Genomic DNA, 49,052 nt, shown 5'->3' with positions numbered 1-49,052 from the left:
TTGGTCCGCTTCAACAATGACTTTTTCCATGATAAGAGCGCCCAGCGCTTTCACCATCCGAAAGATCTCTTGCTCCAATTGGATGAAATTGATCTTGCCCTCAACGATTTGTTGCGCTAGACTGGAAGTGTAATTGAATAATTCCATCGAAAAGAGACCTCCTTTGCTGAAGGGTGTGACAGGTCTCTTTTCGCTTTTTATAAGCGATTTTCCTGCCTGCTAGCCAATGATTATTTTACTCTAACTGTCAGGCGCGAACCGAGCAAATTTAACCGATCTGATCGCGGATGCTCTGCAAAATCTTTTTCTCCAGGCGTGAAACCTGAACCTGGGAAATGCCCAGGCGTTCTGCCACCTCCGACTGCGTTTGGTCCCGAAAATACCGCAAATAGACGATCAACCGTTCCCGTTCGGATAAACGCTCAATGGCCTCCCGCAATGCGATTTGATCGAACCATTTCTCATATGAATCGTCAGCAATTTGATCCATGAGCAAAATCGGATCACTGTCATTTTCAAACACCGTCTCGTGTATGGAGGTCGGCGTCCGGTTGGCCTCCTGCGCCAAGACCACCACTTCGGGGGATATGGACAGCGCATTGGCGATCTCGGAAACGGTAGGTTGACGGCCGTATTCTTTGGACAGTTCATCGCGCATCTTGCGAATCCGGTTCGCCAGCTCCTTCATCGAACGGCTGACCTTGACACTGCCGTCATCGCGCAAAAAGCGCTTGATCTCGCCGATGATCATCGGAACCGCATAGGTGGAAAATTTGACGTCGTAACGCAAGTCAAACTTGTCCACCGCTTTTAACAGCCCGATGCACCCTATCTGAAACAGATCATCCGCCTCGTACCCCCGGTTCAAGAACCGCTGGACAACCGACCATACCAGGCGAATGTTGGCGTTGACCAGCCGGTTTCTGGCTTCACTGTCCCCCGCCTGGCTGCGCGCGATCAGATCGCGGACTTCCGCATCCGTGAGATAGGGGCTGTCTTGTTGTTCCCTGTCCCGGTTATCCAGGTTTTTATCCTCTGTATTCATCGGATCACCCTAATTATACATGGCTTCATTGGCCTGAAGGTATTTGACAAAACGGATTTTTGTCCCTTTTCCGAGCGCGGTCTCTATCTGTATATCATTAACAAAGTTTTCCATAATTGTAAAGCCCATTCCAGTGTGTTCCTTATCCGGCTTGGTCGTATAAAGCGGTTCCCGGGCCTTTTCCAGGTTTTCGATCCCTACCCCTCGGTCTTCGACGGTCAGCTCGACGGCCTGCTCGATCAACTTGGCCGTGATCGTAACCACCCCATCGGGGTTGTTGTCGTATCCATGCACAATCGCATTGGTGACGGCCTCCGACACCACCGTTTGCAAATCGGTCAATTCCTGCATCGTCGGATCGACCTGCGAAACAAAAGCGGCCACGACCACCCTGGCAAAAGAAACGTTTTCTGGCACGGCAGCAAAGGAAATGCTCATGAAATTACTTTTCACGGGTCATCACCCCCATCGATTGAAGCGCCTCGTCCTCTGTCTCAAAAACGGCGGAAACTTTGAAAACCCCTGAAAGCTCCAGCAATCGCCTGACCGTTGGGTTTGCCCCGCAGATCAGCAACTTTCCGCCCAACGCTTGCAGGGTTTTGTACCTGCCGAGGATCACGCCGAGACCGGAGCTGTCCATAAACTGAAGCCTTTGCAAGTTGAGAACCAAGGATTTCACCGTTCCTTTGGCAAGCTCCTCCTGCAACATCTGACGAACAGACTCTGCGGTTTGCATATCCAATTCACCGATCAGACGAACCAGTAAAAGATCCCGGTATCTGTCCTGTTCCCATGCGATGGCCATGATTGCGCTCCCTTCTCCCCGTGATCATGATTTCTTACCATGCTATTTCTACGGGCTTCACAAAAATTCCTTCCCTCCGACAAAAGTAGAAAAAAGAATACAAAATGCGCGAAAATGGTTCCCGGATCAAGTGGCCGTCCAAAAAAATTCCCGCCTCTTTCCAAACAGAAGCGGGATGCCTTATGCCGCGATATTTTCGTCAGGAAGTGGCTTCAGTTCCCAGACTTGAATGGGAATAGGAGATCTTTGCTCGTCCGTTTAAAAAGCTGCCAGATGTTGGCTTTTGGAATGTCGTGGGGCACAGTCAATTCGTAAGTCAGGCGGGTCTGACCCTCTTTTAATACCCGGACATACCCCAATACATCTCCCTGCTTCAGCGGCGCCTGCAGAGGTTCGTTGAGCACAATTTCCGTGTCGTAATCCTGTATTTTTTCTCCTTTTTGCATCAAGATGCCGATCTGCTGCGGAGCGTGGAGCGGAATTTGGCGCTGGGCTCCTTTGTTGACCTGTACATGCGCGATAAAGTCGCCTTTTTCGTACAGCGGATGAACGGTGTATTGGGCAAACGCATAATCCAGCAGCCGGCTCACTTCGCGGTTGCGGGATTTGGTGTCCGGTTCACCCATCACGACAGCGATGAGGCGCATCTTTCCCTTTTTGGCCGTCGCGGATAAACAAAACCCGGCTTCGCTGGTATACCCCGTTTTCAGTCCGTCCACCCCTTCATAAAAACGAACCAGCTTGTTTGTATTGACCAGCCAGAAAGGATTTTTGCTGTCTTGACGCAAGTAATCCTGATAAATGCTTGTATATTGCGTGATGGTGTCATATTTGAGCAGTTCGCGCGACATGACGGCAATATCATAGGCCGAACTTACATGCCCCTCTTCCGGCAACCCGCTGGCGTTCATGAAGTGCGTATCCTTCAATCCGAGTTCCTGCGCCTTCCGATTCATCATCTCGACAAAGGCTTCTTCTGTGCCTGCAATATGTTCTGCCATCGCGACCGAAGCATCATTGCCCGAAGCCACGGCAATTCCCTTCAACAAATCGCGGACCGACATCTGTTCGCCAGGTTCCAGAAAAATCTGGGAACCGCCCATCGAGGCCGCATGTTCACTCACCCGAACCTGCTCATCAAGGGTGATTCGGCCCTCCTCCACCGCTTCCATGATCAACAGCATCGTCATGATCTTCGTAATGGACGCCGGCGGCAGCTTTTTGTGAGCGTTTTTTTCAAACAAAATGGTTCCTGTTGACGCCTCCATCAAAATGGCGGAGACAGCCTGCGGTGCCAGATCGGCCGGTTCCTTGGCCATCCCCTGTGCCGGAAACAGGAATAGCAAAGCGGCACAAACACTGATTTGGAGGATGAGAGTTAACGTTTTCACGGGTCTCAATCCACACAACCTCCTTCTTTTCCTATTGTTCCAGAAAAGAAGGAGATTAATCAGCAAAACGGCCGTCCTGCGACTTTTTCAATCGCCCGGGCCCGTTATCGTTTGGTAAATCAATGGCGGAACCGCAGGCGGTGTCTTGGAAAGGTGCACCGATTTGCGCAAAAGGGCTTCCACCTCTGACGCCTGTTCATTTCCACTGTAGATCGTGAACAGGGGATCGCCTGGCCGGACATATTGACCGAGACGCTGTTCGAACAGCAAACCCACGGACGGGTCCAGATGATCCTCCTTGACGTTTCGTCCGGCTCCCAGCATCACGGCGGCAATGCCGACCTGCTCCGTGTCGATCCGGCTCAGATACCCCTCTTCTTGCGCCCGGACCGTCCGCCTAAAGGCTGCCAGCGGCAGTCGTTCCGGCTCGTCGACCACTTCGGGCTGGCCCCCCTGCGCCGCGATCCATTGCTTCATCTTGGCGAGCGCTTGCCCGCTTGCAAGCGCCTCTTCCAGCAGGCGGCGCCCCTCTTTTTCGGAAGGTACGCGGCCGGCCAAAAGCAGCATCAGGCTGCCAAGATGCAGGCAAAGTTCAACGAGACGCGGCTCCCCCTCTCCCTTCAGGGCGAGGATCGCCTCCCGCACCTCCAGCGCGCTTCCCACTGCCCTCCCCAGAGGTTGGTTCATATCGCTGATGACCGCCGCCGTTTTCCGCCCCAGCCGGTTGCCCAGCTGAACCATCATCCGGGCCAGCTCGTCGGCTTCTTCAAGCGTTTTCATAAAAGCTCCGCTGCCCACTTTGACATCGAGGACGATGGCCTGGGCACCGGATGCGATTTTTTTGCTCATGATCGAACTGGCAATCAGCGGGATGGAATCCACCGTGGCCGTGACGTCCCGCAATGCGTATAACCGCTTGTCTGCCGGAACCAGGCTTTCCGACTGGCTTGTCAAGGCCAAGCCGATACGGTTCACCTGCTGGATGAAACGCTGTCTGTCCAGTTGGGTCGTAAAGCCGGGTATGCCCGCCAGTTTGTCAATGGTCCCGCCCGTATGCCCCAGACTCTTGCCGGACATTTTGGCGACGGGCACGCCGCAGGCAGCCACCAGCGGCGCCAGAACAAGGGTAGTGGTGTCCCCCACGCCGCCCGTGCTGTGTTTGTCTACCACGACGCCGTCAATTCCCGAAAGATCCACTTGCTCTCCTGAGCGGACCATGGCTTCCGTGAGCTCGGCCGTCTCTTGCTCATCCATGCCGCGAAAACAGACAGCCATGGCCCATGCCGCCATCTGATAATCGGGGATGCGTCCAGTTGTAAATCCGTTGATGAGATAGTGAATTTCTTCCCGGGAAAGGGGCTGACCCTCTCGCTTTTTTCGGATCAAATCCACCGCACGCACTTTCAATCCTCCCCGCAGGAACGAATATAACGGCACAGCAACGAAAGAAAGGCTGGTTTGGCCGCTTCAGCGACGCGCAATACCTGTTCGTGAGTTGGCGGCTCCAGGAGGTCCGGATTGGCTATATCCGTAATGCAAGAAAGGCCGAGAACCTTCATGCCACAATGATTGGCCGCGATCGCCTCGGGAACGGTGGACATGCCCAGGGCATCTGCGCCAAGGCGCAATAATGCTCTCAGCTCTGCCTTGGAGAGGTAATTGGGACCGCTGATTCCGGCATAAACCCCTTCTTGCAAGCTGATCGCGAGTTGTTTCGCCGCCTCTTTCAAACGCAGCCCCAACTGTTTGTCATATGCGGAGGACAGATCGGGAAACCGGGGCCCCAGCGGTTCATCATTGGCACCAATCAGAGGATGGTCTCCGGTGAGGTTGAGGTGGTCGGCAATCAGCATCAAATCGCCGGGAGAAAAAGCGGGATTCAAACCGCCAGCCGCATTGGTGAGAATCAGTTGCTCGACGCCCAGCTCGCGCATCACATACACAGGAAACGTGACCTTATCCATTGGCCAGCCTTCGTAGTAATGGACCCGGCCACGCATGGCCGCCACCGTCTGGCCTTCCAACTGGCCAATGACCAGTTCACCCTTGTGGCCCGGCACGGTGGAAACGGCAAAATGCGGAATCTCTCGAAAAGGGATGGTCACGGAAGAATCAATCCGATCGGCCAGTTCTCCCAGGCCGGAGCCCAGGATCAGGCCGATGCGCGGCCGGAAAGAAGTGAGCCGGCGAATGGCAGCCACCGATTCCATGACTCGGACGGCCTTCACACTCATCGTTTCAACTCCTTGAGTATGCCCTTGATCAGCGCTGTCAGGCGGTCTTTGGCCTGGTTGGAGGTATGTACCACTTCTTCATGGGAAAGGGGCTGATCCAAGATCCCGCTGGCGAGGTTTGCAATGCAGGAAATCCCTAAAACCCTCATCCCCTGGTGCCTGGCCACGATGACTTCAGGGACGGTGGACATGCCGACCGCGTCGGCCCCCAGTTTGCGGAACGCCCTGATTTCAGCGGGCGTTTCATAACTGGGGCCGGTAACCGCCAGATAAACGCCTCGCTGCGCGGAAAGGCCGCAGCGGGCGGCAACCTGTTCAGCGAGCGAAAGAAGCTCCCTGTCATAGGCTTGCGACATATCAGGAAAGCGGGGCCCCCACTCATCCACATTCGGCCCTCGCAAAGGGTTGGCAAACATCCAGTTGATATGGTCCTCGATCAGCATCAAATCGCCGGGTTGAAAAGTCGGGCGGATGCCTCCTGAGGCGTTGGTAATGATCAGGGTCCCAATGTCCAGCTCATGCATCACGCGAATCGGAAAGGTGACCTGTGCCATCGAATAGCCTTCATAATAATGGAAGCGGCCTTGCATGCAGAGCACGGGACACCCTTCCACCGTTCCGGCGACCCACTTTCCGGCATGTCCCGGTACCGTCGAGATCGGAAAATGCGGCAGGGCTTCATAAGGAATCTCGATTGGCTGTTCAATTTCCTCTGCAAACGCGCCAAGGCCTGAACCCAGAATGAGCGCTACCTGCGGCTTAAAACCGCCAAGGCGGCGCTGCAGCACATGCGCCGTCTCCTGGACCTGTTTACGGTATGTTTCAGTGGCGTCCATCATATACGACTCTCCTCAATCCTGATCTCTGACAAAAAGCTTTGGCCGATTTGCGGCTTCCTCACGCCGAAATTTTCTGCGATCGTGGCACCCACGTCGGCGAAGGTCTGACGGATGCCGAGGTTGGCCGGCTGAATGGCCGGATGGTAAACCAGGAGGGGAACATATTCCCGGGTATGGTCGGTTCCCGTGTGCGTGGGATCGTTGCCATGATCGGCCGTGATGATCAACAGGTCATCAGAACCTAGGGCTTCCAGCATTTCCGGGATCCGCGCATCAAACTCCTCCAAAGCCTGTCCATACCCTTCCGGATCACGGCGGTGCCCGTACAACGAATCAAAATCCACCAAATTCGCAAAAGCCAGGCCACAAAAGGGTTCACTCAGCACTTCCAGGATGCGGTCCACCCCATCCATGTTGGAACGGGTCGGAATGCTGCGGGTCACACCCTCTCCGCTGTAGATATCGGCAATTTTGCCGATGGCAATCACATCCAGCCCCGCCTCCTGCAACCGGTTCATTACCGTGGGAGCAGGGGGCTTTACGGCGTAATCCCGGCGCCGGGGCGTCCGCTGAAAGGCGCCGGGCGAACCTGTAAACGGTCTGGCAATCACCCGCCCTACCCGCCATGGCTCTTCCAGGGTCAATTCCCTGGCCACTTCACACGCCCGGTACAATTCCGCCAGCGGGATCACGTCTTCGTGCGCCGCAATCTGGAAGACGCTGTCGGCCGAAGTATAAACAATCCAGGCGCCCGTTTCCATATGCTGAACACCCAGTTCCTCAATGATTGCCGTTCCCGAAGCCGGCTTGTTTCCCAGCACCTGCCGGCCCGTTCGGGCGCTGAATGCTTCGATCAACTCGGCTGGAAAGCCATTCGGGAAAGTTTGAAACGGCTTGGCTATCTCAAGGCCCATCAGCTCCCAGTGACCTGTCATCGTATCTTTCCCCGCCGATATTTCCCGCATTTTTCCATAGGCGCCCAAAGGCCTTGCAGGCGGTTTCAGTCCTGGAATGGGATGGATATGGGCCAGTCCCATGGAAGCCAAATGGGGAACGCGCAAGCCGCGTTTTTCCGCAATGTGAACCAGGGTATTCGTCCCCTCATCGCCAAAATGGGCCGCATCCGGCAGGGCCCCAATCCCAACACTGTCCAAGACGATCAATATGATGCGACGATAATTGATCGAAGACACCCCTTTCCCGCGTCTCCCTCCTAGGCGCGAGGGTGAGCGATGCGGTATGTATCGCGGATTTTCGAATGCGTCACATGGGTATAAATCTGCGTCGTCGAAATGTCTGCATGCCCCAGCATTTCCTGGACCGATCGCAGGTCGGCGCCATTTTCCAGCAAGTGGGTGGCAAAAGAGTGGCGAAGCACGTGTGGTGTCAGAGGTTTGGTGATCTGAGCTTGCCGGGCGTACCGTTTGATCATTTTCCAGAATCCTTGCCGGGAAAGCGGTTCTCCACGGGAATTCAGAAACAGGACGTCACTGGTTTTTCCTTTCAGCAAATGGGGCCTGCCAAACGCGAGATAGCGGTTGACCGCTTCAACCGCAAGCTGCCCGACCGGAATGATTCGCTCTTTTGAACCTTTCCCGAGGCATTTCAAAAACCCCATCTCCAGTTGAAGGTCGGTCAGTTTGAGAGACAACAGTTCCGAGACACGCATCCCGGTCGCATACAACAGCTCCAGCATCGCCGTATCCCGTATGCCAAGCGGCGTGTCCCGCTTCGGCGTGTTCAGCAAAGCCTCCACTTCAGCGGCCGTCAGCACGTGGGGCAAGCGCTGATCCCGTTTCGGCGTAGGCAAATCCTGGGCCGGATTATGCGGAATTTTTTTCTCAAGCCACAAAAACTTGTAAAAATTACGCAAGGATGCAGTGAGACGGGCCACAGAAGCGCTGGACTTGCCGGCCTGCCGTTGCAGCCGCAAATAGTTCAGCAAGTGCCCTTCATGGCTGTCTTCCAACCGAAGGACCCCTTCTTTCCGCAAATAGGAAAGGTAATAAAAAATGTCGCGGTGGTATGCCTCCACAGTATTCCTCGACAAGCCTTTCTCCACTTTTAAAAAATGAATAAATCGGTCAAGGGCTTCATCCATGTTGGTCACCTCTAAGGCAAAACTTCTCACTTTAACGTGAGAAGTTGGAACCGCGGCGGTGTGACGATTTTTTCCCGGTGTCCTTTTCCTGGCTGTGCATTCCAGAACGCTCATCCGGATGCTCAGGAGGCCCCTGGTTGTCCACTGCCTGGCAACGGTGGCACACGCCGTGGAAAATCAACCGATGATCCAAAATTTTAAACCCGAAGTCGCGCTCCACTTTCTCTTCAATGGGTCCCAGCCAGTCTTCAATAATCTCGTCCACCGCTCCACACTCTACGCAGACAAGATGATGGTGATGATGCTCCATGTTTTCATCGCGCATCTCGTAACGGGCCACGCCGTCGCCAAAATTCAGTTTGTTAATCACTTTCAGATCGCTGAGCAAATCCAACGTTCGGTATACGGTCGCCAGTCCAATGTCCGGAAATTTTTCCTTCACAAGCAGATACACATCTTCTGCGCTGAGATGGTCAACCTGGTTTTCCAACATGACGCGGAGGGTTGCTTCTCGTTGTGGAGTCAACTTGTAATTCATGGCATGCATTTTTTCTTTGATTTGCTCCAGTCGTTCTTCCATTCAGACCCCTCCCAAGATCACTACCTTACATTATAGGAAGGGGTAAAAGGCAAGTCAAACTAATTAAGAATGGGTATCATTTGATAATCTGTTCAATGAGGATCGTCAATCAACTCCACGCCGAGGTCACCCACCCGATCAGGTAGGGGGAGACGTAGGACTCCACGAGAACGGCAACAAAAAAGATGCCTCCCACTGTCAACATGATGCCATTGTACTGCAGCCATTCTTCACGCACCATGGCCGGCCCCTTGCGAAAAATCATCCGGAGCAGTGACAGCGAAAAGAGAATGCTTGCCGATGATGCCAGCAACAAAGCGGGAATGAGTAAGAGATTCTGCGGCAAAACACTGACGGCAGCGAGCAAGATGCCCTTCCAGGTCAATTGTTGAACCAAAAAACCGACCGTAAAGCCGATGGCCATCCCTTTCGCAAAGACAATAGCCAGGATAAGGGGAAAGCCAATCACGGAAAGCCCCAGTATCCAGAGCACCAGAACCAGTCTCAATTCTTCTCCCAACATGTTCAGAATGCCAGGTGAGTCGGTTTGGGAATGGCTGACATGCAGGAAAAACTGATTCAGATCGTCCAGGAGTTCGTTTCGCTGTTCCGGACCCATCACATTGACCAGGATTGCACCGAAGATCACGCCCATGATGAACAGAATCGACGTAAATAACAATGTGCCGCGAAGAATGCGCGTGCGTGTCGCAAGTGTTCCAATCGCTCTTTTCATACCCTGTTCCCCCTATTTATTGGAATCCTATTCAGGATCAGCGGGGGATAGAATCAAATTTCCAGTTTTCCCATTTGTAAAAGATTCCAGGCCTGGATAGCCAACGCCGTTTTGGCGTCTTTAATCCGGCCATCCATCACCCAACGCAAGCCTTCTTCAAGGGTGACGGCGAACGGCTCAACAAATTCATCCTCATCCAGAGAAGGTGGCCGTTGGACGCTGTCCTTTCCAATCCATGCCAGAAACAGGTAAATCCGTTCATTGGCGAAACCGGGCGAGGTGTAAAACGAATAAAGGAACTGCAGTTTTTCTGCCGTCAGTCCCGTCTCTTCCCAAAGCTCGCGCCGGGCGCATGCTTCGGGTAACTCTCCGGATTCCAATTTGCCGGCCGGGATCTCGATCAATGACTCCTCTACCGCTTTTCGATATTGCCGAATGAGCAACAAATGTCCATCAGCCAAAATGGGCAAGACGGCCACCGCCCCCGGGTGTTCAACCACTTCCCTCATCCCTTGTTTGCCGTCGGGGAGCAGCACCTGATGCCGTTTGACCGTAATAATCCGCCCGGCATAAAGCGTTTCCACCTGAAGCGTTTTTTCTTCATAAGTATTCATCGATCGCGCTCCTTGTAGGCTGCTTTGCGCAAGTTACAAGCATACTTGTCCCACACTGTCCATATATTATGAGCAACACCGGATACAGGAGGAAGTTGCGATGAAACGAATGAAACGAATCCCTTTTCAATGCGTCCACACGCCGCATCAACTGATCCTCTCGGGCAAGGGATGGGAAATTCGGGAAAAATTACGGCAACTGGCCCGCACCAGGCTTACCTTGGAAGAGTATTTGCGGAGGGTCAATCCAGCAGGGGGGCGAGTCCGTGCAGGACACCCCAAAAATAAGCGGGGTCCTGTCTCACCGTTCGTCCCATAACAGTGATTTCGCTTCCAGGGTAGTGTTCCAAAAGAGCAAACAAGTCATCCCATTCCAGAATGGATCTCCTGTAAAGCTGGACCTTCGAATGGCAGATGGAGGCCAATTGCCCGCGGATCACTTCCTCTTCCCGGCCTTGAAAAGGCGGTACGGAATAGATGAAAGGAACGTGTATCGCCTGCCTGATCAAGGTCATCTGATGATGGCTGATCCCCTGGTGGCGGCTTCTGCGGTCGGCAAAACTGATCCTGGGCACCAAAATCGGCCGTCCCTCGAGAGAAAAGGTGGCATGAATCATTTCAGCCACCTCTGCGCCGGAAAAACCCCATTTTGTCCCTGTGCCGACCGTTCCCGGCCCCATCATCAGGATGGCGACGTCAGCCTGGAGGATGTGTCTTGCGGCCAGCAGCGCCGAATACAGGTTGACCGCTTCCAGATCGCCGCCAAACGCGTGACCATATGTAATCGTCCCCGCAATCCAATCACATGACCGCAAGGTTTGGACGTGTCGGCTCATGGCAAGGGGCAAGGCAGCACCATCACTCATCACGTAAACGATGCGCCAGTTCTGCGTCTTTTTAAACCATTTGATGCCGGTCACCAAAATGGGGAGCATGCTGTGCAGCTCGCCGATTAAAACCGGCATTCCCTCAAGCGAAGAGGCCGTTTTCATGATCTCATGAAAAGGGCTGTTTTCCTCTTCGCAACTTTGCACCGCGATTTGATAGGGCGTGTAGCGGATTTTCATGATGTGGCCGGAAATGGAGGACAGAGGCGACACAGGCTGAACATCCGGTTTATCCGAACCGTTTCTTTGGACAGTCTGTGCCACCAGATGGTATCCTCCGGTTCCCAAGCCCAGATAAACGGCTGTCGTGTTGAGAAGGACGCGATCTCCCTTCCTCACTGGTCCAATCAGCGCAGGAAAACTCAGCGCTTTTTCTGTCCTTCCTTCCACGCGCACCGACAGCTCCTGCAGGGTGGGACAGCTGGAGAGAACATCCATCACCTCTCCGATCTGCCAACGAATCACGCCATCACGCCCTCTCAAAGGGTTTGTTGCCGAAAAGCCAAGGGCTCACAGTGGAATGTTCCCGTGTTTTTTCCACGGCCGCGTTTCTTTCTTGTTGCGAAGCATTTCCAGGGCCTCCCGCAGTTTTTTTCTCGTCTCCCGCGGATCGATCACGTCATCCACCATCCCATGGGCTGCTGCCACGTACGGATTGGCGAATTTGTTCCGGTATTCGGCAATCTTGGCCGCGCGGGTAGCCTCCGGGTCGTCGCTTTGTTCAATCTCCTTGCTGAAGATGATATTGGCCGCCCCTTCCGGTCCCATGACAGCAATTTCCGCATTCGGCCAGGCATAAACCACGTCTGCCCCGATCGCCTTGCTGTTCAAGGCGACGTAGGCGCCGCCGTATGCTTTCCGGAGAATGACGGTAATCTTGGGCACGGTGGCCTCTGAATAGGCATATAAGATTTTCGCTCCGTGCCGGATAATTCCCCGGTGTTCCTGGTTGACGCCCGGAAAAAATCCCGTCACGTCTTCAAAGGTGATGAGAGGAATGTTGAAAGCGTCACAAAAGCGCACGAACCTGGACAGTTTGTCGGAAGAATCGATGTCAAGGCCGCCCGCCATCACCTTGGGCTGGTTGGCAACAATCCCTACCGAGTAGCCGTCGATTCGCGCAAAACCGACGACAATGTTTCGCGCAAAACGTTCGTGGACCTCCATAAAATCTCCATCATCCACGATGCGATGGATGACTTCGCGGATGTCATACACCTTGGTTCCTTCGACCGGCACGATATCAATCAGCTCTTCCACCCATCCATCGTCAGGCTTGGCTTCCTTGCGCGGCGGCATTTCCTTGTTATTTTGCGGCAAAAAGCTCAACAGGCGGCGGACTTGTTGAAGGGCTTCCTCTTCCGTCGCCGCTGTAAAATGGGCATTCCCGCTCACCGTGGCATGCACACGGGCGCCGCCCAAATCTTCCGCCGAAATCTGTTCTCCGGTAACCGCCTGAATCACCTTGGGACCTGTGATGAACATTTGGCTGGTTTTTTCAACCATAAACACAAAATCGGTAATCGCCGGAGAATAGACCGCCCCTCCCGCGTTGGGGCCCATGATGACGGATATTTGCGGGATGACGCCTGAATAGATGGAATTGCGGTAGAAAATGTGCCCGTACCCGTCCAGGGACACGACGCCTTCCTGGATCCGTGCGCCTCCCGAATCGTTCAGCCCGATGACCGGCGCCCCATTCTTGGCCGCCAAATCCATGATATTGGCAATTTTCTTGGCGTGCATTTCACCCAGAGCACCGCCAAACACCGTGAAATCCTGTGCAAACACGTAAACCGGCCGCCCCTGGATCTTTCCAAATCCGGTGACCACCCCTTCACCGGGAGCCTCAACCTGATCCATGCCGAAATTGTTGCTCCGGTGTTCAATAAACGGGTTTAATTCCACAAAGGTTCCTTCATCCAGAAGGATGTTGAGCCGTTCCCTGGCTGTCAGTTTGCCTCGCCGATGTTGCGCGTCGATCTTCTCATAGCCGCCCCCCAACACCACTTTCTGGCGACGACGATGCAGCTCTTCGATTTTTTCCTGCATTTTTGCGGCATTATCCTCAGATGGCCTCACGATATACCTCCCACTCCCTTATTCAAACTACGTCCGCAACGTATCCTGATCACGCGATGCTCGGTTTTTAGTGGGCTTTTAGTGGGCAGGTTGGCAAAGCTCCAAAAGAACACCGTGCGTGGAACGGGGATGGACAAAAGCCACCCTCGTCTGGTGGGCACCTGCTTTCGGCTTTTCATCAATCAACTGGATGCCTTGTGCCTGGTAAGAAGCAAGCTGAGTTTCGATATCGTCCACTTCAATCGCCAAATGGTGAATCCCTTCGCCGCGCTTTTCAATGAATTTGGCGATCGGACTTTGCGGATGAAGAGGGGCCAGCAGTTCCACATGGCTTTCTCCCAATGTCAGAAACGCCACCTTGACGCCTTCGCTTTCCACCGTCTCCTGGCTCTCCAGTTGAAAGCCCAACTTGGCGTAAACGGCAATGGCTTCTTCCAGATTTTTCACCGCAATGCCCAGGTGGGCCATTTTTCGTGGCGGCTGTGCCTTTACCAAAAGATTGGACTGGGGCTTGACATGTTGCCTGATAAATTGCGCCACTTCCTGTGTCGATGTGCCGGGAGTAAACACCCTTTTCACACCCAATGATTCCAAATACGGAATATCTTCTTCAGGGATGACGCCCCCGACCACGACACAAATATCTTCCGCCTCATTTTCTTTCAACAGACGCATCACTTCCGGAACCAACTCATTGTGCGCACCGGAGAGGATCGACAGGCCGATGACATCCACATCTTCCTGAATGGCGCTGTGGACGATTTGCTCCGGCGTCTGGCGCAGGCCGGTATAAATCACTTCCATTCCTTCATCCCTCAAGGCCTGGGCAATGACGAGCGCGCCCCGATCATGCCCATCCAAACCTGGCTTGGCGACCAATACGCGGATTGGCTGTGTAGACATAAGCTGTTTCACTCCTTTTTCAACTGAGGTGGCTTAAGAGGTGGCTTCGGTTCAGGTTGCCTGGTATTCTCCAAATACTTTCCGCAAGGTGCCGCAGATCTCTCCGACCGTGGCATAGGCGCGAACCGCTTCCAGAATATACGGCATCAGATTCTGATCCCCTTTGGCCGCCTGTTCCAACTGTTGCAGGCAATGGTTGACCTGCGCGGCATTTCGCTCGGCGCGGACCTTTGCCAGCTTCTGCTTTTGCCGTTCTGCAATGGCGGGATCCACGCGCAACAATTGCGGGGGCGTCTCTTCCTCAATGCGGAAACGGTTCACCCCAACCACCACCTGCTCACCCCGTTCGATGGCTTGCTGCGTTTCATACGCCGCCTTGCGAATTTCCCGTTGCATATATCCCTGTTCGATCGCGGAAACCGCCCCACCCATCGCCTCAATGGCATCTAAATATTTCCAGACTTCTTCTTCGATCGCGTCTGTCAAGTACTCCACGAAATAGGAACCGGCAAGGGGATCCACGGTGTCAGCGACGCCGCTTTCATAAGCGATGATCTGTTGCGTACGCAGGGCAATCCGCGCCGACTCTTCTGTCGGCAGCGCCAATGCCTCGTCCCGCGCGTTGGTGTGCAGGCTTTGTGTGCCGCCCAAGACGGCAGCGAGCGCTTGCAGGGTGACCCTGACGATGTTATTGTCCGGCTGTTGAGCCGTAAGCGTCGAACCGCCGGTTTGCGTATGAAAGCGAAGCTGCCAGGATCTGGGATTCTTGGCTTGAAAACGCTCTTTCATCAATTTGGCCCAAATTCTGCGGGCGGCACGGAACTTTGCCACCTCTTCGAAGAAATGGTTATGGGCGTTGAAAAAAAAGGCCAGCCGCGGCGCAAATTCATCCACTTCCAATCCGGCATCCAGCGCTGCCTGGACATAGGCCACGCCGTTGGCCAAGGTGAAAGCCACTTCTTGGACGGCAGTCGAACCCGCCTCCCGAATGTGATACCCGCTGATACTAATGGTGTTCCACTTCGGCAGGTGTTGCGAACAATACGCAAAGATGTCCGTAATCAGGCGCATCGAGGGCTTTGGCGGGAAAATATATGTACCGCGAGCCACATATTCTTTCAGGATGTCGTTTTGAATGGTCCCTTGCAATTTTTTCGGATCGACCCCTTGCTTCTCGCCGACAGCGATATACATCGCCAACAGAACGGAGGCCGGGGCGTTGATGGTCATCGAGGTGCTGACCTTGTCCAGCGGAATCCCTTCAAACAACTGTTCCATGTCCAGGAGCGAATCGATGGCTACGCCCACTTTTCCGACTTCGCCTCCGGCCATCGGGTCATCCGAGTCGTACCCGATTTGCGTCGGCAGGTCAAAGGCCACGCTTAAGCCGGTCTGCCCTTGTTCCAAAAGATAACGAAACCTGCGGTTGGTTTCTTCCGCGCTGCCGAAACCGGCATATTGCCGCATCGTCCAGTACCGGGCACGATACATGGTTGGCTGAATCCCCCGCGTATAGGGATATTCTCCCGGCAGGCCCAGTTTTTCCAGATACTTTTCGTCTGGCGACTCCGGCAGATACAGCCGGTCCACCGGTATGCCCGAAAGGGTCGTAAACGTCTCTTGCCGCTCCGGAAATTTTTCGAGCAGTTCTTGCGTCTTTTCCAGCCACTGGCGATATGCCTGTTCAAACGTTTCTGTCGACATTTCTTCCACTCCTCGGATTCTCTCATTTTTCCAAATTCTAATGCCACACCGACAAAAAACGGCTCTTGCAATCACCTTGGGCAAAAGATAGGATAAATGGTGAACCAGGCATCATCGGAAATGATGGGTGGGGTGAGTCTTCATGAGCCAAAAATGGATCAAATGGGTGATCTACCTTGTGATTTTTTCGATGCTCCTGTCGACCATCGCCTTTGGGTTATCCTTTGTCTAGTCCTTATCTGTCTAGTCCTTGTCCATCAGGCCGGGAGAGAGGTCACTTTTTTCACATCGAGCGGCTGCTCGAACACATCGTGAAAGTGCCTTAACAAGACGCGCGCAAACTCCTCCGGTGTACAATCCACTCCCAACGCCCGCATCGACGTGACGCCGTACTCCTGAATCCCGCAGGGGACGATCAGTTGAAAAAACGACAAATCGGTATGTACATTGACGGCAAAGCCATGGCTGGTCACAAAGCCGTTGTTGCGTGAACGGTTTAATTTGACGCCAATCGCCGCAATCTTTTCATCTTTCACCCATACCCCGGTGTAACCTTCCTTGCGCGACGCCTCCAGAGCGTAATCCCGGAGCGAACGGATCAACACCTCTTCCAGGTCCCGGAGATACCGTCGGGCATCATTCCCACGCCTGCTTAAACTCAAGATGGGGTACCCCACCAGTTGTCCCGGGCCATGGTAAGTCACATCCCCGCCCCGGTCCACCTGGACGATCTGAACCCCCCTCCTGAATCCCTCCTCTTCCGTGACCAGGACATGTTCGCTGTGGCTCCCTCTGCCCAGGGTGATGACGTGCGGATGTTGCAGCAGGAGGAGCGCTTCAGGCTTTTCTCCCCGGGATACCTGCCCGACCCGTTCCCGTTGCCAGTCCCAGGCGAGCTGATAATCGACCGTTCCCGCAAGGTATACCTCAATCATCGCGCAACTCCCCTTTGCGTGCACCTGCGTCACGAAACCTGTTCGCTTCTGAATATCTCGATTCTACACTATTGTACCGATATTCAGCAGGAATTGTAAAGCCACACAAAGTGGCTGCCTCCCGGGGGATTCATGTGGTACAATTGAAAAAGCTCATCGCCTGTCATCAGGGAAAGGACGTAGGATGTGAGAGCATGCAGCGTTACAGTCGTTTGATTGTCCTTCTGATTTTGTTTATTCCTTTGGCCGTCGCCGCTTACGGATGGAAACTGCTGCGGGAAAGCGCCTACTATTTTTTTTATGTCCTGCGGCCGGACGGAAGCGAGGATTATGCCTGGATGGTCTGGCAGCTGATCTGGCACGTGGCAGGTGGCCTGGCGCTGCTCGGATTTGGTCTCTTTTTCTTGGGCGGTTTTCTTCTCCATCGGCAACGGAAGAAAAGCGGAAAGCAGGATCATCCGGAAAAGGCGAGCCGGCTCAACTCCAGGTCTTCCCGCTAGCTCAGTTTTGCCTCCCCCACCCGTCAACCCACCTGAGAAAGGGAACACGTTCGATGACGCGGCTGATCGAACCCACTTCAGCCAAGCTGTGCAAGCCAAGAAACAAGCACAGGAAAAAGGCTTTTACCCATTCGGGTTGCGTGGTCAGCAACCATAGCCCAAAAACCATCCCTAACAGATTGGAGCCTGCATCTCCCAGCATCGAACGCGCCTGCAAGTCAAAACGGCTTACCGCCAAAACGGCCCCCAAGTAAGGCATCCAGATGTCCCACTGCTGCCATCCAACAACAGAAAATGGCGCCACGGCTGAGATAGAAAACAAGAAACCCTTCACTGCGCGGCCAGGGCGGACATCCAGTAAATTCAATGTATTGACCGACAGAATCAAGAGGTTTGTCTGAAAGAACCAATGCCAAAACCCCTGACTTAGCGGCAAGGCGACAAGTCCGCCCGCGATGGAAAGAACAACCGCCTTTAAAAAACCGGTCGTAAGCCGCCCTTGGCGCCAAAAGGCCGCAACATGCCCTCGCAATCCCTTGATCTGCTGTTCACCATGCTGGTCATCCAGCCAACCGGCAAACGCAGCGATGGTGGAGCCAAGCAAAAGCCAGGGCAGAAATTCCCGGCTGGTTTCTGCGGAAAAGAGCCATTGATAGCCCCCGATCGCAAAGCATACGAAATACACAAGCAGCCCGGTGCCGGTCGGGGTTTTCCTTCCTTGATAATTGACCTGGACACTGGATATGTCGGCCAGGAACCGTTCAAACAGGGGATAGATCAACTTGACGCCGCCAAATCCCAATATCCCCCACAAGAGGAGACAGATTCCCTTGACAAACACCCTCTTCCCTCCCTTTTATCCCTGTCTGGACAGTTCCCAGAGGGTTTTTACGACATCTTTAAATTCCCTCCCCCGATGGACAAAGCCGCGCCAGTTCCGGCCAGTCGCCCGATGTGCAAGCGGCAGGGGCACCTCTTTGAGACGATAGCCTTGACGCAGCACTTGCACCGTAATGCCCACTTCAAGGCCAAAACCGCATGGATAATGCTGCACGGACGATAAAATCTCTTTCCGCATCGCCCGCTGGCCGGACAAAGGAGCCCCAATCTTATGTCCCGTCAGACGGTAAATCCCCTTTCCCGCTGTCCATGTCACGATCCCGAACCCGTCTTTTCGTTGAGGCTTCGGAAACTGGGCAATGGTCATATCCGCCTGATCTTCTAAAATTGGCGTCAACAAATGGCGGACATGAATCGCCGACCTCCCCAAATCGGCGTCCACCCAGCAAACCAGCGGGCTGTTCGTGGATGCCAAGCCAGTCGCAATGGCCGCTCCTTTCCCGCGGTTGTCCGGGTGACGCAGCAATTTGGCATAGCTCCGCGCCAATTCAGCGGTTCGATCTTGACTCCCGTCATCCACAACGATAATTTCTTCAAAGCAACCCGCCGCATGCAAAGCAAGCAGCGTTTCCACGATATAATCCTCTTCGTTATACGCGGGAACGATGGCCGTCACCATGATTCCACCACCGTTGTCGCCATTTCTTGGGTGATGAGATAGTGAAACCCCTTGGCGTCAATCAAGCGGTCACCGACCCACATGCGCACAAGACAAGTGCTGCCCATTCCCTCCCGACTCTTTTCGTAAAAATCAATCATATTGGAATGAGAACCAAGGAGAATCATTTTTTCCGCCCCCTTTTCGTATGCCAGCATCAACGCGGCATCTTCACTTGTCCCAAACATCGGGAACAGATGGCCAGACAGTCCGAATTCCTGTAGCCGCCTCATTCCTGGCGCAGAATGATCGGGATAGGCATGCACGACCAACTCGGCGCCGCTACAAAGCGCGGTCACGGAGACGCTATCCATGTCCCCGATGATTAAATCAGGCCGCAACCCGCATTCAAGAAGCGCGTCCGCCCCGCCATCCACCCCGATCAGGAGGGGCTTTTCCCTGAGAATAAACGGTCGCAGCACCTGCAAATCCTTTTTGTAATGTTGTCCGCGCGCCACAATCACGACAGTTCGCCCTGCCATCACGGTGGTCAGGGGCAGGTTGGCGCTCTGATGGAACATCTGATGCAAATCCATTTGGGCATTTTTCAGCGTGTTTTCGGCAAATTTGTGGAATTCCATCAACCGGTTGTCTTTCGCCTGGCTCCACCGTTGCCGATAGGCATCCCAAGTCAGCCGGCTGGCCTCGGCAAGCAAATGGAAATGCGTCCCGTCCCAGCAGCCGATCTCCCGATCGGTCAACCAGAGCGTCATCCCTTCCCGGAAAAGCTGAAAATCTTTGGAACGCCTGAGATCGAAAACTGGTATTTGCGCTTCCAAAAGCCGCCTTGGACCGGCTGTCTGATACCGGCCGCTGAACGTCGAACGGGCGTTGATCACCGCCGATACCTTTTTTTCAACCAATTCCGATGCGGCAAGTTCATCAATATCCTGGTGGGAGAGCACCGCGATTTGCCCCGGCTGAATGCGCTTCAACAATCGTTTTGTCGAACCGTCTACGATACATGTCCCGATAATGGTTGTGGCTGATCCTTCCCCGGCGTCCTCTGCCATGCTCACGTCGAAGATGGGCCGTGAGGTCTGAGTGAACATCCCGCACTCTCTCCTTGCGATACGCATCAAATTCCTGCGTTAGTATTTTTCCATCCTGACATCGATTTCAATCCTTGGAAATAAATACAAATTGGGGCAGAATTCGGCTGAATTCTGCCCCAAATCGCTTGTCGGATTTTGCTAAAGATTGTAAGATAGAGACAAACCGGTCAACCCGCTTTTAACTCCAGGCGAAGCTTGTCCGCAATCATGGCAATAAACTCGGAATTGGTCGGCTTGGTGCGATCCAGGTGTACCGTATACCCAAACACTTTCTCGATGGACTCCAGGTTCCCGCGGTTCCAGGCCACCTCAATCGCGTGCCGGATGGCTCGCTCCACGCGGGAAGGTGTCGTCATGTATTTTTCGGCAATGCGAGGATACAGCTTTCGCGTGATATGACCAAGCAACTCAATCTCATGGTAGACCATCATAATGGCTTCGCGCAAATAAAGATACCCCTTGATATGGGCCGGAACGCCAAATTCGTGAATGATGTCGGTGACTTTGATCTCCAGCTCCCGGAGCGGGTTTTGTCCCTGTCCCGGCAACATGACCGGTTCGTGTCCATTGGGCGTTTCCAGACACAGGCTATGGTGCCGCAGTCCAGAGCCAGACAATGTGTAGGACACCGGATCAGCCACTTGATAAATCCGCTGCAGCAACAGCTGCATGTCGAACGGCTTCAAAATGTAATACGAGGCTCCCAGGTCAACCGCCTTTTTGGTAATGGACTCTTGCCCAAAAGCGGTGAGCATGATCACTTTCGGCGACTTGCTCAAACGGAGCTCTTTCATCTGCTCCAGCACGCCTAGACCGTCCAGGTAAGGCATGATGATGTCCAGAATGATGACATCCGGAAGGCTGGAAGAGGTTTGCAAAGCTTCCACGACTTCATTTCCATTGTAGTATGTACCGACAATTTCAATCCGATCTTCTTTCTCCAAAAAATCTGACAACAATTTCGTAAATTCCCGATTATCGTCTGCAATCATGACATGGACTTTCTCCAAATGAAACCCTCCTACCCACTTTGCTCAATGCCATTTCTCATCGTTTTACAACTTCGACAAGGGGTCAGGGAATTCCTTCTAAAAATGCAAAAAAATCCGAGGACGATTCACCTGTCCTCGGATGTTGTTCCAATAACCCCGCATCACGCAACATCCATTCGATAAAGGTGGCATAACCCGACGTGGGATCATTGACGAAAACATGGGTCACGGCACCGACGAGGCAGCCGTTTTGGATGATGGGACTGCCGCTCATGCCCTGGACAATCCCACCCGTTTTGTCAAGCAACTCCGGATCGGTGACGCGTATGATCATGCCTTTTGTCGCTGGGTATCGCTGCGGGAAGACATCGACAATCTCAATGCGGTAACGCTGCACCTTGTCCCCTTCAACCACAGTCAGAATCTCTGCCGGTCCTTTTTTCACATCCTCGGCGTAAGCGACAGGAATGGCCTCCCGCGGCAAACTGTTGTATGGAAAGTTTTCTATCTTTCCAAAAATCCCGAAGGGCGTATTCTTCTCGATCGTTCCGATCGGTTTGTCATGGTAGAAGAAAGCTCTCTTCTGTCCCGGACTGCCGCTTTCACCCCGTTGAATCGACGACACATGGGAAAGGAGGATTTTTCCGTCACCGACGACGATGGGCTTTTGCGTATCCATGTCTGTAATGACATGGCCCAAGGCACCGTAAACTTTTTTTTCCGGGTGATAAAACGTCAGTGTGCCAACACCGGCGGCAGAATCTCTGACATAGAGCCCGACTTGATATTTTCCCGTGCTTCCATTTTTTTCAGGCAGCACCCGGACTTGCACTTTTTCTTTCCCTCTGACCAGTTCGATCTCGACTGGCTCCCCTTTTTCCCCAGCCTCCTGTACCTGTTTTGTAAATTGTTCCGAAGAGAGAACCGGCTTTTTGTTCAGGCGAACAATCAGGTCACCAATTTGAATATCTGATTTTTTTGCGGGTGAAACTTGTTGGTGACGGGAGTTTTCAACCATGTGGTAACCGACCACCATCACTCCGGCTGATTGAAGCTGGACACCAATGGATTGCCCCCCAGGGATTAACTTGATGTCAGGAAGGACATCGACATTGACCGTCTTAATCGGGAACTTGTCAAAAAGCTTGACTTGCAGTTGGGTTTCTCCCGTTTGCCTGGTCTGAAAAGTGAACGCTGTTGTGGCTTGCTGCTCTGCGTCGAGGAGAGAAAGAACGTCGGTGTTCGTCGTTTGGACCGTCGTAAAGCTCAGCTTTGGCAGCTGATGAACGGAGCCCTTGATAAAGCGAAGTTGATCGGGTAATGTGGAAAATTCCAGAAAGGAGGATGAAAAAGCAAAAAGAAGCAAGAGCGAAGCGGTAATAAGGCCGAACAGACGTTTTGCCCAATGCTGATTCAAAAAAATCACACTCCCACCTTACCCCCCATATCCCCTCCAGCATGATGATTGAACTGTCTTTTCACGCTGTACCCATAGGATCTCCGTACGTGGAGGCTTTTATAAACCACAAATCCTGCCACCCACGCTTTTTTCGGGATGCTATTAGGATTGCCCAACTGAACAGGTTTCATCCTTCTTTTTCCAAAGCTTCTTCCATCCGTGTCCGCTACGCGGGCCACATCGTTTGCTTGAATTGTTCCGCACGCCGGAGCATATTTTCCGCGTGTTGAAGGGAGAGTTCCGACGTGTGATCTCCTTCCAACATACGGGCTAAAGCCTGAATGCGCTCAGGCCTGTCCAGAAGGCGGACGCCGGAGGTTACACCGTTCTCGCCGATTTCTTTTTGCACCAGGTAGTGGGCGTCGGCCATACAGACCACTTGGGGGAGGTGGGAAATGCAGAGCACTTGGTGCTCCCGGGAAAGGCGAATCAATTTCTCCGCCACCGCTTGGGCGCTCTGCCCGGATATTCCGGTGTCAATTTCATCAAAAACAATGGTGGTCGTCTCTTTGGTTTCGGAAAAAACAACGCTGGAAAACACTGTTTTCAACGCCAGCATCAGCCGGGACAACTCGCCCCCTGAGGCCACTTTGGATATCGGCAACGGCTCGGCCCCCGCATAGGGTGAGACAAGAAACAACACTTCGTCCATTCCCTGCGCGTCGAACACGCGGCGTTTCGGGGCATCCGCCCCGCCTTCACGGCGAGGGAGGACCTGGATCAGAAAACGCATATTCCCCAGTTGCAGTTGATTCAGTTCGGCCTGGATTTGTTCAGTCAACTGCTCGGCCAGCCGGCGGCGGAAACGTGACAATTTTTCGGCATGCATGGCCATGTGTTGTTCCGCTTCCGAAATGGATCGCTTCAACACTGCCAGCCGTTCTTCCCTCTGGTCCAGCTGTGCCAGTTCTGCTTCAATCTGCCGGGCATAGGACAAGATGGCCTCAATGGAATCGCCGTATTTTCGCTTCAAATGCTGGATAAGCGAGACCCGCTCTTCTATCTGATGAAGCCGGTGCGGATCGAAGTGAAACGTTTCTTTTTTCCTGCGCAACTGAATGATGGCCTCTTCTGTCGCGTAATAGGCCTGGTTGAGAAGCTCGATCAGCGGCTTTAATTCACTGTCCAGATGGACGATTTGTTCCAAATCAGCAAGCGCCTTGCCCAGTTGATCGGTCGCGCCTTGGGAAGCAGCGAGCGCATGGTATGCGCTGTGCATGGCGTATTGGATCTTTTCTGCGTGAGAAAGGATTTTCTGTTCCGCGGCAAGCCGTTCTTCCTCACCGATCTCAAGGGAGGCGTTGCGGATTTCTTCCAGCTGGTAACGGTAGAGGTCTTGCTGATGCAGCCATTGTTTTTCACGCTCGAGAAGATGCTGGTACTCCTGTTGCCAATCCCGGTATTTTTCCCACCACTTGCGATACTCCTGCAGGTGGGCTTTTCCTTCCTCCGGCAACAGACTGTCGAGCCACTGGCGTTGCACCTGCAGATCGTTCAGGGTATGGCTTTCCTGCTGCCTGTACACGTTTACCAGAACCTCTCCCAAACGGCGAAGCAGGCTTAACGGGACCAAATGCCCGTTGACCCTGCAGGTGCTGCGCCCCTGCCGCGTAATTTCCCGTTGCAGGATTAAAGAATAGCATTCCCCGTTTTCCCCGTCAGTTTCTACTTCCTCGGCAATGCCCGCCGCTGCCAAAAGTTCCCGCACAGGGTGTGTCGAATGATATGTAAAAAGCGCTTCGAGGTAGCTTTTCTCGGCTCCCTGACGAATATAATCGGCTGATGCGCGCTGTCCCATCAATAGCTGCAGCGCATCCAGAATCACCGATTTACCTGCTCCCGATTCCCCCGTCAGGATATGCAAACCGCGGCCGAAACGCAGATGCAGCTCTTCAAAAGTGACAAACTGCCTGATGTGCAATTCTTCCAGCATGCGCCTCACCTGCTACAGCAATTCTAGAATCCGCTCCGCCACCCTCTCCGTCAGTTCCTGACTGCGGCAAATGATCAAAATAGTATCGTCACCGCCAATGGTTCCCATCACCTCGGGCCATTCCAGGTGATCGATCAGCGCCGCGACGGCATGGGCATTTCCGGGCAAGGTTTTTAAAACAAGGAAATACTCCGTGTAATCCAGCTTGACGAAACTGTCTTCGAGCGCCCGGCGCAATTTTTGCAGCGAGCTGACTCCCCTGTCCCCAGGCAGCGCATACTTGTAGCGGCCATTTGCCGTCGGTGTTTTCACCAGTTGCATTTCCTTGATGTCGCGGGAAATCGTCGCCTGCGTGACAGGAAACCCTGCCTGCCGCAATGCCTCCGCCAATTCCTCCTGGGTTTCTATATCTTGCGTGGCAATGATTTCGCGAATCTTGAGACGCCTTTTCGCCTTCACTTGCAAGTCCCTTCCTCTTCTTCCTGGGTTTGACCCTGGAGCTTCTCCCGCACCACTTCAAAAAACGTATTCTCCCGCCACTTGACAAGCTGGGTTGTGTACGGGGAACGACGGACCAGAATCTGATCCCCATGTTGCAGCTGGACGCCGAGTTGCCCGTCCACGGTCAAGCCCAGATCTTCATGATCGGAGAGAACCTGGATCTCCACTTCATCATCCGGCGACAGGACAATCGGACGGGCGGTCAGCGTATGCGGGGCGATGGGGGTGAAAAGCAATACCTCTACATTCGGGCTGATGATCGGCCCGCCTGCAGAAAGGGAATAGGCGGTCGAGCCTGTCGGACTGGAAATCAGCACGCCGTCGCCAGAATATTTTCCGAGCAGCATCCCGTTGACCAATACTTTGTTGGTCACCATGCGGGAAAAGGATCCCTTGGCTATGCCCACATCATTCAATGCCTGAAACGTATGCGTCCGTTTGCCGGCACGAAAAAGCTGCGTTTCCAGCATCATCCGTTCTTCTACGATATACCGCTTTGCCAGGATCTGCCGAACACTGTCTGCCAAATTGTGCGGTTCCGCCTCGGAGAGAAATCCCAGATGCCCGAGATTGATGCCGAGGATGGGAATGGGATAAGGCGCCAAGGCTCGCGCGACTCCCAGCAATGTGCCGTCTCCCCCGAGGACAAAAACCAATTCAACACGCTGATGAAATTGCTCAAACGGAAGCGCCAGGTCACTCCGTTTCAGGTAATCGGCCGTGGCCGGTTCCAAAACGGGCTTGCTTCCGTGTTGCTCCAACAAGTGCACCAGTTGGTTCGCGACTTCCCAGGCATGTTTTTTGGTTGGATTGACATAAATCCCGACGCAGACCATGTGGATCACCTCGTTTGCCAGGGATTCAAGCACGCCCCGATGACAGCTCAGCATGGGCAGCCGCAACCACTTCTTCCACTTTCTGGAATGATATGGCGTCCGGTTTCTCTCCCGGTAAAAATTGGTGCAGGGAAAGGAATTCAATGTTCCCATCCCCGCCCGTAATGGGGGAAAAGGTCAGGCCCAACCCGTGAAAACCCAGCTCCGCTATCGCCACAAGGAGCTGATGCAACACTTTTTTGTGAACTTCGGGATCGCTAACGATCCCTTTTTTTCCCACTAGTTGCCTTCCGGCTTCAAATTGCGGTTTCAGCAAGGTGATCACATGGCTTTCGGCGGGCAGAAAGTTGGCAAGGACCGGGAAAATCAACCTGACCGAAATGAAGGATACATCGATGGTCACCCAATCAGGAAGGCCATGTGTCAGTCGCTCAGCCTGAAAATATCTGAAATTGGTCCTTTCAAAAAGGATGACACGCGGATCCTGCCGCAGTTTCCATGCCAACTGCCCATACCCCACATCGACCGCATATACCAGACGCGCGCCGTGCTGAAGGGCACAATCGGTAAAGCCGCCCGTCGAAGCCCCGATGTCCAGAACCGTGGCTCCCTGGAGGGAAACACCAAACGTGTGGATCGCCTTTTCCAGTTTGAGGCCCCCGCGGCTGACGTAAGGCATCGATTCTCCCTTGATTTCGACGGCGGCGTCGGGAGTCACTTTGCTTCCTGCTTTCTCCACCCGCTGCCCATCCACAAACACCAGGCCAGCCATGATCGCCGCCTGCGCCTTTTCCCGTGAAGGCATCAACCCCTGCTCAACCAGCCATTGATCGATACGCATCTTGTTCTTCTTGGGCATCTTGGACATGTTGAACCTCGCCTGTCATTAAGGATTTAGGCATGCCAGAGATCCGGCTTTTGCTGAAACAGGAGGCGCTTGATCCGCAGGACGCATTCATCGGCGGTCAGTTGGACCGATTGACGAAGCTGGGCGATGCTGCCGTGTTCGATGAAGCGATCGGGCAGCCCGATATTTTCAATCTGCACATGAATGTTCTGATCAGCATACCATTCCAGCACGGCGCTGCCGAATCCCGCCGCACGGGCAGCTTCTTCAATGGTCACAATGAGCTCATGTTCGCCGGGAAGCCGTGACAACAGCTCTTCATCCAGCGGTTTGATGAAGCGGGCGTCCACAACGGTCGGTTCAACCCCGTAGGGCCGCAGAAGCTCTGCCGCCTGAAGGGCCACTTCCACCATCGGGCCGATGGCAAGGATGGCCACCTTTTTCCCGTGCTGCAAAATCTCTGCCTTGCCGATGGGGATGGCTCGCGGTTGTTCCGGCACAAGCCCCTGGGCGTTGCCCCTCGGGTACCGAACGGCAACCGGACCTTCGCAATGGTACAGCGCTGTGTAGACCATATGACGCAACTGGTTTTCATCACGGGGCATCATCAGGGTCATATTGGGGACGACGCGCAAAAAGGCCAAATCAAAAACCCCCTGGTGGGTGTCTCCGTCTGCTCCCACCAGACCGGCACGATCCACCATAAAGACGACGTGCAGGTTCTGCCGGCAAATGTCGTGGATCACCTGATCATAGGCCCTTTGCAGAAACGTGGAATAAACGGCAAAAACAGGCTTGAATCCCTGTGTCGCCAGGCCGCCGCAAAACGTGGTCGCATGTTGCTCGGCGATCCCTACATCAAAAAAGCGCTCCGGGAATACGGCAGCAAACTGGTCCAGTCCCGTGCCGCCAGGCATAGCTGCCGTCACGGCCACAATGGTCGGATCCTCTTCGGCAAGCTGGATCAGAGTCCTGGACATCACGCTGCTGTAGGACGGCGCGGCTGAGGTTTTCATCACTTCCCCTGACTCGATCTTATAGGGGCTGATCCCGTGGTATTTGACCGAATCCTTTTCTGCAGGACCGTATCCTTTCCCCTTGACCGTCACCACGTGGACCAATACAGGCTCATTGAGCCGTTTTGCCTGTTGCAGCGAAGAAAACAGTTCATCCAGCGAATGTCCGTTCACCGGACCCAGGTACGTCAACCCCAGTTCTTCAAACAGGATGCCGTCCAAAACAAGATACTTCAGGCTGTCTTTGAGTCTTTCCGCCGTTTTGGCGAGCGTCTCCCCGATAGCCGGCACGCGTTTGAGGAAGTACTCCAGCTCATCCTTCACCCGGGCATAATGCTTGTCTGTCCGCAGTCTCCCCAGATAGTGGTGCAAGGCGCCTACGTTGGGCGAAATCGACATCTCGTTATCGTTGAGAACGACAATCAGCTTCCGTTTTTCATGCCCGATGTGATTCAACGCCTCCAGCGCCATGCCCCCTGTCAGCGCGCCATCGCCAATGACGGCAATCACTTCATGGTTCTCTCTTTTCAGATCCCGAGCCACAGCCATCCCAAGGGCTGCAGACAGGGAGGTGCTGCTATGCCCTGTCTCCCAGACGTCATGCACCGACTCAGAGCGTCTCGGAAAACCGCTCAAGCCCCTGAATTGCCGAAGCGTGTCAAACTGCTCTTTTCGGCCCGTGATGATCTTGTGTACATAACTCTGGTGGCCTACATCCCAGATAATCTTGTCTTTGGGAGAGTCAAAAATGATATGTAAGGCAAGCGTCAGTTCGACAACCCCCAGATTAGGCGCAAGATGTCCGCCTGTCACTGACAATTTCTCAATAAGAAACTGCCGGATCTCTTGGGCAAGCTGGGGCAACTGGTGACGGGGCAGCGTTTTGAGTTGTTCAGGCGAGTGGATCTGTTCGAGGAGCATGCACTATTTCCTCCCTTTTTTATTGGACAGAGGAGCCCCTTGAGATGTGCCGTTCTTCCTTTTCGCTTCAAAGATCCGGATATGTAGGTGTTCCTCAAGAAAATAGAGAACTTTTCCGATCTGAAAGACAATCCATTCCGCATGGCGGATGGCGATGGATTTTCCGACCGCCTTCCCTCCCACCGTAAGAGCCGCCACAAAAGCCGTCATCAGTACATTAAGCAGGTTTTCCGCCATCGCGCGAGAAGGGAACAAAACGAGGATCTGCGTCATCACAGCCACAGCGGCGGCGCCGCTGACGATGCCACTGATGTCGCCAATGACGTCATTGCAAAAATTAGAAAACTGATCGGCATTTCGCACGATTTTCAAAGCATGGCGGGCACCCCGTACCTTCGCCGCTCCCATCGCGTGAAAGGGCTGTTCTTCCGCCGCCGTTGAGGCAATGCCGAGAATGTCAAAAAAGATCCCGATAAATACGATAAAAAGGAGGATGAGAAACCCTATCCCCCAGCTCACATTGGCCATCATCAGCGTTGAGACAAAAGATATTCCGATCGCCAAGACGAAAGTTACAAAGCTAATAAAAATGCTCCATCGAAGGGAGCCTTTGGATAAGAGCCTCATTTATATGTTGGACCGCTCCTTGAAAATGAACGGGTATGTACCGGAGTGGTAGCTTTTTGGATAAATGCTGTGGCTTAAGGTCCAGTAGGTTTTCCCAAGCCAGCACCCAGACGTCGCCATCCGGGCGGTTTCCCTTTCAGCCGGCCTCGACGTGTCGCCATTCGTCGGACTGGATTACCACTTAGTCCACACTTTAATCTCCAAAAAGCCCCGCCAAGCGGACAGTCTAGGAGCTTTCCTCGACAGTCCTTGACGTTTCCTTAGCCTCTTTTGCAAAGCAGGTTTCATACAGAACCCGGATTATGCCCATGGCCAGTGAGCATAAAGTGGGTTAGCCTGTAATCCCCGCTGCTTCACTCAAGGCAGGCTACGCTGTACGCAGCTTTCGCCAACGTACAGGTTCACTCCCAAGCCGTGGTTGCCCACGCGTCTTGGGTCTCCGCGGAAGGAGGGTCAACGCCCACATGCCTTTGTGGATCGCCCTCCATCCTTAACTCCCAGCATCAGCCCAGGTCTGGGCTCCCCAAGCCAACACCAGGAACTTCATCGATGTGCCCTTCGGTGGATTTTTAGGCCCACCTTCAGAAACGCAGGACTGACTAGAATACTGCACCACTCCTTTTCGCCTACATTATAGCACATACCGGCTTGGAATCACAACGACACCGCCAGCGTTTTATCCCTGCCTGTATTGCGGCTCTTCCTGCTCCATGTAGTTCATCCGGCTCTGCAGCGAGCTGATGATGTTCTCCATGGACTGCGCCAGTTGATTGTACATCTGCTTGGCTTGCTGATCTTGGGTTTCCAGGGCAAAGGTTTTCAGGTTGGCTTTGACGCTTTCAGCAGATGCGATGGTTTGTTGCATTTTTGTCCCGACTGTCATGATTCTTCACCTCCGAATAGTAGATTTCCCAGAACGGAGGTGTTCCTTCCTTGACAAAGAATGGGATCAGGCATGACGGTGAAGCAGCAGATTGGCAATTTCGTGCAGCCATTTTGCGTTCAGTCCGGCATCCTGGATCGCTTTCTGTGCTTTTTTCGTATGTTCATGCACCAATTGGGCTGTACGCTCCACTCCAAAGAGCCGGGGGTACGTGAGTTTTCCGGTCCGCTCATCGCTGCCCACTGCTTTTCCCAAGGTGGCTGATTGCCCTGTCACATCGAGCAAATCATCCTGAATCTGAAAAGCCAGGCCGAGATGCAGGCCGAATGCGGACAAGGCCTCCAGTTGCCGGGAGGTGGCACCCGCCAGGAGTCCGCCAATGCGGATGGCGGCCCGGATGAGGGCGGCCGTTTTTTTCCGGTGGATTTGTTCCAGATAACTTGCAATCTCAACTGCCGGCTGGCCGGAATAATCGGCAGCAGGATCGGCGGCAGACAAATCCATGACTTGCCCTCCCACCATGCCAGCCGGTCCAGCCGCCTCAGACAATTCCAGGATCACCCGAAGCACTACCTTTGAGTCAAATCCCTCCGCCAATCCTGTACGCGCAATGAGCGTGAAAGCATGCGTCAGGAGGGCATCTCCCGCCAGAATCGCCATGGCCTCTCCAAACACTTTGTGATTGGTTGGGCGGCCACGCCGGAAGTCATCATCGTCCATGGCCGGAAGATCGTCGTGAATCAGGGAATAGGTGTGGATCAGTTCCACGGCCACGGCAATGGGAACCAATTTTTCCCAAGTCGCATCCAAAGATTCGGCCGCCGCCAGCACCAAAACGGGCCGTATCCGTTTCCCGCCCGCCATCAAGGAATAAGCCATCGCCTCTCTGAGGCGCGGGGGCACTTCCGACAGCGGACCATCCTCGCTGCAAAGCACGGCTATATGTTGGTTGACGGCCGTAACCCGTTGTTGCAGATACTCTTCAAGATTCAAACAGATTCCTCCTCGCCATACGGCCTGCTTCGCCATTCATCATTTTCCTTGACAAGGACTTCAATTTTTCGTCCCACATCCTCAAGCTTCTTGCTGCACAAACGGGCGAGCAACATCCCTTCCTGGAACAGCTGAATGGACTGCTCCAGGGGAATTTCCCCCTGTTCCAGTTTTTCGACAACCTCTTCCAGCCGCTTGATCGCCTCGTCAAAAGGAAGTTCTGCCAAATCGTTCAGATTTGCCTCGTTCATGGCCCGGCTCACCTCCATTTTCTCCCATTTCTGTGTCATAAACAGATGGAAACTGTTTGTTATCAATGCGGTACACCTGACAATCCAGTTGTCCGTCACGCAACTGGACCTGAACCAAATCGCCGAGCGCCACTTGTTCTGTGGTAAGAACCAGCTGTCCGTCCTCGGAGCGGACCAGTGCATACCCGCGTTGCATCACTTTGAGCGGGCTCAAGGCGTCCAAATGGCGCAGGGTCAGGGATAACCGGTGGCGCCTGTGTTCGAATGTCGCTTCCATTCCTTTGTTCAACCGGTACTGAAGGTAACGGAGCCGCTCCATTTCTTGATTCAGGCGGTGCCCCGGGTGGATTTTTTCCATTCGATGCCGCAAGGCTTGCAGGGCGGAGGCGGATGCGTTCAAGCGGCTATGCAGGGAAAAACGAAGCCGATCGACCAAATGATCCAATCGTTGCTCCTGCCTCAACAGGAGGCCTTCCGGCCGCCTGAAGACGCTGTACTGGCAAATTCGCTTCAGCCGGGCCTCCTCCTGCTGCAACCGGGCGCTGATCACTCGCTTGAGCCGGGCCCTCAGCTGGCCGATCCGTTCCACCAGTTCGCTGTATAATGGGACGGCCAGCTCAGCCGCTGCTGTCGGCGTGGCTGCCCGCACATCGGCCACAAAATCGGCAATGGTCACGTCCGTCTCGTGACCGACTGCGGAAATGATCGGGATCTCCGAGGCATAAATGGCGCGGGCAACGGCCTCTTCGTTGAACGCCCAAAGCTCCTCGATCGAACCGCCTCCCCGGCCGACGATTAAGACATCTGCCTCCTTCTGCTGATTCATCATTTGAATCGCATGGACAATGGAAGGGACGGCACGCGAACCTTGCACCTCCACCGGAGCGATGATGACGCGAACGATTGGATAGCGTCGCTGGATAGTCGTCAAAATGTCCCGGATGGCCGCGCCCGACAGGGAGGTGATCACGCCGATCACGCGGGGATACGGGGGCAACGGTTTTTTTCGCGCGGGTGAAAAGAGGCCTTCCGATTCCAGGCGTTTTTTCAACTGCTCAAAGGCCAGAAACAGGCTGCCAACACCATCCGGCTGCATTTCCAGCACGTAAAACTGGTATTGGCCGTCCCGTTCATAAACACTGACATATCCCCTGGCCAGAACATTCATTCCATCCTCCGGCTGGAAAGCCAGGGAGCGGTTATGGCTGGCGAACATGACCGCCTTGATCTTGCTGGAAGCGTCTTTCAGCGTAAAATACATGTGCCCTCGCCGGTGATGGGTGAAATTGGAGATTTCCCCTTTGATCCAGATATCTTGCAGTCGCTGATCCTGGTCAATCCGCTCGCGGATCATGCGGGTCAGTTCACTGATGGTGTACGTCTGCTGGTTCAGATTCATCTCCCTCTCCTCAATCAGCGCGCAGATACACGCTTCACACCGATGACCGCTGCAACTGCGCGCAGGCCAGGGTGTTTTTCAACAGCATGGCAATCGTCATCGGACCGACGCCGCCCGGGACAGGCGTAATCTGGCCCGCAACATGAACCGCTTCGGAAAAACAGACATCGCCGACCAGTTTGCCGTCCGGCGTACGATTGATCCCCACATCAATCACACAAGCGCCCGGCTTGATCATCTCCCCCCGAATCAGCTCCGGCTGTCCCACCGCACAGACGAGAATATCTGCCTGTCTCGTGATCGCAGACAGTTCGGGAGTTCGCGAATGGCAGACAGAGACTGTGGCATGCTCACGCAACAACAACAACGCCGCCGGTTTGCCGACGATGTTGCTCCGTCCCACCACGACGGCATGTCGGCCGGCAATGGGGACATTCTGCCGTTTGAGCAGTTCGATCACGCCGAGAGGAGTGCAAGGAAAGATGCCTGGTTTGCCGACCAGCAATTTCCCCGCGTTGACGGGATGAAAACCGTCGACATCTTTGGACGGATCGACAGCGTCCAGGATCCGCTCCGAACGGATATGTTCCGGAAGCGGCAATTGGACCAGAATGCCGTGAATGTCCGGCCTGTGATTGAGGGTATGAACCAATCGCAAGAGCTCGTCTTCGCTGATGGAGGCGTCCAGGCGATGCACTTCCGAGTAGATACCCGCCTCTTGACAGGCTTTCTCCTTGTTCCTGACGTAGGTGGCGGAAGCGGGATCATCGCCGACGAGAACAACCGCCAATCCGGGGACGAACTGTTCCCGGCGCCAATGTTCAACCGTTTGTTTCACCTCATCCCTGATTTGCTTGGCTATCGTCTTGCCGTCGATCACTTGTGCCGCCATCGTATTCTCCTTTCCAGGTCTTACTGATGTACGCATAGCTGTTTCCACCCGATCAGCGCAACCCCGCAGGCGTTGTCGCCGCTGTACTCGGGTGCACTGAAATAACACCTGGCGCCGACCGCCGGATGCTCAAGCCGCTGTTTCAGCCGGTTCCTAATCCAGCTGTTCGCCACCACACCGCCAACCCACAACACCTCTTTTGGATAGCCGGCCGCAAAAGCGTTGCGAAGCGCCTTTTCCAGCGTGTTGGCCACACAAACCTCCACTGCGCGCGCGATCGCGGAAGGCGGCGCGCCCGTTGCTATCCAGCGCAGCGCCTGCGTTTCAGGACCGGAAAAACTGAACCATGTCCCCTTGACGGCGGAAGGAATGCGCAATCCGCTTTCCTCTCCGTTGTTGGCCAGTTGTTCCAATGCAGGACCGGCTGGAAAAGGGAGCCCCAATGCCACACCCACCCGGTCAATCAGCTGCCCGGCATAAAGATCTGTCGAACCGCCGATGGCCTCAACCTTGTAGCCGGTTGGACGCGGCTCGACCGCCAAGATTTCACTGGTGCCCCCCGACAAATGCACCGCCGTAAAAGCTGAAACCTGGTTCAACCTTTGTCCCGTATCGCCCAGCGACCAAACGCCTGCCGCCAGATGCCCCTCCTGGTGCGTTGTCAGAAAACAGGGGACATTCAGGAAGCGGGCCAACCATCGGGCATAGCTCAGTCCAACTTGAAAGACGGGCATGTACGAACCGGGAACAGGACGCGGTGCCGCGCTGACAGCGATCGCCTGCAAGCGCCCCGGCGGAAGGCCGGATTCTTCAAGCAACTCCGGAAGATGTTGCACATGCTGAAAAACTGCAGCCGATTGTTGCAAGCCACGCTCTCCCGGCTTTACCTGTAGCAACTTCCGCCGGTCCAAAAGCACACGCCCGTTTTCGTCCATCAGGCAGATGGAGGTGCGGTAGTTACTGGTATCAATTCCCAATACAGACATCTCGTATGCCTCACCCTTCAGACTCCACCATCTCCAGGCGACGCGGAATCCTTTTCCATGTCCCGGCTCACCGCCGACAAAACCCCGTTGACAAAACGCCGGCCCTCGTCGGTACTGAAACGTTTGGCCAGCTCCACCGCTTCATCCATCACGACGGAAAACGGCGTCCCGATGTGCATCATTTCAAACAAGGCCATCCGCAAGATGTTCCGATCAATCACACTCAATCGTTCCAGTGTCCACCCCCTAAGATAGGGCCGGATGCATTGATCCAGATTTTCCTGGTGCTGCTGCGTCCCATAAACGAGCGAAACGACAAAATCGTCCACTTCATCAGGTATTTTCGCGTCCGGAAAGAGGGCCTCCAGGGCCTTTTCCGGCGTGGCGCCCGTCAAGTCTATCTGATATAAAGCCTGCAGCGCTTTTTCCCGTGCCAATCGCCTCGGAATGGGCAACAAGCTCACCCCCTAAAAGAGAAAGAAGTCACCCCGATTTGGTGACTTGTTACGAATCGTTGCGAAAAAAATGATCTGGCAGGATACGGGTTAAGACATCCCGCAAAGGCTCCTTTTCATCCACCTTTTTACCGAGATAATACCCGCACAAGATCAACAAGGCGACGATGAGCATTCGCCAAAACCCGACCAGCAAAAACAACACGCCAAGCCAGAAACCGAACAGTGTCCCCAGCAATTTTCCGCGATGCTGGTGCCATAACTCTGCAAAAAGCTCTTTCACGCTTATTCCACCCTTGGTTTCGCTACTGGCGAGGGAAGCTTGGATTGGATCTGCCGGATCGTGACATGCACGTCACGGACGCTGACACCAGTAATCTCTTCCACACGATATTTTACCCGGCTCTGTACGTCTTCCACCAGTCCGGGAAAATCTCGTTCTCCGTCGGCATTCAGGACAATGGAAATTTGCAGTTCACCCAGCTCATTCGTCTTTACGCGCAGTTCCTGGGTGTATACCCCCCGCATCTGGGAAAGCGCCTGCTGTACCAAATTTTCAATGGCTTCGCGCGCAATGGCAAGCGAACCCAGCTCATTGACTTGAAAAACGCTGCCCATACGCTGGGGACGGCGAAAAGCCAGCCATACCAGGCGCGCACCTACCAACAGGATAAAGAAGGCCAGGACCCACATCACCCAGTAGCTGCTCTCGGTCTGCCGCAAATCGGCTAGCCGGGCGATGAACAGTTCGGACCAGACCCCTTTCAACAGCCACAGTGCTGACCCAATCGCCAAAGCCATCAACATCAGGCCACCTAATGCCACCAGCAGCCGATCAAACCAATGCTTCATGTCCAGACAACCTCATTTCGTTTCAGCGCCGCTTACAAAATCCACATCCACAATAAACACGTTCACGGCATCCACGTGCAGGCCGGTCATCGATTCCACCGTGTAGCGGACATTGTCCTGGATGTTTCGCCCGATCTGGTTCAACGGTTTGCCGTACTCAGCCACCACGCGCAAATCAATCGAGACGTTGGACTGATCCATGGTGACCGTCACCCCTTTTGAGAGGTTTTTGCTGAACCAGTCGGCAATATCTTCCATCCAGCCCCCGCCGCCACTCATCGCCACCACGCCGGGGACCTCCAGACAGGCGAGCGCGGCAATAATCCGCACCACATTGGAATCGATTTCGATTGAGCCCAACTCCGATTTTACATAGTCTGGAACATATGCCTCCATCTTTTGTGCTCCTTTTCGTTAATCTAAGGAACTATGGAAACCGGTTTATTTTACAGTGATCGGATACAGCTCCAAAAACTTGGTGTTGATGTCTCCTGCGAGGAACTTGGGATGGTTCAACACTTGCAGGTGAAAGGGAATCGTCGTCTCTACCCCCTCGATGACAAATTCCTCCAGGGCCCTTCGCATCCTGGCAATGGCTTCTTCCCTCGTTCTGCCCCAGGTGATCACCTTGGCGATCATGGAATCGTAGTAAGGAGGAATCCGGTAACCCGGGAAAACCGCGCTGTCCACACGCACACCGATGCCGCCAGGGGGAAGATATTCCCGAATCACGCCGGGTGACGGACGGAAATTTTGCCCGGGATCCTCCGCGTTGATCCGGCATTCAATCGCCCAGCCCTCGAGCGCCACCTCCTCTTGTGAGAAAGACAGCGGCTCACCCTGGGCAACCAGGATTTGTTCCTTGACCAGGTCAACGCCAGTGATCCACTCCGTCACGGGGTGTTCCACCTGGATGCGGGTGTTCATCTCCATAAAATAAAAATGCCCGTCCTGATAGAGAAACTCAACCGTGCCCGCACCGACATAATCGACGGCTTGCGCCGCCTTGACCGCCGCCTCTCCCATCGCTTTTCGAAGCTCCGGCGTCATGGCCGGCGAAGGCGCCTCTTCAATCAGTTTTTGGTGCCGGCGCTGAATGGAACAGTCCCGCTCTCCGAGGTATACGACGTTTCCATGCTGATCCGCCATGATCTGGATTTCAATGTGTCGAGGGGATTCCAAAAATTTTTCAATATACACCCCGGGATTGCCGAAGGCCGTTTCTGCCTCCATGCGCGCGGTTTGCACGCCTTTTTTCAACTCTTCGGGATCGCGGGCAATCCGCATCCCCCGTCCGCCGCCCCCCGCGGTTGCCTTGATGATCACAGGATAACCGATTTCCTCAGCGACATCCAGCGCCTCTTGCAGATCCTGGATCACGCCATCGGTCCCAGGCAAAACGGGAACACCGGCAGCCTTCATCGTTTCCTTGGCCACCGCTTTGGCGCCCATCTTCGTGATCGCATCTGGTTTCGGACCGATAAACGTGATCCCGCAAGCTGCGCAAATATCGGCGAAATCCGCGTTTTCCGCCAAAAAACCATATCCCGGATGAATGGCGTCTGCCCCGGTCAGCGTGGCCACACTCATCAGATTCGTAAAGTTCAGGTAGCTGTCTCTGGCCATGGCAGGCCCGATGCAATAAGCTTCATCCGCCAGACGCACGTGGAGCGCCTCTTTGTCGGCCTCGGAAAAAACGGCCACGGTTTGAATACCCAATTCACGGCAAGCACGTATAATGCGAACCGCAATTTCACCTCGATTGGCAATCAATACTTTGCGAAACATCCTGCCTTCCCCGCTTTCTATTTCACTTTCACCGTGAACAAGGGCTGGCCATATTCCACCAGTTGACCATTCTCAGCATGAATCGCGACAATCTCACCCGACACTTCAGCCTCGATTTCATTCATCAGTTTCATGGCTTCGACGATACACACAACGGTTTTTTCATTCACTTGATCGCCCACTTCGACATAAGGAGGCGCATCTGGCGCAGGCGCGCGGTAGAACGTCCCGACCATCGGCGAGACAATCTGATGCAAATTGGCGTCCGCTTCGGCGTTCTCTGCCACCGCCGGTTGAGCCGGTTTAGGCTCTGGTTTAGGCTGCTCGGCGACCGGTTCGGCGGTTTTTTGCACGGGCTGGGGCAATACCGCCTCCTCCTTGACGGCGACGGCCTCCGGCCGGCTCACCGGCGCCACAGCCGCGGAGACGGCCTTTTTCAAGACAACCCTGACACCGTCCTGTTCCAATTCGAACTCCTGTATAGAGGATTGGTCAATGACACGTATCAAATCCTTCAGCTCATGCAGTCTCATGTCCTACATCCTCTCCGTTTCATTTTTCGCCATATGAACGCTTTTCCGATACGGCTCATTTTTCCGATTTGGCTCCTTCTTCCTTTGGACATGACCCATTATATCACATCACGATTTCCATTGGCCAATCCGGCAAAAAAATTGAAACCCCCGAAAACCGATGGCATTCGGATCCCGGAGGTTTCATCCGTCGGGCTAGCTTTTGAACTTCACAACCACATTGGCGGCGGAAACGTTCATGTTTTGCGAGACAATGTTCATGATCTTCAGCGCCTGTTCGGGGGTCAATTGATCCGCCTTGACGATCACATTCACTTTGCCGTCACCGGGAATCACCACGACATCATCATATCCCTCCAGTTTAATCATCTCTTCCGTGGCATACTGTTTGTCCTCGATGGCATACAGCTCTTTCAACTGGCGATTGGCGTCTGCGATCGCCTCGTTCGTCGCTTCGGTGTTGCTTACAATGTTCAGCAGACGTTCAATCTGCTCCTCTCGCCGAATGTTCCGCTGCATGCGGTATTCGTAGAAAAAGTCATTCAGAGCATTTTTTTCAAAACTGACAGGGGCTGCCTTCAGATCGACCAACGGCTCTTCTGTTTTTCCCTCCGGCTGTTCACCTGCCGCTTGTTGTCCTTGCGTTTGCGCATCCTTTTTCGGCGCATCGGCCGGTTCAGCCAAGTCAACCGGTTCGGTCAGCAAATAATAAGCGGAGAGAAGCACCATCAAACCCAACAAAGAGATCAACCAAATGGTCTGTTTTTTCGGCATCATGGATCACTCCCTTTGATCATTTAGGAAAATAGGAATAAAAGGATTATCTTCACTTCAAGAAGCGTTTTTTCGCGGAAGAATCGCCACCCGATGCGGGGGCACGTTCAATCCCCGTTGGACCGCTTCCAGAATCCACGCTTTGAGCTGCGGGTTTTCCGCCCCTTCGGCAATTATCAGTACACCTCTGACTTTGGGACGCTTTTGCATCAATACCAACGGCTTTTCTTCATTGTCCTGCCGATAAACCACCACTTGCCGGTTGACGCTGTCCTCCTCTACCTGCCTGGTCGCCCCCTGGCGATCCTTTTCTTCCGTCTTTTGCCGCCTGTCCTGAACGTTTTTTTCAACGACCAATTCTTCGGTCGAATCCAAATTGACCATTACGGATACCCGGCCCGTTCCCACCACCTCCTCCAACATCTTTTTCAACTCTTCTTCATACTTTCTCTCCATTTCATCAACAGATGACTGCTTGGGTTCCGAAACAGCGACGGGTGACGCTTGCGGAAGATCCGGCCCTTCTGACGGAGGGACATGGCGTTCCACCTGGAAAAAAGAGCTCAAAATAATCAGGGCGACACCAACCCCGCCGATAATCCACAGCCACTGGATTTTGCTCAGTTTCCCTTTTTCCGGTTTCGACGGTTGCTCCATCTCATCACCCCCTTACCCATCCAGAGAAATGAAGATGTGATCGGCATCCAGTTGATAATTTCCTGCCAGCCATTCCTTCAGCTTGCGTTCCACCTCGCGGCTTGCCGCCGATGAGGAAGAATTTGACGGATGGCTTCGGATATCTTCGGAAAACGTTTCGGAAATCTGGATCTGAACGGGTTGCATGGCCGATTCCGCTCGCACCGGTGTCCATGCCGGCTCGCCAATCCGCCCCCGTATTTCAATCGAGCGAATGGCGGCGCTTTTTTCTTCCAGATCTGTTTCTTCCACCTTGACAGAGACATGATCAACAGCTACCGGAAAGCGGGCTTCCACCTCGCGCGCAATCCCTTCCCGCAATCCCTGTTCCATCAATTGAATGGCCTGTTGTTGCTGGATCTTTTGAATCCTTCCCGCCTCCTGCCGTATGCCTCCTGATTCGACAGAGGCAAGACCGTTTCGGGAATACCAATCGAGAAACCATTGCTCATCTCCCCAACGGCTGTTCAACACGTTGAAAACGGGACCGAGGATGGCCATCAAGATGGTGAGACTGAGGACGATCCGGATATACCGTTCCATGCTGCGGCTTGGAAGGAGCATTTCGATCAGGCTGGCCAGAATCATCACCAGGATCAGCGTCTGGAACCACTGGCTGATAAACTGAAACATCTTTCGGCACCTACCTCATCATCAGCGTCACGTTCCCCGCCACAATCACTACGGTGATTGCGAGAAAAAACATCAGGGCGACGATGGCCATGGCAGCAAACATGAGAATGAGACTTTTGCCGACCAGTGACAAACAGGTGGTGACGGGACTTTCTCCCAACGGCTGCATCACCGCACCGGCAAAACTGTAAATCAGCGAAAGGATCAGGATTTTCATCGCCGGAAAAATGCAGATGAAGAGCAACGTCAGCACGCCAGCCATCCCAATCGCATTTTTGACCAGCAATGACGCCGCCACCACCGTGTCTGCCGCGTCTGCAAACAATTTGCCGACGACCGGGACGAAATTGCCGGCAATAAATTTTGCGGTTCGCAAGGTCACGCCGTCGGCGACAGAGGCTGTCAGCCCTTGCAAGGAAATCACCGACAGAAACAACGTGGTCAGCACGCCAAGGGCGCCGAGGCTCAGCTTGTTCAGCAAATCCGCCAGCTGGCTGACCTGGTACCTGCCTGTAAATCCGCTCACCACATTCATCACCCCGGCCAGAAAGATCAGGGGCAACACAAGCGTGGCAATCAGGTTGCCAATCACGTGCACCATAAACAGGATGAGGGGGTGGAAAATGCTTGCCGATGCCAGGTTGCCGAGTGACAAAAGCAGCGACAGCAGCAAAGGAACCAGGGCCAGCATCAGATCCACCATGGTCGAAATGGTTTTCGCGGCCAAATCCATCGCCACCCGAAAGCTGTTGATCACCAGCACGATGAGGGAGAGAAAGACAATGGCGTAAGCGACGGTACTGACGGTCTGGTGCTCAAAGGAGGACTGGATCGAGCCGAGAATCATCGCAAATACCGTCAAGACGACAATCATTCCCAATAAATGGGCGTTTTGGCGGATTTCTTGAAAAAAGAAGGCCAGCAATCCCTGCCAAACCGATTGGAGATTTAATCCCGCTCCGCCAGGAAGAAATTGTTCCATCAGGCTGGGCGTCTCCAGAATCGGCAGAAAACCCCCGTATTCCTGCCGCAACCGTTGCCAGAAGGCTTCTACGTCGTTAGTCGGCAGCGCCGCCAATTGCTGCTTCAAATACTCGTTCGACTCGGACACCGGTGGCTCCGTTGGCGGTTCACCGGCTGTGGCGGCAGCGCAAACGCTCGGGCTGATCATGAAGAATACCGCCAGCAGGAACCAGGTTCGAGCTTTTTTTAACGGATTCATCGGGCCTCTTCCCCTTCTTTTGTGACATGTTCATATCGGGAGCAGCTTCAGCACCGTCTCGACAATGATGGATATAATCGGTATCGCCATAACAAGGATCAGGACTTTTCCAGCCAACTCGATTTTTGACCCGATTCCATTCTCTCCGGCATCCCGGGCAATTTGCGCCCCGAACTCGGCAATATACGCAATCCCGATGATCTTCAAAATGGTTTCCAGAAAAATGTTGTTTAACTCCGTCCGCTGCGCCAGCTGGCGGACCAAATCAATAATCTGAACAATCTTGTCCAACAGAAACAGAAAAATGAACAAACCGACAATGGTCACGAGTAAAAAGGCGAACTGCGGCTTTTGTTCCCTGAGTATTACCGCCAAGACGGTGGTCATCAAGCCGATTCCGACAATGTGAATGATGTCCACGTGGGCCTCCTCCAGACAGGATCAGGGTCCGTCCATCCTTACATGTGCCGGCTAATAAAAGAGAAATACACGCTGAATTTCCTGAAACAGATCGCTGATCATTTTCGCGACCATCAACAAAACCACGACAAATCCGATAATCCCTGCCCAGAACGCGTATTCCTCTTTTCCCGCCTGTTTGAGAATGGTATGAATCATCGCCATAATCAAACCGATACCCGCCACCTGAAAGATGGCGCTCACATCAAAGGACATACGACCACCTCTTTTAGAACAACAGGATGACAACAAACAGTCCGCCTAAAAACCCGAGTGTGCGGCTCATCTTTTCATACTTCAGTTGCTCTTCCCGCGCCAATTCCTCTTCCACCTGCAGGTGACGGAGGAGGGCTCGAATGTGTTTGACTTGGCTTTCCCGATCGGAATTTCCCAGCGAATGTCCAAACTGGAGCAATACCTCCTGTTCTTTCTCCTTCAAAGAGGTTTCCGGCCAGATTCGCCGTAACGCCCGCTCCCAACATTGCTCCGTCGGCAGCCCGTCCGACCTGTCCAACTCTTCCGCAGCGATGTGAAACAGGGGCCCGATGGGCTTCGGTATGGTTGACCCGATCCGGTAAAACGAATCGGACAACCTTTCCAACCGGTAAAGCACATCGGTCTCCAGCATTTCAAACGCCGCCTGCAGATGGCGGAGCTGCTGGGGCCGTTCGGCAAAACGCCTGGAGTAATAAAAACCGAGTGCCGTTGCGGAAAAGAGAATCAGGATCATGCCCATCCACTTCATGTTCTGTTCCCACCCGGCGCAACAGGCTGGCCTTCCTTGTCCAGTACGGCTTGTACCGTACCCGGGCCCTTTTCCCGGCTTAAAATGACCACCCGCTCGAATGCCCACTGTGACAACAAAGGGGCCAGACTGGGACGGCGCAAGATGTCCGCATAATCCCACCCATGAGCGGTGGTGATCACCTTCACCCCGGCATGGACAGCTTCCATCAACGCTCGCGTATCCGTCTGTCCGCCGATTTCATCGACGACCAGCACTTCGGGGGACATGGAACGGATGAGCATCATCATCCCTTCCGCCTTGGGACAGCCATCCAGGACATCTGTCCGGGGACCGACATCCTTTTGCGGAACGCCTCGCAGGCTTCCGGCAATCTCCGAACGCTCATCCACGATGCCCACTTTATATCCCCTCGGCAGCGGCGAATTGCCGTAGCTGACTTGACGGGCCACATCCCGCAGCAGCGTGGTTTTGCCGCACTGCGGAGGCGAAATGATCAACGTATGAAAAATCTCTTGCCGGTGGTGATTCCACAAAAACGGCATAATGCCGTTGGCGGCCCCGACCACCTCGCGCGCGATCCGCAGGTTAAAACTGGAAATGTCACGAATCCCTTTGACTTCCCCTCTCTCCAGGATCACTTTGCCGCTGATGCCGACGCGGTGCCCCCCTTGCAACGTGACATACCCGCGCCGCAACTCTTCCTCCATGGTATAGAGGGAATGGTTGCTCAAAACGTTCAACATCTTGGCCCCGTCCTCCACCGTGAACCGGTATCCCGCCGACAGCCAGCGGCTCACTTCCCCTTTCGGCGTCAGGAACAAGGACTGGCTTCGCAGGATTAACTCGACGGGCTTGCCGATCCGAAGGCGAATTTCTTCCAAGCCGGCGAGGTGCTGTTCCGGCAATCCGGCAAACAGCTCCTTCAAGTGCGCAGGAAAGACAGCCAGCCAGGAAAATGGCGTGTGTGCTTCTGTCATGGGCTCTCACCTTTGTACAAGGTTTCTACCACATTCATATTCGGGAATGGACAGATTATGTATAAAAGAAAAGCCCTTGCGGCGTTATCCGCAAGGGCAAAACCTTAAGAAACGGTATTTACACATAAACCGGCTCTTCAGTTGATTTATCCGGCTCCACCGAATAGGCATGCTCCTCATCTTCTGCATCTTCTTCATCAAAGAGGTCTTCCTCTTCATCGTACCAATCTTCATCATACACAAAAGATTCCAGATCACGCAGATCTTCATCGATGGCATCGATATAATCATGCAGCTCATCCTGGCGGTCGACGGCCCGTTCAAACTCGACAATCAGATCATCCATCAACTCCAGCAACTCCAGCACAAGCCGCCCTTCCTTGGTTTGCTGCTGAAGTTGCATCCCTTCGGCCAGTCCCTTCAGATAAGAGACCTTCTCACTGAGATGCATCATCCGGCTCCCTCCTCACACAAGATGATGAAAAAACACTCCAGACCACCTATTGATGGACAATCTTATTATGGCACCAGATGCACAAAACCATCCCGGTTATTTCACCTTCAATCCGACAAAAATGCACATCACCCCGCATAGAATCCAGAATAATTTGGCGAACGAGAGTTTTTCCGCTATCCCAACCACGCCAATCGTGGTCGTCGTGATTAACACCAGCGGCCCGACCATGGCCAGCGCCGAATTTACAAACAGCGCCTTTTCAATGTCATTGAGCCGCCACATCAACAGCCCGGCGCATAACTCGATGGTCCCCGAGATCAACCGCAATAGCCCCATCGCAAAAACAATGTGATTCAACCAAAAAAACACCGTTCACACACCGTCCTTGACCTATTTTTCTTCATGTCTATGCAGCCGATCGGTGTGCAAGTCCAACAAAGAAATCCACAAGTACCCATGCGCCCATCCCTGCATAAAATAACGCAGCGGCGTTTGACAAGTTTGAGAAAAGAAGGAGTCTGGTAGGATGGCAGCTCTTCACTCGCAACTGGAAGATCCCTCGCAAACGAGAGCGGCAAAACCGCGCACCACAGGACTGACCATGGTGATCGATACCGGCATCGGTCAACTGACTTACCAGGATATGGTTGAAACAGCAGGCCGATATATCGACTTTATCAAATTGGGGTTCGGGACATCGGCGCTCTATTCTCCCGAACAACTGGCCGCCAAGGTGGCATACGGTCGTCAACATGGCATTGTGGTTTACCCTGGAGGAACCTTATTGGAAGTGGCGTTGGCGCAAGGGCTGGAAGAGGAGTACTTCCGGTTTGTCACAACGATTGGCTTCCCGCTGATTGAGATCTCGGACGGGACCATCGATCTTCCGCTGAAAATGAGGAAGCGGTTGATCCGTGAAGCGCAAGAGCGGGGGCTTTTCGTGATCACCGAGTATGGCAAAAAGGCCGAAGGCAGGCAAATTGAAGCGGCGCACCTGCAGGAGGTGGTCGAGATGGATTGGGATTGCGGCGCGTTATTTACCATCGTGGAAGGACGGGAATCGGGAAAAGGGGTAGGCGTGTTTGACCAGCATGGACAATCCGACGACAGACTGGTCCGGGAAATTGTCGGCATCCTTTCGCAGCCGGAGCGCCTCATCTGGGAAGCGCCGCGCAAAGAACAACAAATCTATTTTCTGAAAACCCTGGGCAGACAAGTGAATCTGGGAAACATCTCCATCCAGGACATCTACTCCCTTGAATCGCTGCGCCGGGGACTGCGTGCCGATACCTTCCTTTCCAACAGACAACCTGATGTTTTGATACCCGAGTACGACTACCAATAGGTGAGGTGTTCGCCGGAGGAGGTGTTGAGATGCATGTCGATGTCGTGGCAACGGTAAACGAACTGAGGCAGGAGGATATTCTGCATAAAACCGTCATTGTCATTGATACGCTGCGGGCCACAAGCAGCATGATCGTAGGGGTGGCCCAAGGCGCTGAAGAAATTATTCCAGTGGAAATCATCGGGCAAGCGAAGAGCCTGTACGCCCAATATCCGACTTCCCTGCTGGCCGGTGAAAGAAACAGCAAAAAAATACCTGGTTTTCACCTGGGCAATTCTCCCACAGAGTGGCTTTCCGCACCATTAAAGGGCCAGCGCATCATTTTTACGACGACAAACGGAACCCGGGCCATCCTGAAATCATCAAAAGCCGAGCAAATTCTCATCTGTTCCTTGCTAAACGGCCAACGCTGCGCAAGGCAGGCCATTTCACACCAGACCGATATCACCATCCTCTGTGCCGGAACAAGGAATCAATTTGCCATCGAAGATGGCCTCACTGCCGGGTATCTCATTGAGCAGCTCTTCCATATGACAGAAGGGCTAACCATCAGTGATCTCGGTTGGGCGCTTTATCACGCCTACCTCGCCAGCCGCCATCGGTTGTCTGAAATTATCCGGCTTGGGCAAGCCGGACAACGCCTGATCCAGCTCGGATGCCATAAGGATCTCATCATTTGCTGTCAGTTGGATAAGTACCCCGTTGTCGCCCGTTTCAAGCCCCCTCCGTCATTGGCGCCGCTGCAGGAGAATCGTAAGGACGACTATTTTATTGCCAGCCATCATAGGATGAACTAAGGTTTTGACGAAGAAAAGAAACAGATGGAGAGAGGAAGGCTCCTATTCCTATGCATGGGGAACTGACCCTCGTTATTCTGGTCATTATCGGTATCATCGGCCGCTCGAATATCCTGGCCACCGCTGCAAGCCTGCTCCTGATCATGAAGCTGCTCCACCTGGAACGGTTTTTCCCCGCCGTTGAAAGGCGCGGCCTGGAATTCGGCCTGCTTTTTCTCATGATGGCCGTTTTGGTTCCGTTTGCTGCAGAAAAAATCACCTGGAAGGATCTCTTTTCGCTCTTTACCTCGCCCGTCGGCGTTTTGGCACTGCTGGGCGGTGCCATCGCGACGTATATGAACGGAAAAGGCCTCTCTCTCCTGCAGGCCGATCCACAATTGATCATTGGCCTGGTCATCGGTTCCATTTTCGGCATCATTTTTCTAAAAGGAATCCCTGTCGGACCGTTGATGGCCGCAGGGATTACTGCCGCATTGATCAAATGTTTGACTTTTCTCTTTTCCAAACCCTGAATCTAGGCTCTGGATACATAACTTTCCGTGCGCGTATCGATAATCAATTTGTCCCCTACATTGATAAACAACGGCACCTGCACCACCAGGCCGGTCTCCAAAGTGGCCGGCTTGCTGCCGCCGGTAACCGTATCTCCCTTGATGCCCGGGTCGGTGGCCACAACCTCCAACACCACCGTATTGGGCAGCTCAATTCCGATCACTTGTTCATTGTGCATCATGACGTGAACCGTCATGTTTTCTTTGAGAAATTTCAATTCGCGTTCAATCTGCTTGCGATGCAAGGTCAGCTGTTCGTAGGTTTCGCTATCCATGAAGGTGTACTCATCGCCGCTGTTGTACAGGTATTGCATCTCTCTTGTATCGATGCGCGCCTGTTCCACTTTCTCGCCGGCACGGAACGTCCTCTCCTGGATGTTTCCGTTTTGCAGATTGCGCAACTTGGTACGCACAAACGCAGCGCCTTTCCCCGGCTTCACGTGCATAAATTCAATAATCTGCCAGAGTTCCCCATCCACTTCAATCGTCAGTCCTGTGCGAAAATCATTGGTTGAAATCATTCTGTACCTCCATCATTCGAATTGCTGACTCATTCAATCACCAAGAATTCCTTCGGTGCGCCGGTCAATACTTCCAAGCCCGTTTCTGTCAACAATACATCATCCTCGATCCGCACCCCGCCCAGGCCGGGCAAATAGATCCCCGGCTCCACCGTCAATACCATCCCTTTTTCCAGGGTGCTCTCGCTTCTCCTGGACAAGCTGGGCGCCTCGTGGATATCCAGGCCGATCGCATGTCCTGTGCCATGGCCAAATGCCTCGCCATAGCCGCGCTCACTGATATAGGAGCGAACCACTGCATCTGCCTCCCGGCCCGTCATCCCGGGACGAATCTCTGCCAAGCCCTTTAACTGCGCTTCAAGAACAATACGATAAATCTCCCGCAACTTGTCATCCACCCGGCCCAGCGCTACCGTCCGCGTCAGGTCTGAACAATATCCCTGATAGCGGGCCCCAAAGTCAAGCGTAATCATATCGCCGGCTTGCAATACACGTTCGCTGGCGACGCCGTGCGGAAGCGCCGATCGCGGGCCAGAGGCCACAATGGTGTCGAAAGCGGGGCCAGAGGCACCCAATCGGCGCATCTTGTATTCGATTTCCGCGGCGACATCGCATTCCCGAATGCCCGGACGAAGGATGTTCAGCACATGTTCAAACGCCTGATCCGCGATCGCCACCGCCTTGCGGATGAGCCGGATTTCCTCGGGGTCTTTTACGTAGCGCAAGCGCTCGACCCACTCTGCTGTCGGAACGAGGCGTATGGGGTTGAGCGCCTCCTGCAGGCGCTGGTATTCCCCGTATACGAGATGGTTTTGATCAAATCCCAACTGGCGAACTCCAGCCTTATTCAACAGCTCTTTCAACGTATGTACTGCTTCTCCCTGATGCTCTACGATCTCAAAGAAAGGCGCCTGTTCCCCGGCCTGTTCCACATAGCGAAAATCAGTCAGCAACCATGCCTCTGCGGGCGTGATCACCACCAGGCCGCTTGTTCCCGTAAAGCCACTGATATACCGCCGGTTGCTCGGTTCCGTGACCAGTAATGCGTCCAGCTTCTGCTCTCTCAGCATGTCGCGGATACGGCGGATGCGTTGGGGATTCACTTATGCCACACTTCCTTTCTGCCCGGCGAGATAGCGCAGAGCCAGAAGATAGCCCGACGAGCCCAGCCCGGATATCTGTCCCTTGACCACCGGCGCGATCACCGACTGGTGCCGAAAAGGCTCGCGACTGTAGACATTGGAAAGATGCACTTCAATGACCGGAACAGCGACAGAGGCCAGGGCATCCCGCAACGCATAGCTGTAATGCGTCAATGCCCCGGGATTGATGATCATGCCAAGCAGCTGGGGATCATCCTGATGTTCCTGGATCCGATCGATCAGCTCCCCCTCGTGATTGGATTGAAAAGCCAGCACCTCCACCCCAAGCGTATTGCCCAGTGCGCGCAATTCCTGGTTCACATCTTCCAGGGTCTGCCGGCCGTAGACGTCCGGTTCCCGCATCCCGAGGCGATTCAGGTTTGGCCCGTGCAAGACGAGAATTTTCACCCCTACCCCTCCTCACGGATATGCAACATTTTACCACAGAGGGATTGGATCGAGAAAGGAGGCGCGATCACTCAGGTAAAATCTTACCGAAAGGATTGTGGATCGCTCACGTCAAAATCTTACTGAGGGGATGTGACGTGAGAATGTCTCTACAAAGCCGTCGCGAGTACTTACGCAAAATGCAGGAAC

At 53.9% G+C, this 49,052-nt stretch carries 56 protein-coding genes and 1 pseudogene; 4 read left to right on the top strand and 53 right to left on the bottom strand.

Translation table 11 applies throughout. From position 1 onward, the window contains the following. Positions 1-268 precede the first annotated feature (268 nt). From BAA01_07925 to BAA01_07845, 17 genes and pseudogenes are all read right to left on the bottom strand, one after another. Positions 269-1,045, bottom strand: coding sequence for an RNA polymerase sigma-F factor (locus BAA01_07925; GenBank protein OUM84842.1), 777 nt, complete (start codon positions 1,043-1,045; stop codon positions 269-271). A 9-nt stretch (positions 1,046-1,054) separates the two neighbouring features. Next, positions 1,055-1,483, bottom strand: coding sequence for an anti-sigma F factor (locus BAA01_07920; protein OUM84852.1), 429 nt, complete (start codon positions 1,481-1,483; stop codon positions 1,055-1,057). Between the two features lie 4 nt (positions 1,484-1,487). Continuing rightward, complete coding sequence (locus tag BAA01_07915; GenBank protein ID OUM84841.1) at positions 1,488-1,850, bottom strand: anti-sigma F factor antagonist; 363 nt, start codon at positions 1,848-1,850, stop codon at positions 1,488-1,490. A 212-nt stretch (positions 1,851-2,062) separates the two neighbouring features. Beyond that, complete coding sequence (locus BAA01_07910; protein OUM84851.1) at positions 2,063-3,241, bottom strand: D-alanyl-D-alanine carboxypeptidase; 1,179 nt, start codon at positions 3,239-3,241, stop codon at positions 2,063-2,065. Between the two features lie 87 nt (positions 3,242-3,328). Further along, a complete protein-coding gene (gene deoA / locus BAA01_07905; GenBank protein OUM84840.1) occupies positions 3,329-4,642 on the bottom strand; it encodes a pyrimidine-nucleoside phosphorylase in 1,314 nt (437 codons plus the stop codon). Positions 4,643-4,644: 2 nt separating this feature from the next. Further along, positions 4,645-5,475, bottom strand: a complete 831-nt coding sequence (locus BAA01_07900) for a purine-nucleoside phosphorylase (protein OUM84839.1) — start codon at positions 5,473-5,475, stop codon at positions 4,645-4,647. Beyond that, positions 5,472-6,311 carry a purine-nucleoside phosphorylase gene (locus BAA01_07895; protein OUM84850.1) on the bottom strand — a complete coding sequence of 280 codons (840 nt, stop codon included), beginning with the start codon at positions 6,309-6,311 and terminating at the stop codon, positions 5,472-5,474. The genes BAA01_07900 and BAA01_07895 overlap by 4 nt, the downstream gene beginning before the upstream one ends. Next, the gene (locus BAA01_07890; GenBank protein ID OUM84849.1) at positions 6,311-7,498 is read right to left on the bottom strand and encodes a phosphopentomutase; all 1,188 of its coding nucleotides are present in this window, start codon (positions 7,496-7,498) and stop codon (positions 6,311-6,313) included. Before BAA01_07890 ends, BAA01_07895 begins: the two co-directional genes overlap by 1 nt. 29 nt (positions 7,499-7,527) lie before the next feature. Then, positions 7,528-8,415 (bottom strand): site-specific tyrosine recombinase XerD, encoded by an 888-nt coding sequence (locus BAA01_07885; protein OUM84838.1) that lies wholly within the window; start codon positions 8,413-8,415, stop codon positions 7,528-7,530. Positions 8,416-8,566: 151 nt separating this feature from the next. Next, positions 8,567-8,995, bottom strand: a pseudogene (locus tag BAA01_07880) (transcriptional repressor). Between the two features lie 109 nt (positions 8,996-9,104). After that, positions 9,105-9,731 (bottom strand): stage II sporulation protein M, encoded by a 627-nt coding sequence (locus tag BAA01_07875; GenBank protein OUM84837.1) that lies wholly within the window; start codon positions 9,729-9,731, stop codon positions 9,105-9,107. A gap of 53 nt (positions 9,732-9,784) precedes the next feature. After that, positions 9,785-10,345, bottom strand: a complete 561-nt coding sequence (locus BAA01_07870; GenBank protein OUM84836.1) for a hypothetical protein — start codon at positions 10,343-10,345, stop codon at positions 9,785-9,787. Between the two features lie 242 nt (positions 10,346-10,587). Further along, positions 10,588-11,697, bottom strand: a complete 1,110-nt coding sequence (locus BAA01_07865; protein OUM84835.1) for a hypothetical protein — start codon at positions 11,695-11,697, stop codon at positions 10,588-10,590. 45 nt (positions 11,698-11,742) lie between these two features. Further along, entirely contained in the window at positions 11,743-13,284 is a 1,542-nt protein-coding gene (locus BAA01_07860; GenBank protein ID OUM84834.1) for a methylmalonyl-CoA carboxyltransferase, read from the bottom strand. 108 nt (positions 13,285-13,392) lie between these two features. Next, entirely contained in the window at positions 13,393-14,217 is an 825-nt protein-coding gene (locus BAA01_07855; protein OUM84833.1) for a methylmalonyl-CoA epimerase, read from the bottom strand. Positions 14,218-14,268: 51 nt separating this feature from the next. Further along, on the bottom strand, positions 14,269-15,921 hold the full coding sequence (locus tag BAA01_07850) for a methylmalonyl-CoA mutase (protein ID OUM84832.1): 1,653 nt from the start codon (positions 15,919-15,921) through the stop codon (positions 14,269-14,271). A gap of 257 nt (positions 15,922-16,178) precedes the next feature. Continuing rightward, positions 16,179-16,856 carry a lipoyl(octanoyl) transferase gene (locus BAA01_07845; protein OUM84831.1) on the bottom strand — a complete coding sequence of 226 codons (678 nt, stop codon included), beginning with the start codon at positions 16,854-16,856 and terminating at the stop codon, positions 16,179-16,181. 110 nt (positions 16,857-16,966) lie between these two features. On the opposite strand from BAA01_07845, the gene BAA01_07840 reads away from it, so the two are divergent. Next, positions 16,967-17,356, top strand: a complete 390-nt coding sequence (locus BAA01_07840) for a hypothetical protein (protein OUM84830.1) — start codon at positions 16,967-16,969, stop codon at positions 17,354-17,356. A 1-nt stretch (position 17,357) separates the two neighbouring features. On the opposite strand, the gene BAA01_07835 is transcribed toward BAA01_07840, so the two are convergent. The 33 genes from BAA01_07835 to BAA01_07675 form a co-directional block, all read right to left on the bottom strand. Next, positions 17,358-18,197, bottom strand: a complete 840-nt coding sequence (locus BAA01_07835; protein OUM84829.1) for a hypothetical protein — start codon at positions 18,195-18,197, stop codon at positions 17,358-17,360. 15 nt (positions 18,198-18,212) lie between these two features. After that, a complete protein-coding gene (locus tag BAA01_07830; GenBank protein OUM84828.1) occupies positions 18,213-18,875 on the bottom strand; it encodes a hypothetical protein in 663 nt (220 codons plus the stop codon). Beyond that, positions 18,869-19,966: a hypothetical protein gene (locus tag BAA01_07825; GenBank protein ID OUM84827.1), complete on the bottom strand. Its 1,098-nt coding sequence runs from the start codon at positions 19,964-19,966 to the stop codon at positions 18,869-18,871. The genes BAA01_07830 and BAA01_07825 overlap by 7 nt, the downstream gene beginning before the upstream one ends. A 170-nt stretch (positions 19,967-20,136) precedes the next feature. After that, entirely contained in the window at positions 20,137-20,979 is an 843-nt protein-coding gene (locus tag BAA01_07820) for a sporulation transcription factor Spo0A (protein ID OUM84826.1), read from the bottom strand. 64 nt (positions 20,980-21,043) lie between these two features. Further along, on the bottom strand, positions 21,044-22,378 hold the full coding sequence (locus BAA01_07815; protein ID OUM84848.1) for a SpoIVB peptidase: 1,335 nt from the start codon (positions 22,376-22,378) through the stop codon (positions 21,044-21,046). Between the two features lie 208 nt (positions 22,379-22,586). Continuing rightward, entirely contained in the window at positions 22,587-24,353 is a 1,767-nt protein-coding gene (locus tag BAA01_07810; protein OUM84825.1) for a DNA repair protein RecN, read from the bottom strand. 12 nt (positions 24,354-24,365) lie between these two features. After that, positions 24,366-24,812 carry an arginine repressor gene (locus BAA01_07805; protein OUM84824.1) on the bottom strand — a complete coding sequence of 149 codons (447 nt, stop codon included), beginning with the start codon at positions 24,810-24,812 and terminating at the stop codon, positions 24,366-24,368. Further along, entirely contained in the window at positions 24,809-25,690 is an 882-nt protein-coding gene (locus tag BAA01_07800) for an NAD(+) kinase (protein OUM84847.1), read from the bottom strand. The genes BAA01_07805 and BAA01_07800 overlap by 4 nt, the downstream gene beginning before the upstream one ends. A gap of 25 nt (positions 25,691-25,715) precedes the next feature. Beyond that, positions 25,716-26,549, bottom strand: a complete 834-nt coding sequence (locus tag BAA01_07795; GenBank protein OUM84846.1) for an RNA methyltransferase — start codon at positions 26,547-26,549, stop codon at positions 25,716-25,718. Between the two features lie 35 nt (positions 26,550-26,584). Further along, positions 26,585-28,474, bottom strand: coding sequence for a 1-deoxy-D-xylulose-5-phosphate synthase (locus tag BAA01_07790; protein ID OUM84823.1), 1,890 nt, complete (start codon positions 28,472-28,474; stop codon positions 26,585-26,587). Positions 28,475-28,477: 3 nt separating this feature from the next. Beyond that, complete coding sequence (locus tag BAA01_07785) at positions 28,478-29,101, bottom strand: hypothetical protein (GenBank protein OUM84822.1); 624 nt, start codon at positions 29,099-29,101, stop codon at positions 28,478-28,480. A 676-nt stretch (positions 29,102-29,777) separates the two neighbouring features. Continuing rightward, complete coding sequence (locus BAA01_07780) at positions 29,778-29,984, bottom strand: hypothetical protein (protein ID OUM84821.1); 207 nt, start codon at positions 29,982-29,984, stop codon at positions 29,778-29,780. 66 nt (positions 29,985-30,050) lie between these two features. After that, positions 30,051-30,977, bottom strand: coding sequence for a hypothetical protein (locus BAA01_07775; protein OUM84820.1), 927 nt, complete (start codon positions 30,975-30,977; stop codon positions 30,051-30,053). Beyond that, entirely contained in the window at positions 30,974-31,228 is a 255-nt protein-coding gene (locus BAA01_07770) for an exodeoxyribonuclease VII small subunit (protein ID OUM84819.1), read from the bottom strand. The genes BAA01_07775 and BAA01_07770 overlap by 4 nt, the downstream gene beginning before the upstream one ends. Further along, positions 31,185-32,627, bottom strand: a complete 1,443-nt coding sequence (locus tag BAA01_07765) for an exodeoxyribonuclease VII large subunit (protein OUM84818.1) — start codon at positions 32,625-32,627, stop codon at positions 31,185-31,187. The genes BAA01_07770 and BAA01_07765 overlap by 44 nt, the downstream gene beginning before the upstream one ends. A gap of 34 nt (positions 32,628-32,661) precedes the next feature. After that, the gene (locus BAA01_07760; protein OUM84817.1) at positions 32,662-33,519 is read right to left on the bottom strand and encodes a bifunctional 5,10-methylene-tetrahydrofolate dehydrogenase/5,10-methylene-tetrahydrofolate cyclohydrolase; all 858 of its coding nucleotides are present in this window, start codon (positions 33,517-33,519) and stop codon (positions 32,662-32,664) included. Positions 33,520-33,539: 20 nt separating this feature from the next. Beyond that, positions 33,540-34,505 (bottom strand): O-sialoglycoprotein endopeptidase, encoded by a 966-nt coding sequence (locus tag BAA01_07755; GenBank protein OUM84816.1) that lies wholly within the window; start codon positions 34,503-34,505, stop codon positions 33,540-33,542. 17 nt (positions 34,506-34,522) lie between these two features. Further along, on the bottom strand, positions 34,523-34,954 hold the full coding sequence (locus BAA01_07750) for a transcription antitermination factor NusB (protein ID OUM84845.1): 432 nt from the start codon (positions 34,952-34,954) through the stop codon (positions 34,523-34,525). 55 nt (positions 34,955-35,009) lie between these two features. Next, positions 35,010-35,243 carry a hypothetical protein gene (locus BAA01_07745; GenBank protein ID OUM84815.1) on the bottom strand — a complete coding sequence of 78 codons (234 nt, stop codon included), beginning with the start codon at positions 35,241-35,243 and terminating at the stop codon, positions 35,010-35,012. 2 nt (positions 35,244-35,245) lie between these two features. Further along, positions 35,246-35,812: a hypothetical protein gene (locus BAA01_07740; GenBank protein ID OUM84814.1), complete on the bottom strand. Its 567-nt coding sequence runs from the start codon at positions 35,810-35,812 to the stop codon at positions 35,246-35,248. Positions 35,813-35,824: 12 nt separating this feature from the next. Continuing rightward, positions 35,825-36,208, bottom strand: a complete 384-nt coding sequence (locus tag BAA01_07735) for a hypothetical protein (GenBank protein OUM84813.1) — start codon at positions 36,206-36,208, stop codon at positions 35,825-35,827. A gap of 45 nt (positions 36,209-36,253) precedes the next feature. Beyond that, positions 36,254-37,600, bottom strand: a complete 1,347-nt coding sequence (locus BAA01_07730; protein OUM84812.1) for an acetyl-CoA carboxylase biotin carboxylase subunit — start codon at positions 37,598-37,600, stop codon at positions 36,254-36,256. A 17-nt stretch (positions 37,601-37,617) separates the two neighbouring features. After that, positions 37,618-38,133, bottom strand: a complete 516-nt coding sequence (locus tag BAA01_07725; GenBank protein OUM84811.1) for an acetyl-CoA carboxylase, biotin carboxyl carrier protein — start codon at positions 38,131-38,133, stop codon at positions 37,618-37,620. 195 nt (positions 38,134-38,328) lie between these two features. Further along, the gene (locus tag BAA01_07720; GenBank protein ID OUM84810.1) at positions 38,329-38,907 is read right to left on the bottom strand and encodes a hypothetical protein; all 579 of its coding nucleotides are present in this window, start codon (positions 38,905-38,907) and stop codon (positions 38,329-38,331) included. Between the two features lie 57 nt (positions 38,908-38,964). After that, positions 38,965-39,564, bottom strand: coding sequence for a stage III sporulation protein AG (locus tag BAA01_07715; GenBank protein ID OUM84809.1), 600 nt, complete (start codon positions 39,562-39,564; stop codon positions 38,965-38,967). A gap of 12 nt (positions 39,565-39,576) precedes the next feature. Beyond that, positions 39,577-40,236 carry a hypothetical protein gene (locus BAA01_07710; GenBank protein ID OUM84808.1) on the bottom strand — a complete coding sequence of 220 codons (660 nt, stop codon included), beginning with the start codon at positions 40,234-40,236 and terminating at the stop codon, positions 39,577-39,579. A 10-nt stretch (positions 40,237-40,246) separates the two neighbouring features. Then, positions 40,247-41,458, bottom strand: a complete 1,212-nt coding sequence (locus tag BAA01_07705) for a stage III sporulation protein AE (protein ID OUM84807.1) — start codon at positions 41,456-41,458, stop codon at positions 40,247-40,249. Between the two features lie 30 nt (positions 41,459-41,488). Next, positions 41,489-41,878, bottom strand: coding sequence for a stage III sporulation protein AD (locus tag BAA01_07700; protein OUM84806.1), 390 nt, complete (start codon positions 41,876-41,878; stop codon positions 41,489-41,491). Between the two features lie 51 nt (positions 41,879-41,929). Further along, on the bottom strand, positions 41,930-42,133 hold the full coding sequence (locus BAA01_07695) for a stage III sporulation protein AC (protein OUM84805.1): 204 nt from the start codon (positions 42,131-42,133) through the stop codon (positions 41,930-41,932). A gap of 13 nt (positions 42,134-42,146) precedes the next feature. Then, complete coding sequence (locus BAA01_07690) at positions 42,147-42,662, bottom strand: stage III sporulation protein AB (GenBank protein OUM84804.1); 516 nt, start codon at positions 42,660-42,662, stop codon at positions 42,147-42,149. Next, complete coding sequence (locus BAA01_07685; GenBank protein ID OUM84803.1) at positions 42,659-43,642, bottom strand: stage III sporulation protein AA; 984 nt, start codon at positions 43,640-43,642, stop codon at positions 42,659-42,661. The genes BAA01_07690 and BAA01_07685 overlap by 4 nt, the downstream gene beginning before the upstream one ends. 118 nt (positions 43,643-43,760) lie before the next feature. Continuing rightward, a complete protein-coding gene (locus BAA01_07680) occupies positions 43,761-44,096 on the bottom strand; it encodes a hypothetical protein (protein ID OUM84802.1) in 336 nt (111 codons plus the stop codon). Positions 44,097-44,192: 96 nt separating this feature from the next. Continuing rightward, a complete protein-coding gene (locus tag BAA01_07675) occupies positions 44,193-44,435 on the bottom strand; it encodes a hypothetical protein (GenBank protein OUM84844.1) in 243 nt (80 codons plus the stop codon). 190 nt (positions 44,436-44,625) lie between these two features. On the opposite strand from BAA01_07675, the gene BAA01_07670 reads away from it, so the two are divergent. The 3 genes from BAA01_07670 to BAA01_07660 are packed head-to-tail and all read left to right on the top strand — an operon-like array spanning position 44,626 to position 46,753. Continuing rightward, entirely contained in the window at positions 44,626-45,444 is an 819-nt protein-coding gene (locus BAA01_07670) for a hypothetical protein (GenBank protein ID OUM84801.1), read from the top strand. A 29-nt stretch (positions 45,445-45,473) separates the two neighbouring features. Next, positions 45,474-46,241 carry a hypothetical protein gene (locus BAA01_07665; protein OUM84800.1) on the top strand — a complete coding sequence of 256 codons (768 nt, stop codon included), beginning with the start codon at positions 45,474-45,476 and terminating at the stop codon, positions 46,239-46,241. 50 nt (positions 46,242-46,291) lie between these two features. Continuing rightward, positions 46,292-46,753, top strand: a complete 462-nt coding sequence (locus tag BAA01_07660; protein ID OUM84799.1) for a hypothetical protein — start codon at positions 46,292-46,294, stop codon at positions 46,751-46,753. A 2-nt stretch (positions 46,754-46,755) separates the two neighbouring features. On the opposite strand, the gene BAA01_07655 is transcribed toward BAA01_07660, so the two are convergent. From BAA01_07655 to BAA01_07645, 3 genes are read right to left on the bottom strand one after another with little or no spacing between them, the layout of a single operon-like run. After that, entirely contained in the window at positions 46,756-47,313 is a 558-nt protein-coding gene (locus tag BAA01_07655; GenBank protein ID OUM84798.1) for an elongation factor P, read from the bottom strand. 29 nt (positions 47,314-47,342) lie between these two features. Beyond that, positions 47,343-48,383, bottom strand: coding sequence for a Xaa-Pro dipeptidase (locus BAA01_07650; protein ID OUM84843.1), 1,041 nt, complete (start codon positions 48,381-48,383; stop codon positions 47,343-47,345). Between the two features lie 33 nt (positions 48,384-48,416). Beyond that, positions 48,417-48,863, bottom strand: coding sequence for a type II 3-dehydroquinate dehydratase (locus tag BAA01_07645; protein ID OUM84797.1), 447 nt, complete (start codon positions 48,861-48,863; stop codon positions 48,417-48,419). Positions 48,864-49,052 lie beyond the last annotated feature (189 nt).

It is taken from the genome of Bacillus thermozeamaize (assembly GCA_002159075.1).
Classification (GTDB): Bacteria; Bacillota; Bacilli; order ZCTH02-B2; family ZCTH02-B2; genus Bacillus_BB; species Bacillus_BB thermozeamaize.
The sequence above is the reverse complement of the archived record's forward strand: the minus strand, read 5'-3'. Positions and strand labels throughout refer to the sequence as shown.

Bases quoted from the DNA above. Each gene is read 5' to 3' on its own strand.
- BAA01_07760 (OUM84817.1), bottom strand. From the start codon at position 33,519: ATGGCGGCACAAGTGATCGACGGCAAGACGATAGCCAAGCAAATCAGG.
- BAA01_07740 (OUM84814.1), bottom strand. From the start codon at position 35,812: ATGAAGCATTGGTTTGATCGGCTGCTGGTGGCATTAGGTGGCCTGATG.
- BAA01_07685 (OUM84803.1), bottom strand. From the start codon at position 43,642: ATGACAGAAGCACACACGCCATTTTCCTGGCTGGCTGTCTTTCCTGCG.
- BAA01_07735 (OUM84813.1), bottom strand. From the start codon at position 36,208: ATGGAGGCATATGTTCCAGACTATGTAAAATCGGAGTTGGGCTCAATC.
- BAA01_07885 (OUM84838.1), bottom strand. From the start codon at position 8,415: ATGGATGAAGCCCTTGACCGATTTATTCATTTTTTAAAAGTGGAGAAA.
- BAA01_07800 (OUM84847.1), bottom strand. From the start codon at position 25,690: ATGGTCTGCGTCGGGATTTATGTCAATCCAACCAAAAAACATGCCTGG.
- BAA01_07665 (OUM84800.1), top strand. From the start codon at position 45,474: ATGCATGTCGATGTCGTGGCAACGGTAAACGAACTGAGGCAGGAGGAT.
- BAA01_07925 (OUM84842.1), bottom strand. From the start codon at position 1,045: ATGAATACAGAGGATAAAAACCTGGATAACCGGGACAGGGAACAACAA.
- BAA01_07770 (OUM84819.1), bottom strand. From the start codon at position 31,228: ATGAACGAGGCAAATCTGAACGATTTGGCAGAACTTCCTTTTGACGAG.
- BAA01_07825 (OUM84827.1), bottom strand. From the start codon at position 19,966: ATGTTCACTCAGACCTCACGGCCCATCTTCGACGTGAGCATGGCAGAG.
- BAA01_07860 (OUM84834.1), bottom strand. From the start codon at position 13,284: ATGCAGGAAAAAATCGAAGAGCTGCATCGTCGTCGCCAGAAAGTGGTG.
- BAA01_07795 (OUM84846.1), bottom strand. From the start codon at position 26,549: ATGCCCAAGAAGAACAAGATGCGTATCGATCAATGGCTGGTTGAGCAG.
- BAA01_07845 (OUM84831.1), bottom strand. From the start codon at position 16,856: ATGATTGAGGTATACCTTGCGGGAACGGTCGATTATCAGCTCGCCTGG.
- BAA01_07870 (OUM84836.1), bottom strand. From the start codon at position 10,345: ATGAATACTTATGAAGAAAAAACGCTTCAGGTGGAAACGCTTTATGCC.
- BAA01_07810 (OUM84825.1), bottom strand. From the start codon at position 24,353: ATGCTGGAAGAATTGCACATCAGGCAGTTTGTCACTTTTGAAGAGCTG.
- BAA01_07730 (OUM84812.1), bottom strand. From the start codon at position 37,600: ATGTTTCGCAAAGTATTGATTGCCAATCGAGGTGAAATTGCGGTTCGC.
- BAA01_07690 (OUM84804.1), bottom strand. From the start codon at position 42,662: ATGAAGTGGATGGGCATGATCCTGATTCTCTTTTCCGCAACGGCACTC.
- BAA01_07780 (OUM84821.1), bottom strand. From the start codon at position 29,984: ATGACAGTCGGGACAAAAATGCAACAAACCATCGCATCTGCTGAAAGC.
- BAA01_07785 (OUM84822.1), bottom strand. From the start codon at position 29,101: ATGAGGCTCTTATCCAAAGGCTCCCTTCGATGGAGCATTTTTATTAGC.
- BAA01_07705 (OUM84807.1), bottom strand. From the start codon at position 41,458: ATGAATCCGTTAAAAAAAGCTCGAACCTGGTTCCTGCTGGCGGTATTC.
- BAA01_07850 (OUM84832.1), bottom strand. From the start codon at position 15,921: ATGTCGACAGAAACGTTTGAACAGGCATATCGCCAGTGGCTGGAAAAG.
- BAA01_07650 (OUM84843.1), bottom strand. From the start codon at position 48,383: ATGCTGAGAGAGCAGAAGCTGGACGCATTACTGGTCACGGAACCGAGC.
- BAA01_07895 (OUM84850.1), bottom strand. From the start codon at position 6,311: ATGGACGCCACTGAAACATACCGTAAACAGGTCCAGGAGACGGCGCAT.
- BAA01_07915 (OUM84841.1), bottom strand. From the start codon at position 1,850: ATGGCCATCGCATGGGAACAGGACAGATACCGGGATCTTTTACTGGTT.
- BAA01_07720 (OUM84810.1), bottom strand. From the start codon at position 38,907: ATGCCGAAAAAACAGACCATTTGGTTGATCTCTTTGTTGGGTTTGATG.
- BAA01_07855 (OUM84833.1), bottom strand. From the start codon at position 14,217: ATGTCTACACAGCCAATCCGCGTATTGGTCGCCAAGCCAGGTTTGGAT.
- BAA01_07875 (OUM84837.1), bottom strand. From the start codon at position 9,731: ATGAAAAGAGCGATTGGAACACTTGCGACACGCACGCGCATTCTTCGC.
- BAA01_07920 (OUM84852.1), bottom strand. From the start codon at position 1,483: ATGAGCATTTCCTTTGCTGCCGTGCCAGAAAACGTTTCTTTTGCCAGG.
- BAA01_07715 (OUM84809.1), bottom strand. From the start codon at position 39,564: ATGGAGCAACCGTCGAAACCGGAAAAAGGGAAACTGAGCAAAATCCAG.
- BAA01_07655 (OUM84798.1), bottom strand. From the start codon at position 47,313: ATGATTTCAACCAATGATTTTCGCACAGGACTGACGATTGAAGTGGAT.
- BAA01_07765 (OUM84818.1), bottom strand. From the start codon at position 32,627: ATGAATCTGAACCAGCAGACGTACACCATCAGTGAACTGACCCGCATG.
- BAA01_07675 (OUM84844.1), bottom strand. From the start codon at position 44,435: ATGGGGCTATTGCGGTTGATCTCGGGGACCATCGAGTTATGCGCCGGG.
- BAA01_07670 (OUM84801.1), top strand. From the start codon at position 44,626: ATGGCAGCTCTTCACTCGCAACTGGAAGATCCCTCGCAAACGAGAGCG.
- BAA01_07660 (OUM84799.1), top strand. From the start codon at position 46,292: ATGCATGGGGAACTGACCCTCGTTATTCTGGTCATTATCGGTATCATC.
- BAA01_07830 (OUM84828.1), bottom strand. From the start codon at position 18,875: ATGGTGACGGCCATCGTTCCCGCGTATAACGAAGAGGATTATATCGTG.
- BAA01_07755 (OUM84816.1), bottom strand. From the start codon at position 34,505: ATGTCTGTATTGGGAATTGATACCAGTAACTACCGCACCTCCATCTGC.
- BAA01_07710 (OUM84808.1), bottom strand. From the start codon at position 40,236: ATGTTTCAGTTTATCAGCCAGTGGTTCCAGACGCTGATCCTGGTGATG.
- BAA01_07695 (OUM84805.1), bottom strand. From the start codon at position 42,133: ATGTCCTTTGATGTGAGCGCCATCTTTCAGGTGGCGGGTATCGGTTTG.
- BAA01_07900 (OUM84839.1), bottom strand. From the start codon at position 5,475: ATGAGTGTGAAGGCCGTCCGAGTCATGGAATCGGTGGCTGCCATTCGC.
- BAA01_07790 (OUM84823.1), bottom strand. From the start codon at position 28,474: ATGCTCCTCGAACAGATCCACTCGCCTGAACAACTCAAAACGCTGCCC.
- BAA01_07725 (OUM84811.1), bottom strand. From the start codon at position 38,133: ATGAGACTGCATGAGCTGAAGGATTTGATACGTGTCATTGACCAATCC.
- BAA01_07680 (OUM84802.1), bottom strand. From the start codon at position 44,096: ATGATGCATCTCAGTGAGAAGGTCTCTTATCTGAAGGGACTGGCCGAA.